This is a genomic window from Streptomyces sp. DSM 42067 (genome assembly GCF_055792885.1).
Genome location: NZ_CM147706.1, coordinates 4,040,900 through 4,097,711 on the forward strand (window position 1 = coordinate 4,040,900; position 56,812 = coordinate 4,097,711).

53 protein-coding genes, 1 tRNA gene and 1 pseudogene (2 of these 55 cut by a window edge) are annotated in these 56,812 nt (G+C 70.5%); 21 read left to right on the forward strand and 34 right to left on the reverse strand.

What is annotated here, in order from left to right; all coding sequences use genetic code 11:
- From rsmA to rsmI, 5 genes are all read right to left on the reverse strand, one after another.
- Nucleotides 1-148 carry the start of a 16S rRNA (adenine(1518)-N(6)/adenine(1519)-N(6))-dimethyltransferase RsmA gene (gene rsmA / locus ACSMXV_RS18535; RefSeq protein WP_473178675.1) on the reverse strand. The gene continues 737 nt to the left of window position 1, outside the view, so only the first 148 of its 885 coding nucleotides appear in the window; the start codon lies at nt 146-148; its stop codon lies beyond the left edge, outside the window.
- Nucleotides 149-336: 188 nt separating this feature from the next.
- On the reverse strand, nt 337-1,560 hold the full coding sequence (locus tag ACSMXV_RS18540) for a ubiquitin-like domain-containing protein (RefSeq protein ID WP_473178676.1): 1,224 nt from the start codon (nt 1,558-1,560) through the stop codon (nt 337-339).
- 134 nt (nt 1,561-1,694) lie between these two features.
- A complete protein-coding gene (locus ACSMXV_RS18545; protein ID WP_473178677.1) occupies nt 1,695-2,573 on the reverse strand; it encodes a TatD family hydrolase in 879 nt (292 codons plus the stop codon).
- Between the two features lie 129 nt (nt 2,574-2,702).
- Entirely contained in the window at nt 2,703-3,101 is a 399-nt protein-coding gene (locus ACSMXV_RS18550; protein WP_181660763.1) for a hypothetical protein, read from the reverse strand.
- Between the two features lie 223 nt (nt 3,102-3,324).
- Nucleotides 3,325-4,197 (reverse strand): 16S rRNA (cytidine(1402)-2'-O)-methyltransferase, encoded by an 873-nt coding sequence (gene rsmI / locus ACSMXV_RS18555; protein ID WP_473178678.1) that lies wholly within the window; start codon nt 4,195-4,197, stop codon nt 3,325-3,327.
- A 170-nt stretch (nt 4,198-4,367) separates the two neighbouring features.
- Between rsmI and ACSMXV_RS18560 the strand changes: the two genes are divergently transcribed.
- The 6 genes from ACSMXV_RS18560 to ACSMXV_RS18585 all read left to right on the forward strand — a co-directional run bounded on the left by ACSMXV_RS18560 (nt 4,368) and on the right by ACSMXV_RS18585 (nt 11,851).
- On the forward strand, nt 4,368-6,107 hold the full coding sequence (locus tag ACSMXV_RS18560; RefSeq protein WP_473178679.1) for a dolichyl-phosphate-mannose--protein mannosyltransferase: 1,740 nt from the start codon (nt 4,368-4,370) through the stop codon (nt 6,105-6,107).
- Between the two features lie 93 nt (nt 6,108-6,200).
- Entirely contained in the window at nt 6,201-6,590 is a 390-nt protein-coding gene (locus ACSMXV_RS18565; RefSeq protein WP_473178680.1) for an arginase family protein, read from the forward strand.
- A 193-nt stretch (nt 6,591-6,783) separates the two neighbouring features.
- The gene (locus ACSMXV_RS18570; RefSeq protein ID WP_473178681.1) at nt 6,784-8,418 is read left to right on the forward strand and encodes a penicillin-binding transpeptidase domain-containing protein; all 1,635 of its coding nucleotides are present in this window, start codon (nt 6,784-6,786) and stop codon (nt 8,416-8,418) included.
- Between the two features lie 137 nt (nt 8,419-8,555).
- Nucleotides 8,556-10,220, forward strand: coding sequence for a penicillin-binding transpeptidase domain-containing protein (locus ACSMXV_RS18575; RefSeq protein WP_473178682.1), 1,665 nt, complete (start codon nt 8,556-8,558; stop codon nt 10,218-10,220).
- Between the two features lie 276 nt (nt 10,221-10,496).
- Entirely contained in the window at nt 10,497-11,009 is a 513-nt protein-coding gene (locus ACSMXV_RS18580; protein WP_473178683.1) for a YbaK/EbsC family protein, read from the forward strand.
- Nucleotides 11,006-11,851, forward strand: a complete 846-nt coding sequence (locus ACSMXV_RS18585) for a DMT family transporter (RefSeq protein WP_473178684.1) — start codon at nt 11,006-11,008, stop codon at nt 11,849-11,851. The genes ACSMXV_RS18580 and ACSMXV_RS18585 overlap by 4 nt, the downstream gene beginning before the upstream one ends.
- A gap of 77 nt (nt 11,852-11,928) precedes the next feature.
- Here the strand turns inward: ACSMXV_RS18585 and ACSMXV_RS18590 are convergent, their stop codons facing one another.
- Complete coding sequence (locus ACSMXV_RS18590) at nt 11,929-13,107, reverse strand: serine hydrolase domain-containing protein (RefSeq protein ID WP_473178992.1); 1,179 nt, start codon at nt 13,105-13,107, stop codon at nt 11,929-11,931.
- A 215-nt stretch (nt 13,108-13,322) separates the two neighbouring features.
- On the opposite strand from ACSMXV_RS18590, the gene ACSMXV_RS18595 reads away from it, so the two are divergent.
- On the forward strand, nt 13,323-14,294 hold the full coding sequence (locus tag ACSMXV_RS18595) for a helix-turn-helix domain-containing protein (protein ID WP_473178685.1): 972 nt from the start codon (nt 13,323-13,325) through the stop codon (nt 14,292-14,294).
- Nucleotides 14,295-14,467: 173 nt separating this feature from the next.
- Entirely contained in the window at nt 14,468-17,137 is a 2,670-nt protein-coding gene (locus ACSMXV_RS18600) for a S8 family serine peptidase (RefSeq protein WP_473178686.1), read from the forward strand.
- A 66-nt stretch (nt 17,138-17,203) separates the two neighbouring features.
- Here ACSMXV_RS18600 and ACSMXV_RS18605 read toward each other — a convergent pair whose 3' ends face one another.
- The 3 genes from ACSMXV_RS18605 to ACSMXV_RS18615 are packed head-to-tail and all read right to left on the reverse strand — an operon-like array spanning nt 17,204 to nt 19,771.
- The gene (locus ACSMXV_RS18605; protein ID WP_473178687.1) at nt 17,204-17,965 is read right to left on the reverse strand and encodes an energy-coupling factor ABC transporter ATP-binding protein; all 762 of its coding nucleotides are present in this window, start codon (nt 17,963-17,965) and stop codon (nt 17,204-17,206) included.
- Nucleotides 17,953-18,714 carry a cobalt ECF transporter T component CbiQ gene (cbiQ, locus tag ACSMXV_RS18610; RefSeq protein WP_473178688.1) on the reverse strand — a complete coding sequence of 254 codons (762 nt, stop codon included), beginning with the start codon at nt 18,712-18,714 and terminating at the stop codon, nt 17,953-17,955. The genes ACSMXV_RS18605 and cbiQ overlap by 13 nt, the downstream gene beginning before the upstream one ends.
- Nucleotide 18,715: 1 nt before the next feature.
- Nucleotides 18,716-19,771 (reverse strand): energy-coupling factor ABC transporter permease, encoded by a 1,056-nt coding sequence (locus ACSMXV_RS18615; protein ID WP_473178689.1) that lies wholly within the window; start codon nt 19,769-19,771, stop codon nt 18,716-18,718.
- Between the two features lie 198 nt (nt 19,772-19,969).
- Here ACSMXV_RS18615 and ACSMXV_RS18620 point away from each other — a divergent pair, with 198 nt between their 5' ends.
- Nucleotides 19,970-20,335: an SsgA family sporulation/cell division regulator gene (locus ACSMXV_RS18620; protein WP_181662599.1), complete on the forward strand. Its 366-nt coding sequence runs from the start codon at nt 19,970-19,972 to the stop codon at nt 20,333-20,335.
- Between the two features lie 218 nt (nt 20,336-20,553).
- Here ACSMXV_RS18620 and ACSMXV_RS18625 read toward each other — a convergent pair whose 3' ends face one another.
- The 3 genes and pseudogenes from ACSMXV_RS18625 to ACSMXV_RS18635 all read right to left on the reverse strand — a co-directional run bounded on the left by ACSMXV_RS18625 (nt 20,554) and on the right by ACSMXV_RS18635 (nt 24,154).
- Nucleotides 20,554-21,213: an MSCRAMM family protein gene (locus ACSMXV_RS18625; RefSeq protein ID WP_473178993.1), complete on the reverse strand. Its 660-nt coding sequence runs from the start codon at nt 21,211-21,213 to the stop codon at nt 20,554-20,556.
- Between the two features lie 9 nt (nt 21,214-21,222).
- Nucleotides 21,223-23,451, reverse strand: a pseudogene (locus ACSMXV_RS18630) (MMPL family transporter); the annotation flags it as partial.
- A 112-nt stretch (nt 23,452-23,563) separates the two neighbouring features.
- Nucleotides 23,564-24,154 carry a TetR/AcrR family transcriptional regulator gene (locus tag ACSMXV_RS18635; protein ID WP_473178690.1) on the reverse strand — a complete coding sequence of 197 codons (591 nt, stop codon included), beginning with the start codon at nt 24,152-24,154 and terminating at the stop codon, nt 23,564-23,566.
- A gap of 199 nt (nt 24,155-24,353) precedes the next feature.
- Between ACSMXV_RS18635 and ACSMXV_RS18640 the strand changes: the two genes are divergently transcribed.
- Nucleotides 24,354-27,680, forward strand: coding sequence for a S41 family peptidase (locus ACSMXV_RS18640; protein ID WP_473178691.1), 3,327 nt, complete (start codon nt 24,354-24,356; stop codon nt 27,678-27,680).
- 72 nt (nt 27,681-27,752) lie between these two features.
- Here the strand turns inward: ACSMXV_RS18640 and ACSMXV_RS18645 are convergent, their stop codons facing one another.
- The 4 genes from ACSMXV_RS18645 to ACSMXV_RS18660 all read right to left on the reverse strand — a co-directional run bounded on the left by ACSMXV_RS18645 (nt 27,753) and on the right by ACSMXV_RS18660 (nt 31,612).
- The gene (locus ACSMXV_RS18645) at nt 27,753-27,974 is read right to left on the reverse strand and encodes a hypothetical protein (protein WP_181662603.1); all 222 of its coding nucleotides are present in this window, start codon (nt 27,972-27,974) and stop codon (nt 27,753-27,755) included.
- A gap of 169 nt (nt 27,975-28,143) precedes the next feature.
- Nucleotides 28,144-29,055, reverse strand: coding sequence for an SDR family oxidoreductase (locus tag ACSMXV_RS18650; protein WP_473178692.1), 912 nt, complete (start codon nt 29,053-29,055; stop codon nt 28,144-28,146).
- Complete coding sequence (locus ACSMXV_RS18655; RefSeq protein WP_473178693.1) at nt 29,052-30,050, reverse strand: alpha/beta fold hydrolase; 999 nt, start codon at nt 30,048-30,050, stop codon at nt 29,052-29,054. Before ACSMXV_RS18655 ends, ACSMXV_RS18650 begins: the two co-directional genes overlap by 4 nt.
- Nucleotides 30,047-31,612 (reverse strand): flavin-containing monooxygenase, encoded by a 1,566-nt coding sequence (locus ACSMXV_RS18660; RefSeq protein ID WP_473178694.1) that lies wholly within the window; start codon nt 31,610-31,612, stop codon nt 30,047-30,049. Before ACSMXV_RS18660 ends, ACSMXV_RS18655 begins: the two co-directional genes overlap by 4 nt.
- A gap of 179 nt (nt 31,613-31,791) precedes the next feature.
- Here ACSMXV_RS18660 and ACSMXV_RS18665 point away from each other — a divergent pair, with 179 nt between their 5' ends.
- Nucleotides 31,792-32,451, forward strand: a complete 660-nt coding sequence (locus ACSMXV_RS18665; RefSeq protein ID WP_473178994.1) for a MerR family transcriptional regulator — start codon at nt 31,792-31,794, stop codon at nt 32,449-32,451.
- Between the two features lie 7 nt (nt 32,452-32,458).
- Here the strand turns inward: ACSMXV_RS18665 and ACSMXV_RS18670 are convergent, their stop codons facing one another.
- Nucleotides 32,459-33,256: an exodeoxyribonuclease III gene (locus tag ACSMXV_RS18670; RefSeq protein ID WP_473178695.1), complete on the reverse strand. Its 798-nt coding sequence runs from the start codon at nt 33,254-33,256 to the stop codon at nt 32,459-32,461.
- 69 nt (nt 33,257-33,325) lie between these two features.
- Here ACSMXV_RS18670 and ACSMXV_RS18675 point away from each other — a divergent pair, with 69 nt between their 5' ends.
- On the forward strand, nt 33,326-33,808 hold the full coding sequence (locus tag ACSMXV_RS18675) for a GNAT family N-acetyltransferase (RefSeq protein WP_473178696.1): 483 nt from the start codon (nt 33,326-33,328) through the stop codon (nt 33,806-33,808).
- Between the two features lie 113 nt (nt 33,809-33,921).
- Here ACSMXV_RS18675 and ACSMXV_RS18680 read toward each other — a convergent pair whose 3' ends face one another.
- From ACSMXV_RS18680 to ACSMXV_RS18695, 4 genes are all read right to left on the reverse strand, one after another.
- Nucleotides 33,922-34,248 (reverse strand): hypothetical protein, encoded by a 327-nt coding sequence (locus ACSMXV_RS18680; RefSeq protein WP_473178697.1) that lies wholly within the window; start codon nt 34,246-34,248, stop codon nt 33,922-33,924.
- Nucleotides 34,245-34,592, reverse strand: coding sequence for a hypothetical protein (locus tag ACSMXV_RS18685; RefSeq protein ID WP_473178698.1), 348 nt, complete (start codon nt 34,590-34,592; stop codon nt 34,245-34,247). Before ACSMXV_RS18685 ends, ACSMXV_RS18680 begins: the two co-directional genes overlap by 4 nt.
- Nucleotides 34,593-34,667: 75 nt before the next feature.
- Complete coding sequence (locus ACSMXV_RS18690; RefSeq protein WP_473178699.1) at nt 34,668-35,132, reverse strand: hypothetical protein; 465 nt, start codon at nt 35,130-35,132, stop codon at nt 34,668-34,670.
- A complete protein-coding gene (locus tag ACSMXV_RS18695) occupies nt 35,132-35,491 on the reverse strand; it encodes a hypothetical protein (RefSeq protein ID WP_473178700.1) in 360 nt (119 codons plus the stop codon). The genes ACSMXV_RS18690 and ACSMXV_RS18695 overlap by 1 nt, the downstream gene beginning before the upstream one ends.
- 184 nt (nt 35,492-35,675) lie before the next feature.
- On the opposite strand from ACSMXV_RS18695, the gene ACSMXV_RS18700 reads away from it, so the two are divergent.
- Nucleotides 35,676-35,945 carry a winged helix-turn-helix domain-containing protein gene (locus ACSMXV_RS18700; protein WP_473178701.1) on the forward strand — a complete coding sequence of 90 codons (270 nt, stop codon included), beginning with the start codon at nt 35,676-35,678 and terminating at the stop codon, nt 35,943-35,945.
- A 58-nt stretch (nt 35,946-36,003) separates the two neighbouring features.
- Here the strand turns inward: ACSMXV_RS18700 and ACSMXV_RS18705 are convergent, their stop codons facing one another.
- Nucleotides 36,004-36,168 (reverse strand): hypothetical protein, encoded by a 165-nt coding sequence (locus ACSMXV_RS18705; protein WP_473178702.1) that lies wholly within the window; start codon nt 36,166-36,168, stop codon nt 36,004-36,006.
- 345 nt (nt 36,169-36,513) lie between these two features.
- Between ACSMXV_RS18705 and ACSMXV_RS18710 the strand changes: the two genes are divergently transcribed.
- On the forward strand, nt 36,514-37,374 hold the full coding sequence (locus tag ACSMXV_RS18710; protein ID WP_473178703.1) for a hypothetical protein: 861 nt from the start codon (nt 36,514-36,516) through the stop codon (nt 37,372-37,374).
- 283 nt (nt 37,375-37,657) lie between these two features.
- On the opposite strand, the gene ACSMXV_RS18715 is transcribed toward ACSMXV_RS18710, so the two are convergent.
- The 8 genes from ACSMXV_RS18715 to galU form a co-directional block, all read right to left on the reverse strand.
- A complete protein-coding gene (locus tag ACSMXV_RS18715) occupies nt 37,658-38,341 on the reverse strand; it encodes an HAD family hydrolase (RefSeq protein ID WP_473178704.1) in 684 nt (227 codons plus the stop codon).
- Between the two features lie 302 nt (nt 38,342-38,643).
- Nucleotides 38,644-38,717, reverse strand: a tRNA-Ala gene (locus ACSMXV_RS18720).
- 124 nt (nt 38,718-38,841) lie between these two features.
- Nucleotides 38,842-40,314, reverse strand: coding sequence for a divisome protein SepX/GlpR (gene sepX, locus ACSMXV_RS18725; RefSeq protein ID WP_473178705.1), 1,473 nt, complete (start codon nt 40,312-40,314; stop codon nt 38,842-38,844).
- A 221-nt stretch (nt 40,315-40,535) separates the two neighbouring features.
- Nucleotides 40,536-41,147, reverse strand: coding sequence for a GNAT family N-acetyltransferase (locus tag ACSMXV_RS18730; protein WP_473178706.1), 612 nt, complete (start codon nt 41,145-41,147; stop codon nt 40,536-40,538).
- A 20-nt stretch (nt 41,148-41,167) separates the two neighbouring features.
- On the reverse strand, nt 41,168-41,749 hold the full coding sequence (locus ACSMXV_RS18735; protein ID WP_473178707.1) for a MogA/MoaB family molybdenum cofactor biosynthesis protein: 582 nt from the start codon (nt 41,747-41,749) through the stop codon (nt 41,168-41,170).
- Nucleotides 41,746-42,270, reverse strand: a complete 525-nt coding sequence (gene moaC / locus ACSMXV_RS18740; RefSeq protein ID WP_473178708.1) for a cyclic pyranopterin monophosphate synthase MoaC — start codon at nt 42,268-42,270, stop codon at nt 41,746-41,748. Before moaC ends, ACSMXV_RS18735 begins: the two co-directional genes overlap by 4 nt.
- An 86-nt stretch (nt 42,271-42,356) precedes the next feature.
- Nucleotides 42,357-43,685 carry a molybdotransferase-like divisome protein Glp gene (gene glp, locus ACSMXV_RS18745; RefSeq protein WP_473178709.1) on the reverse strand — a complete coding sequence of 443 codons (1,329 nt, stop codon included), beginning with the start codon at nt 43,683-43,685 and terminating at the stop codon, nt 42,357-42,359.
- A 4-nt stretch (nt 43,686-43,689) separates the two neighbouring features.
- Nucleotides 43,690-44,613, reverse strand: a complete 924-nt coding sequence (gene galU, locus ACSMXV_RS18750) for a UTP--glucose-1-phosphate uridylyltransferase GalU (protein WP_473178710.1) — start codon at nt 44,611-44,613, stop codon at nt 43,690-43,692.
- A gap of 93 nt (nt 44,614-44,706) precedes the next feature.
- Here galU and ACSMXV_RS18755 point away from each other — a divergent pair, with 93 nt between their 5' ends.
- Nucleotides 44,707-45,321: a 5-formyltetrahydrofolate cyclo-ligase gene (locus ACSMXV_RS18755; protein ID WP_473178711.1), complete on the forward strand. Its 615-nt coding sequence runs from the start codon at nt 44,707-44,709 to the stop codon at nt 45,319-45,321.
- Between the two features lie 70 nt (nt 45,322-45,391).
- Here the strand turns inward: ACSMXV_RS18755 and ACSMXV_RS18760 are convergent, their stop codons facing one another.
- Nucleotides 45,392-48,166 (reverse strand): penicillin acylase family protein, encoded by a 2,775-nt coding sequence (locus ACSMXV_RS18760; protein ID WP_473178712.1) that lies wholly within the window; start codon nt 48,164-48,166, stop codon nt 45,392-45,394.
- 267 nt (nt 48,167-48,433) lie between these two features.
- On the opposite strand from ACSMXV_RS18760, the gene ACSMXV_RS18765 reads away from it, so the two are divergent.
- From ACSMXV_RS18765 to mscL, 6 genes are all read left to right on the forward strand, one after another.
- Entirely contained in the window at nt 48,434-49,930 is a 1,497-nt protein-coding gene (locus tag ACSMXV_RS18765) for a potassium/proton antiporter (protein ID WP_181662626.1), read from the forward strand.
- Between the two features lie 191 nt (nt 49,931-50,121).
- Complete coding sequence (locus tag ACSMXV_RS18770) at nt 50,122-51,513, forward strand: MFS transporter (protein ID WP_473178713.1); 1,392 nt, start codon at nt 50,122-50,124, stop codon at nt 51,511-51,513.
- Between the two features lie 67 nt (nt 51,514-51,580).
- Nucleotides 51,581-51,901, forward strand: coding sequence for an FmdB family zinc ribbon protein (locus tag ACSMXV_RS18775; RefSeq protein ID WP_473178714.1), 321 nt, complete (start codon nt 51,581-51,583; stop codon nt 51,899-51,901).
- Between the two features lie 192 nt (nt 51,902-52,093).
- Nucleotides 52,094-52,984 carry an S-methyl-5'-thioadenosine phosphorylase gene (locus tag ACSMXV_RS18780; RefSeq protein WP_181662620.1) on the forward strand — a complete coding sequence of 297 codons (891 nt, stop codon included), beginning with the start codon at nt 52,094-52,096 and terminating at the stop codon, nt 52,982-52,984.
- A 375-nt stretch (nt 52,985-53,359) separates the two neighbouring features.
- Nucleotides 53,360-53,923: a hypothetical protein gene (locus ACSMXV_RS18785; protein ID WP_473178995.1), complete on the forward strand. Its 564-nt coding sequence runs from the start codon at nt 53,360-53,362 to the stop codon at nt 53,921-53,923.
- A gap of 138 nt (nt 53,924-54,061) precedes the next feature.
- A complete protein-coding gene (gene mscL / locus ACSMXV_RS18790) occupies nt 54,062-54,541 on the forward strand; it encodes a large conductance mechanosensitive channel protein MscL (RefSeq protein ID WP_473178996.1) in 480 nt (159 codons plus the stop codon).
- Between the two features lie 16 nt (nt 54,542-54,557).
- Here mscL and ACSMXV_RS18795 read toward each other — a convergent pair whose 3' ends face one another.
- The 3 genes from ACSMXV_RS18795 to pflB form a co-directional block, all read right to left on the reverse strand.
- Nucleotides 54,558-54,740, reverse strand: coding sequence for a hypothetical protein (locus ACSMXV_RS18795; protein ID WP_181662621.1), 183 nt, complete (start codon nt 54,738-54,740; stop codon nt 54,558-54,560).
- A gap of 31 nt (nt 54,741-54,771) precedes the next feature.
- Complete coding sequence (gene pflA, locus ACSMXV_RS18800) at nt 54,772-55,584, reverse strand: pyruvate formate-lyase-activating protein (protein WP_473178715.1); 813 nt, start codon at nt 55,582-55,584, stop codon at nt 54,772-54,774.
- 99 nt (nt 55,585-55,683) lie between these two features.
- Nucleotides 55,684-56,812 carry the 3' end of a formate C-acetyltransferase gene (pflB, locus tag ACSMXV_RS18805; RefSeq protein WP_473178716.1) on the reverse strand. 1,166 nt of this gene lie beyond the right edge of the window, so 1,129 of the gene's 2,295 nt are visible here — the last part of the coding sequence; its start codon lies beyond the right edge, outside the window; the stop codon is at nt 55,684-55,686.

The window sequence follows — 56,812 nt, forward strand, 5'->3', positions numbered from 1 at the left end:
CGTCCGCGGTGCGGACGATCCTGCGGACCGTGTTGGCGTCGATGACGAAGTTCTGGCCGCGTTGTTTGGTCGGGCGTACGCCCAGGGCGGTGGCCAGCTCGCGGATGTCCGCGGGGCCCAGGAGGGCGTCGGGGTGGGGCGTGCTCACCGCCCCAGGGTACGTGGGCCCTCCGGGGGGTGCGGGCCGCCTGGGGTGCCGCAGCACCTACGGCGCCCACCGTCGTGTCGTGGTGTTGTGCCCACCCTCCCCCAGACTCCGTCCGGGAGGTGCCCCCAGCCCTGCGGAACGCCTGCCCACAACGGGTGGCGGAACGCCTGCCCACAACGGGACCGCGCCTACCTGTACAGCCGGCGGCCGCAATGCGGCCATGGTGCGGCGCCCCGGCGCACGTACAGCTTCTTGGCCCGGTACGTCTGTTCCGCCGGCGAGGCGTCCTGGGGACGCCCCATGCCGCCGACCGAGCGCCAGGTGCGGCGGTCGAACTGGTAGAGGCCCCCGTACGTCCCCGAGGGATCCATCGCGCGGGGACGGCCGCCCGACTCGCACTGCGCGAGCGCGCCCCAGTCGAGACCCTCGGCGCCCGCGACGGACCCGGGCAGCGGCTTCGTGCCGGTCTTCACCAGCTGCGTCTCGGGCTCCCGCAGCACCTCGGACCTGACGGGCCGGGGCCGCTGCTTGACGCCGTCGACGGTGCGCAGGGCGTACGTGACCCGCCGCGTGCCCTGCCGCCCGGCCCGCACCACGACCTCCGTACCGCGGAACAGCGAGGGGTCCGAGGTCTTCTGCACGTCGAACGGGATGGGTTCCTCGCGCACCTCCTTGCCGGCGATGACGCGCATGACCGTGATCGTCTGGCCCTCGTACGGAAAGCTGCGTGGCACCGCGGACGTGGTGTCCTGGGCGCCCATCCGGATCCCGGCCTCGTCGACGGCCTCGCGGACCGTGGCCGCGTTCGTACGGATGGTCCGCTCCCGTCCGTCCGCCATGATCGTGACCGTACGTTCGGTGCGGACGTCGAGCCGCAGCCCGTACCGGCCGATCCGCTGGGAGCGGGAGACGGACAGATAGGCGCCCTCCGCCCGCACCCGGAGCTGCCGCAGGGCTTCGTCGACGGTCCTTGCCGTCGTCCAGAGGCTGCGTCGCCGGCCGTCGAGGGTGAGGTGCATCTGCCGGCCGAAGCGGACGACGACCTCGTCGCGGCCGGCCAGCGCGGTGGTGGGTGCGGGCGCCACGATGTCGTGCTCGCCGACGTCCAGCCCTTCGTCGGAGAGCAGCTCGCCGACGCTGTCGGCGAAGGTGTGCAGGGTGCGCGGTCTGCCGTCGACGGTGAGGTGGACCACCTTGTCGTCGGCGACGAACGCGGTGGTGCCGCCCGCGAGTAAGACCACGACCAGCGCCTGCGGCACGATGCGGCGCAGTGTGTCGTGCCGCTCGGCGGCCTTCCTGTGGCGCGCGGCCTGCCGCGCCGCCACGCGCCCGCCGGGCCGTGGGCCGCACCGGGCTGCGGTATCGGCGTATCCCCCCGCCGTTTCGTACGTCTCGTCCTGCGAATTGCTCACGCGACGCTCCAGGGGTCCTGATCGGGGTCAGAACCTAACCGAGCATCGTCACTCTCCAAAGCAAGGCGGATACGCGGTGTCGCGGGCACGATCCATGGGAACGGGCCGGGGGGACGAGACCGTCGGACCGTCCGTCAGTAGCCGAACGCGCGGGCAGTATTGGCGGATACGGCCGTCGCCAGGGCGTCCTCGGAGACGCCCTTCACATCCGCCATGGCGCGCAAAGTGATCGGAATCAGATACGGCGCATTGGGCCGTCCGCGGTACGGGGCGGGGGTCAGATAGGGGGCGTCGGTCTCCACGAGCACCAGCTCCAGCGGGGCGACGGCGAGGGCGTCGCGGAGGGGCTGGGCGTTCTTGAAGGTGACGTTGCCGGCGAACGACATGAAATAGCCGTTCTCGGCGCAGATCCGGGCCATTTCCGCATCGCCGGAGTAGCAGTGGAAGACGGTGCGCTCGGGCGCACCCTCCTCCTTGAGGATCCGCAGCACGTCGTCGTGGGCGTCGCGGTCGTGGATGACGAGGACCTTGCCGTGCCGCTTTGCCATCTCGATGTGGGCGCGGAAGGACTTCTCCTGCGCTTCCTTGCCCTCGGGGCCGGTGCGGAAGTAGTCGAGGCCGGTCTCGCCGACGCCCTTGACCTGGGGGAGCGCGGCGAGCCGGTCGATCTCGGCGAGCGCGTCGTCGAGGGCCGCGTCGCCGCCCGCCTGCCGGGCGCCCTGCCTGGACCATCCGTCGGGGTCCCCGAGGACGATGCGGGGCGCCTCGTTCGGATGCAGGGCCACCGTCGCCCACACGTTCTCGTACGCGGCCGCCGTCTCGGCCGCCCACCGTGAGCCGCGGATGTCGCAGCCGACCTGGACGACCGTGGTCACGCCCACCGACGCGGCCTTGGCAAGGCCCTCCTCGACCGTGCCGGACTGCATGTCGAGATGGGTGTGCGAGTCCGCGACGGGCACCCGGAGCGGCTCCGGGAGCGGTGGTGCGGCGTCTGCGGCGGCTTTCGAAGGCATGTCCCCGATCCTACGAAGAGGACCGCGGGGACTGCGAAGAGGGCCGCGAGGGCCTCACGCCGCCTGGGCCGCGAGGCGTCTCACGCCGCCTGGGTCATGGTCGCGCCCCCGCCGCCCCGCACCGGTCCGTCACCCGGCCTTGCGGTGAAACGCGTGCAGCAGATCGGAGAGGTGCCAGTGGTGCTCCTTGTGGGCGGCCTTCTCCTGGGCCCCCTCCTCGCTGGGATCCGGCTGCTGCGGGACGTGGTGCTTGCGCATCATGTCCAGCACCGAGGACACCTGGCCCGCCCGCATGATCCGGACGACGTGTCCACCGCAGTTCAGGCAGGTGGGGCTGGTCAGCGGCGAGGGAACCCGCTGTCCGTCCACCGTGTACATCATGAACTCGGTGCCGTCGGCGTCGAAGTGGTGCTCGATGACGTAGGACTGCTCCCAGCCGTGTCCGCAGCGCATACAGGCGAACGAGTACGACTCGTGAATGACGGGCGTCGCCGTGGGGTGGTGGCCGGTCCCTGCGATCTCACTCATGCCAGCTCCTCTTGTCCGCTGGACAAGTCGTTCCGGCACTTCCGGTGCGGCGCGTTCCGCGCTGCCGGAGGTGGGGGACGGGTGCGTCCCTCAACCCAGTGCACGCCTTTCCCGGGGCGAGCGCACGAGACCTGTCAAGTGTTGGAGCTGTTTTGGCGGTTCCATGGGGAAAGGGCCTGGTGCGCGGTGTGCGCTTTGCCCTTCAGCCTGGTCCTTTGCCCGTTCATGAGGTCCGTCGATCCGCGTTCTTTGCCGCGACCACGGCATCGAATACCTCGCGTTTGGGCAGCCCCGCCTCGGCCGCGACGGCGGCGATCGCCTCCTTGCGCCGCTCCCCCGCCTCCTCGCGGACCCGCACCCTGCGCACCAGCTCATCGGCGTCGAGTTCCTCCGCACCCTTCTCGGGTGCGCCCTCGACGACGACGGTGATCTCACCGCGTACGCCCTCGGCGGCCCATGCGGCGAGCTCGCCCAGCGGGCCGCGCCTGACCTCCTCGTACGTCTTGGTGAGCTCGCGGCACACGGCGGCGCGGCGGTCCGCGCCGAACGCCTCCGCCATGGCGGCGAGGGTGTCGTCGAGCCGGTGCGGCGCCTCGAAGTAGACGAGGGTCCTGCGCTCCTCGGCGACCTCCCGGAGCCGTGACAGCCGCTCGCCCGCCTTGCGCGGCAGGAAGCCCTCGAAGCAGAACCGGTCGACGGGCAGCCCGGACAGCGCGAGCGCGGTGAGCACGGCGGAGGGGCCCGGCACCGCGGTGACCCTGATGTCCTTCTCGACGGCGGCCGCGACCAGCCGGTATCCGGGGTCGGACACGGACGGCATCCCCGCGTCGGTCACCAGCAGCACCCGCGCCCCGCCCACCAGGGCCTCGACGAGCTCGGGGGTGCGCGCCGACTCGTTGCCCTCGAAGTACGACACGATCCGCCCGGCCGGCTGCACGCCGAGCGCCTGGGTGAGCCGCCGCAGCCGCCGGGTGTCCTCGGCCGCGACGACGTCCGCGGAGGCCAGCTCCTCGGCGAGGCGGGGCGGCGCGTCGGCCACGTCCCCGATGGGGGTGCCGGCGAGTACGAGAGTGCCGTGGGGGCTGGTTTCTGTCACCGGTCCATCCTCGCAGGGGCGGGGCAGGGCCGAACCGTCAGGCAGGCCGTGCGGGGACGGCCCCGGCCCGGCCGGTCAGGATCCTGCGGGGAGGGCCCCGGCCGACCCGGTCAGGCCGGAAGAGGCCCGTCTCACGGGACTCGCACAGAAGCGTTCCCTACGATGGCGCGGTGACCAGTACCGCGTCCTCCACGGACACCCGGCAGGGCCAGGCCACCGAACAGCGACCGCCGTCGTGGCAACTGCGGCTGCGCCGATTCGGCTACGCACCGCGGACCGCGACCGACGTCCGCGACCGGCTCGTGCCTCCCTACACCCGGCCCAGCCCCCGGCTGTGGGCGGCGCTCGGAGTGCCCAAGAGCCTCGCCGACGTGCTGGTGCGCTGGTCGGGCTGGCTGGGCCCGCTGCTCGTCACGCTCGTCGCGGGCCTGATGCGGTTCTGGAACCTCGGCAGCCCGAAGGCCGTGATATTCGACGAGACGTACTACGCCAAGGACGCGTGGGCGCTCATCCACCGCGGGTTCGAGGTCAACTGGCCCAAGGCGGCCAACGACCAGATCCTGCAGAACGGCGACACGGTCACACTGCCCTCGGACGCGGCGTATGTGGTCCATCCGCCGGTCGGCAAGTACGTCATCGGGATCGGCGAGTGGCTGTTCGGGTTCACCCCGTTCGGCTGGCGGTTCATGACGGCTGTGCTCGGCACGCTGTCCGTGCTGCTGCTGTGCCGGATCGGACGGCGGCTGTTCCGCTCCACGTTCCTGGGGTGCCTCGCGGGTGCCCTGATGGCCGTGGACGGCCTGCACTTCGTGATGAGCCGCACCGCGCTGCTCGACCTGGTGCTGATGTTCTTCGTGCTGGCGGCCTTCGGCTGCCTCGTCGTCGACCGGGACAGGGCACGGGCGCGGCTCGCCGCCGCACTGCCCGTGGGCCCCGACGGGATCGCGCGCCCCGATGCCGGGATCGCCGAGTCCCTGCGGCACGGCTGGCGGCCCTGGCGCCTGGCGGCCGGGGTGTGCCTGGGGCTGGCGTTCGCCACGAAGTGGAACGGCCTCTACGTCCTGGCCGCTTTCGCGCTGATGGCCGTGTGGTGGGACGTGGCCGCACGCCGGGTCGCGGGCGCCGAGCGGCCGTACGTCGCGGTGCTCAGGCGGGATCTGGGCTGGGCGTTCCTGTCGACCGTGCCGGTGGCCGTGGCGACGTACGTGCTGTCCTGGCTGGGCTGGATCCTCTCGCCGGAGGACGGCTCCGGCGGGTACTTCCGCAACTGGGCCGTGACAGACGGCAAGGGCGGCAGCTTCACCTGGCTGCCGGACTGGCTGCGCAGCATGTGGCACTACGAGCACGAGGTGTACCAGTTCCACGTCGGCCTCTCCTCGCCGCACACGTACCAGTCGAACCCGTGGAGCTGGATCGTCCTCGGCCGCCCCGTCTCGTACTTCTACGAGGACCCGCCGGCCGGCAAGGACGGCTGCCCCACCGACGCGGGCGAGAAGTGCGCCCGCGAGGTCCTCGCGCTCGGCACACCGGTGCTGTGGTGGGCGGCCTGCTTCGCGATCCTGTACGTGCTGTGGCGCTGGTTCTTCCGGCGCGACTGGCGCGCGGGCGCCATCGCGTGCGGCGTCGTGGCCGGCTATCTGCCGTGGTTCATGTACCAGGAACGGACGATCTTCCTCTTCTACGCCGTCGTCTTCGTGCCGTTCCTGTGTCTGGCCGTGGCGATGATGATCGGGGCGATTCTCGGGCCGCCGGGATCATCGGAACGACGGCGGGTCGTGGGCGCCGCGGCCTCCGGCGTGCTCGTCCTGCTCATCGCCTGGAACTTCATCTACTTCTGGCCGATCTACACCGGCCAGGCGATCCCGATCGGCTCATGGCGGGCGCGAATGTGGCTGGATACCTGGGTCTAGCCGCGGCCAGAATGGCCGGATGCGCCGCATCGTCGTCATCGACGCCCCGTCCAACCTCGGCCTTCGGCCGCCGGCCGAAGGCACCGTGCCCGGGTGCTACAAGCTGGCGGGCGCGCTGCGCGAGCAGCGGCTGCTGCAGCGGCTCGGGGCATACGAGGGCGGAGTCGTCGTGGAGAGATCCGGAAGCAGGGCGCCGAGAACGTGGCGCGTGCGGTGGTACGCAGCCTTGAAGTGCCCGGGATCGAGGGTTTCTGGCTGCACTTGGACGCCGACGTGCTGAACCCCTCCGTCATGCCCGCGGTCGACAGTCCCGACCCCGGTGGACTCCTGCCCGGTGAACTCGCCCCGCTGCTGCGGACCTTGGCGCGATCGGAACGCTGCGTCGGCTTCAATCTCACCATCTACGACCCGGATCTCGACCCCGACGGCTCCTGCGCGGCCCTCCTCGCCGACCTCCTCCAGACCGCCCTCGCCCAACCCTGATCAGCCCCGCGAGCGGACCGGCTCAGAAGAAGGCGCTGAACAGGCCGACGACCCGCAGGACATTGATCTCCTTTCGGACGCCATCGGTCCATCCGGTCTCACATGTCACTCCCTCCGCCTACAGTGCTGACTCGGGATCGCCCTTGTGAACGTCTGTCCGACGGTCACCAGGGCAAGGGGAGGGGAGCGCAGCATGCGCAACGGGGCAAAGGCTGCCCTGGTCGGCGGGGTTTTCGCCGTCATGGTCGGGGGCGCGGGTTACGGCGCGTACAACCTGGTGAGTGCGATCACCGGGGGGAACACGTCCGCGGAGGAGCCAGGTGCGGTGAAGACCGGGCCGCTCACCCGTGACGAGATCCGGGACACCACGCAGAAGTTCTTCGCGGCGTGGGAGAAGGGGGACGCGGAGGGGGCCGCGGCCCTCACGAACAACGAGGACGGCGCCGCGCAGAAAGCGCTCACGGGGTACCGCGAGGACGCGCACCTCACCAAGGTGAAGATCACGCCGGGCACGGCGAGCGGCGCCAAGGTGCCGTTCTCGGTCGAGGCCACCGTCTCGTACGAGGGGAAGACCAAACCCTTGTCGTACGAGACGGAACTGACCGTCGTCCGCGGCAGCACCACGGGTCGGCCCCTCGTCGACTGGCAGCCGTCCGTCGTCCACCCGGACCTGGAGGAGGGCGACACGCTCGTCACGGGCGAGGCGTCGGCGCCGCCGATCGAGGCGGTGGACCGGGGCGGCGCCGTGCTGAGTGAGAAGAAGTACCCCTCGCTGGGCCCGATCATCGAGCAGCTGCGCAAGCGGTACGGCGACGAGGCGGGCGGCACACCCGGCATCGAGCTGGCCGTGCGGCACCAGAGCGCCGACGTGCCGGACGAGACGCTGCTGACGCTCGACAAGGGCACGCCCGGCAAGCTGCAGACGACGCTCAGCGCGAGCGTCCAGGCCGCGGCCGAGAAGGCCGTGAAGAAGTTCGCCAAGTCGTCGGTGGTCGCCGTGAAGCCGAGCACGGGCGAGGTGCTCGCGGTGGCCAACCACGGATTCGGCGAGTTCAACGCGGCGTTCGAGGGGAAGCTGGCGCCCGCATCCACGATGAAGATCATCACCGCGGCGATGCTGATCGACAACGGCGTCACCTCGATGAACGATGCGGCGCCTTGCGACGCCAGCGCGGTGTGGCAGAGCCAGACCTTCCGCAACATCAAGGGCCTGGAACCGAACGAGAACGCCACGCTCGCCGACAGCTTCGCGCGGTCCTGCAACACCGCCTTCGTGAAGCTCATCGACGAGAAGCCGCTCACGGACGAGTCGCTGACCCGCGAGGCCCAGGACCGGTTCGGGCTCGGGCGGGACAACTGGAAGACGGGGATCGTGTCGTTCGACGGCTCGGTGCCCGCCTCCCCCGGCCCCGACCGCGCGGCGAACGCAATCGGCCAGGGCCAGGTCCAGATGAGCCCGCTGAACATGGCCTCGGTCACAGCGACGGCCATTACCGGCGCCTTCCGGCAGCCGGTGATCGTCCCCCAGGAGCTCGACGACCGGGAGCTCGCCACCGCCCGCGGGCTGGAGCGGAACACCGTCGATCAGCTGCGGGAGATGATGCGCCGCACCGCCACGAGCGGCACCGCCGCCGAGGCCATGTCCGGGCTCGGTCCCGACTACGGCGCGAAGACCGGCTCCGCCGAGGTCGACAGCCAGGCCACGTCCAACAGCTGGTTCACCGGTTACCGGGGCGACATCGCCGCGGCCGCCGTCACCCAGGAGGGCGGGCACGGCGGCGATGCGGCAGGCCCGATCGTGGCGGACGTCCTGCGGGCGGGCGGCTGAGGCCGAGGGCTGACAGCCGACCCTTGCTTCCCCCTCCTCTTGCCCACCCTTCGGGCAGGAGTAGGGGGGTATGCCGACAGGGCCTAGTGTGGGTGCCTCGGTGAGGAGTTTGGGGGACCAGGAGCAGCGGAGGACTCGTGGGTAACAGAAGGCGCGCCGCGCGCAAGAGAACGCACCCCGCCGTGATCGGCGGGGTGGTTGCGTTGATCGTGGGCGGCGCGGGGTTCACCGCGTACAGCTTCCTGTCCGACTCGCCCGCGGGCGAGAACACCGCGGCAGGCAGCGTCGTGAAGAAGGTCAAGACGGGCCCGGTGACCGCCGCAGAGGTCCAAGCCGCGACGGACGGGTTCCTCACCGCGTGGCAGTCGGGCGACGCCGCGAAGGCCGCCGCGTACACGGACGACACGGCGGCGGCCCAGGCCGCGCTGACCGGGTACCGCAAGGACGCCTACATCGACGACGTGACGCTGACCCGTGGGAAGGCGTCCGACGCCACGGTGACGTTCAAGGTCGCCGCCACGGTCGCGTACAAGGGGAAGAGCAAGCCCCTCGCCTACGAATCCGAGCTCACCGTCGTCCGCCGGGCGAAGGACGGCAAGGCGCTGATCGGCTGGCAGCCGTCCGTCGTGCACCCGGACCTGAAGGACGGCGACACGCTGGTCACGGGAGCGGCCGGGGACCCGCCGATCAAGGCGACGGACCGCGACGGCGCCGAGCTCACCGCGGCGAAGTACCCCTCGCTCGGCACCGTCCTGGACGGGCTGCGCGAGAAGTACGGCAAGAAGGCCGGGGGGACGGCGGGGATCGAGCTGCGAGTGGTCCGCAAGGAGAGCAAGAAGAAGAGCGAGCAGACGCCCGACAAGACGCTGCTGACGCTGTCCGAGGGCACGCCCGGCACGGTGAAGACCACACTCAGCGCGACCGCGCAGGCCGCCGCCGAGCGCGAGGTGGGCGAGCGGGAGCGGGCGTCGGTGGTCGTCATGAGGCCCTCCACCGGCGAGATTCTCGCCGTCGCCAACTCGAACTCCGGCTTCAACACGGCGTTCCAGGGTTCCCTGGCGCCCGGCTCCACGATGAAGATCGTGACGGCGTCGCTGCTGCTCGAGAAGGGCCTCGCCTCGATCGACAAGCCGCATCCGTGCCCCAAGTACGCGTCGTACGGCGGGTGGAAGTTCCAGAACGTGGAGAAGTTCGAGATCAAGAACGGCACGTTCCGCTCGAGCTTCGCGGCCTCCTGCAACACGGCCTTCATCACCCAGGCCGAGAAGCTGGAGAACGACGATCTCACCAAGCAGACCCAGCAGGTCTTCGGGCTGGGGCTGGGGAACTGGTCGATCGGGGTGTCGAGTTTCGACGGCGCCGTACCGGTGCAGAGCGACGCACCGAAGGCGGCGTCGCTCATCGGGCAGGGCGGCGTGCGGATGAACCCGCTCAACGTCGCGTCCGTCATCTCCACGGCCAAGACGGGCGTGTTCCAGCAGCCGTATCTGGTCTCGCCGGACGTCGACGACCGGGCGCTCGCGACCGCCCCGCGCAAGCTGGACGCGTCAGCTCAGGCGCAGCTGCACGAACTCCTGAACTACACCGCGACGTCGGGCTCCGCCGCGGAGGCCATGGCCGGGCTCGGCCCGGACATCGGCGGCAAGACCGGCTCCGCGGAGGTCGACGGCCAGAAGCAGCCGAACGGATGGTTCACGGCATGGCGCGGCGACCTCGCCGCGGCGGCGGTGATCCAGGAGGGCGGCCGGGGCGGCAAGTCGGCGGGTCCGCTGGTGGCGGCGCTGCTGCGGGCGGGGGGCTGACGCGGGAGCCGACGCAGAGGCCTGGGGCTGGCGCCGGGGGCTGGGGGCTGGCGCCGGGGCTGGGGGCTGGCGCCGGGGGCTGATGTCGGCGGCGGGTTAACGTCCTGTGGCTGACGTCCGATGGCTGATTGTCCGGCCTGCCGTCTGGCGGCTGGCGTCCGATGACCGACGCCCGGCGGCAGACGTCCGATGGCTGACGCCTGCCGTCTGCCGGCTGACGTCCGGTGGCCGGAACTCGTTCGCGTGTCACATACATCCACCGCTAGCGTGCCGTTCATGACCGCTTCCGACACGGCCGCCGAGGTCTCCCCCGCCCACCCCCGCTTCGCCGAGGCTCTCCGAGAGCTCGGTCTGGACGAGCTGTCCGGCCGGATCCGCCGCTTCCCCGACGCGACGCGTACCGCCGCCGAGGCCGCCGCCGCGATCGGCTGCGAGCTCAGCCAGATCTGCAAGTCGCTGATCTTCGCGGCCGACGGCGTCCCGGTCCTGGTGCTGATGGACGGCGCGTCCCGCGTCGACGTGGACCTGGTACGGCGCGAGTTGGGCGCGGAGAAGGTCGGCCGCGCCAAGGCGGACGTGGTGCGTGAGACGACGGGGTACGCGATCGGCGGTGTCCCGCCCTTCGGGCACCGCACGAAGACCCGCGTACTCGCGGACCGTTCGCTGCTCGAGCACGACCTGGTGTGGGCGGCCGCGGGCACCCCGCACACCGTCTTCCCGATGGACCCCGAGTCGCTGATCGCCCACGCGGGCGGCACCCTGGTGGACATCCGCGAGCGGAACGCGTGACGTCGGCCGTCGCGGCCGCCGTACTGCTGGCGGCCGTCACGCACGCGAGCTGGAACGCCATCGCCCACCGCATCACGGACAAACTGGTCGGCTTCACGCTGATCTCGGGCGGCGGGTCGCTCATCGGCTTCGCCGCCGTGCCCTTCGTCCCCGTGCCCGCGGCCGGCGCCTGGCCGTATCTGATCGCCTCGGTCGTGCTGCACGTCGTGTACTACGCCCTGCTCATGAGGTCGTTCAGGCTCGGCGACTTCGGCCAGGCGTACCCGATCGCGCGCGGCTCGGCGCCGCTCGTGGTGACCGTACTGGCCGCCGTCTTCGCCCAGGAGATACCCGGAGCCTGGCAGGCGGCGGGCATCGCCCTGTGCTGCGCCGGGCTGACCGGCGTCGCGCTCTGGGGGCTGCGCGGCCGCCGTCCGGAGTGGCCGGCGATCGGGGCGGCGCTCGCGACGGGCCTGTCCATCGCCGCGTACACCGTCGTGGACGGCCTGGGCGTACGGGCGTCCGGCTCGTCGCTCGGCTACATCGCGTGGCTGATGGCCCTGGAGGGCCTGCCCGTCCCGCTCTACGCCGCCTGGCGCTGGCGCGGCGAACTCCTCGCTGTGCTACGTCCGTTCGCGTCGCTGGGGTTGTTCGGCGCGGTGCTCTCCGTCCTGGCGTACGGGCTTGTGCTGTGGGCCCAGACGCGCGCGGAACTCGCGCCGATCGCGGCGCTGCGGGAGTCCAGCATCATCGTGGGCGCGGCGATCGGCGCCCTGTTCTTCAAGGAGAGGTTCGGGGCGCCGAGGATCGCGGCGGCCGGGTTGATGGTGGCCGGGATCGGGCTGATGCTGCGCGCGGGGTGAGCGGCGGACGGTCACCGCGACGTCCGGCCCGCCCTCATCCGGAGGACCGCGCACCCGTGGTCACCTGCGGGCCGTCCTCAGCCGGCGGAGGACCCCACCACCGCCCGCACCGCCCCCACCAGCGCCTGTGCCCGCGGGTCCGCCGTGACGCCCTTCCGCATGCCGTTGGTGACGTATCCGAAGGCGGTGCCCGTCTCGGGGTCGGCGAAGCCGAGGGAGCCGCCGCGGCCGGGGTGGCCGAAGGAGCCGGGGCCGAGCAGCGGCGAGGCGGTGCCGTGGAGCATGTAGCCGAGGCCGAAGCGGGTGTTGACGACGAGGGTGCGGTCGGGTCCTGCGGACTCCTCCGCACACGCGAGGGCGACGGTTTCCGGGGCGAACAGCCGTACGCCGCCCTCGACATCACCGATCAGCGCGGCGTAGAAGCGCGCAAGCGCCTCGGCGGTCGCGATGCCGTTGGAGCCGGGGAGCACGGCCGCACGGTACGCCGGGTCGTTCTCGTCCGGGGCAGGACTGATCGCGCCGAAGGCCCGGCGGGTCAGCGAGTCCGGGTTCGCGTATGCGTCGGCGACGCTCCGCTTCGGCCGCGACCTGAAGCCACCGGGCTCCGCCGGCGCCTCGACGGGGCCGACCCGGCCCACCCGATGGGCCTGCGCGTCCGGCAGCCCGAGCCACAGGTCGAGTCCGAGCGGCCGGGCGATCTCGTCCGCGATCCACTCGCCGATTCCGCGGCTGCCGGTGACGCGCCGCACCAGTTCGGCGGTGAGCCAGCTGTAGGTCTGCGCGTGGTAGCCGTGGTCCGTGCCGGGCTCCCACACCGGGGCCTGCGCGGCGACGGCCGCGGCGCCCAGGTCGGGGTCGGCGACCTCGGCCGGCGTCAACGGGCGGTCGAGGACGGGCACTCCGGCCCGGTGCGCCAAGATGTGCCGGACGAGCGCCCGTTCCTTGCCGTTCGCCTTGAACTCCGGCCAGTACGAGCCGACCGGCGCGTCCAGGTCGAGCTGCCCGCGCTGGTGCAGGAGCAGCAGCACGGCAGCCGCTATCCCCTTGGTCGCGGAGCGGACGATCTGCGCGGTGCCGGGCTCCCACGGTCCGCCGGAGCCGTCCACGTCGCGCGTGCCGCCCCACAGATCGACGACCCGGTGTCCGTCCCGGTACACGACGACACCGGCGCCGCGCTCACCGCGGTCGGCGAAGTTGCGCAGGAACGCGTCCCTGACCGGTTCGAAGCCTTCCGCCACCGTGCCGTTGACGTCCACGTCCACGTCGGCGCCCACTTCCGCGTCCACGCCCGCCCTCCTGTCTCGCGCACTCTCCCGTATCGGTGCAACAGGCACACATTGCCCCCGATTCCGGGAACGGATGTGACACAGCACTCGTGCGCGGCACGGGCTTCAGGGGTACGCTCCCGACTGCCAACCGTCCTGACCTGGGGGTTCTTTGTCCGCACCGTCCCTCTGCGCCGGGATTTGAGATGCTCGAGGGCCTCGGGATCGCACCCGCCGAAGAGCAGGTGTATGTGGCGCTCGTCACGCGGGCTGCGACCGATGCACAGGAGCTCGCCGACCGCACCGGTCTGCCCGAACCGGACGTCGAGCACGCCCTGTCCGAGCTCGAACTCAAGGGGCTGGTGACGGCCCACCCGGGGCAGCGGCGCGGGTTGCGTGCCGCACCGCCGGACATCAGCCTGAATCTGATGGCGCTGCAGCGCATGGACGACGTGCGCAAGGCACAACTCGCCATCGCCCAGCTGGCCCAGAGCTACCACGGCGACGGACTGCCGGGCGGCACCACCGAGTCGATCGAGGTCGTCGAGGGCGCGGCCGCCATCGGCGAGCGCTACTCCCAGATCCAGCGGGCCACTCGCAAGGAGATCCGCACCCTCGCCGGGGGACCCGTGGTGGCCGTTCCGGCTGCCGCCAACACGGCCCAGCGGGAGGCCTTGCGCGCCGGGGTGCGGTACCGGGTGGTCTACGACCGGGCCACGCTGGACCTGGAAAGCCAGGACACCCCGTTGCTGCTCGAGGAATGGGCCGCGCTGGGCGAGGAGATGCGGGTGGCGGTCGACGTACCGCTCAAGATGGTCATCTCCGACGGCCGGCTGGCCCTGGTCATCCCCCGGGAACTGCCGCCCGGCGACCCCACGGCCCTGGTGCTGCGCACGCGCCCCCTGCTGGACGCCCTCGGCTGGATATTCGACAGGATCTGGGAGTCCGCCCTTCCGGTGCCCGCCGCGCTGGCGCTGGCGTCCGGAGGCCCGCTGACCGCCGACGACCGGCATCTGCTCTCCCTGCTGCTGGCCGGATACACCGACCAGGCGATCGCCTCCCAGCAGGGCGTGAGCATGCGCACCGTCCAGCGGCGGGTCCGGCGCCTGCTCGCCCTCGCCGGGGCGCAGAGCCGGCTGCAGCTCGGCTGGCAGGCCGCGCGCCGCAACTGGATCTGACACACCGTCGATACGGCTGGGATACCTCCCCGACATCCGGCGGGGAGTTCGCCCTGCCATGCCCTGGCGCGTTTACGACAAGGCGACAAACCGCCAGCTCATGGGGCTGAACAGCGAGTTCCGCAGGTGGCACGGTGTCGCTGATTCGACATCCCCGAGCCAAGAGGACGCTGATGTTCCGTCCCAGATCCCGCACTCCGTACGGACGCCGGCGGACCGCCACCGCGATAGCCGCCGTCCTGGCCGCCGGAGGCGTATCCCTGGCCGCCGTGCCCGCCACCGCGGACACCGCGGGCGCACAGTCCGCCGCCGTCGACAAGCTCGGCGACCACGACCGTGCCCTGATCGCCAAGTACGCCAAGCAGCACCGGACCCGCAGCATTCCCGCCGACGCCGATCAGGCGGTCCCCGACTTCGTCACCCTGATGCTGGCCGTCAAGAACGGCCGCACCGAGGAGGCGAAGAAGGCCCTGACCGACCTCGGTGCCGAAGTCACCCGGACCGACGCCGAGATCGGGTACATCAAGGTCAACGTGCCGTTCGCGGACGTGGACAAGGTCGTCGCCCTCGACGACGTGCTGCGCGTCGACGCCGACGAGCTCCTCCAGCTGGAGGAGACCCGGGCCGACTCCGCCGGCACCGAGGCAGCGGCCCAGGCGGCCGACACGGCCACCCTCCCGGCAGCCCCGTCCGTGAAGACCCCGGACGACAACGCCTACATGCCGACCAACGAGACCGGCTCGGTGGACTTCAAGAACGACAACCCCACCTTCGACGGCCGGGGCGTGACCATCGGCGTCATGGACACCGGCATCGACCCCACCCACCCGGCGCTCGCAAAGACCACGACCGGCGAGCGCAAGCTGGTGGACACGGTCAACGGCACCAACCCCACGGACTTCATCGACCTGCTCTTCGACCGCACCTGGTCTCTGCTCACCGCGAGCAACAAGGTCACCGGGGCGACCGTCGTCAAGAACAACATCACCTGGACCCTCCCGTCCGGCGACGACCTCTCCCTGACCACCCGGCTGATATCCGCGAGCAACGGCTACGCCGACCCCACCCTCAAGGGCAAGTACCTGGGCGTGGTCCACCGCGCCGACGACGGCGCCGTCTTCGTGGACACCGACTTCGACCACGTCTTCACCGACGACGAGCTGCTCCGCCCGTACAAGGCCGACCACCAGGTCGGCTACCTCGGCACCGACAACCCCGATACCGAGATCAACGAGCGCCAGCCGTTCACCGTCGACTTCAAGAAGTTCTCCTCGACGATGTCCGGCGTCAGCGTCACCACCATCGACGAGTCCCACGGCACCCATGTGGCCGGCATCACCGCCGCCAACGGGATGTTCGGCGGGGCCATGGACGGACAGGCCCCCGGCGCCAAGCTGGTCTCCATGCGGGCCTGCCACGCGTCCGGCTGCTCCAGCGCCGCCCTCACCGACGGCATGATCGACCTCGCCACCGACCACGGCGTGGACGTCATCAACATGTCCATCGGCTCCAGCCCGGCCCTCAACAACGGTCAGAGCGCCATGGCGCTGCTCTACAACCGCCTGATCGACGAGACCGGCGTCCAGATGTTCATCTCCGCCGGCAACTCGGGTGCGGGCACCAACACCGTCGGTGACCCGACCTCCGGCGACCAGGTGGTCAGCGTCGGCGCCTCGGTCTCCAAGGAGACCTGGTGGGCCAACTACGGCTCCGAGGTGGCGTTCGAGGAGGGGGTCTTCCCGTTCTCCTCGCGCGGCCCGCGTGAGGACGGCGGCATGAAGCCCGACATCACCGCGCCCGGCTCGGCGGTCGCCCCCACCCCGGACTGGCTCGCCAGCTCCTACGTCGCCGACACCGGCTACACCCTGCCGGCCGGCTACTCGATGCTGAACGGCACCTCGATGGCCTCCCCGCAGGCCGCCGGTGCCGCGGCGCTGCTGCTGTCCGCCGCCAGGCAGAAGGACGTCAGCGCCACCCCGGCCGAGCTGCGCAAGGCCATCTACACCTCGGCCGACTACAACAGCGCGGTGGACGCCATCGCCCAGGGCCGCGGCGAGTTCGACGTCGAGAAGGCGTGGGAGGTCCTGTCCAAGGGCGTCGCCACCGATGAGGACATCAAGGTCTCCGCGCCGGTCTGCACCGTGCTCTCCGGCCAGCTGACCACCCCGCACACCGGCAGCGGCCTGTTCAACAGCTGCGCCCCGGGCAGCGGCGGCCAGGGCGTCGGCGAGTCCCGTACGTACGACGTCACGCTGACCCGCACCGGTGGCAAGGACGGCGCCCAGGCCTACGAGCTCGGCCTGAAGGGCAATGACGGCACCTTCTCCGCGCCGGAGCAGGTCACCCTGGAGAAGGGCGTCCCGACGGTGGTCAAGGTCACCGCCGAGCCGAAGACGCAGGGCACGCACAGCGCCGTCCTGACCATCGACGCCGACGACGCGCGTGGTCTCGAGCAGTCCGCACTCCTGGCCGTCGAGGCCGCCACCCCGCTCACCGTCGGCACCACCTGGTCGGCGAGCGACAGCGTGAACCGCAACGAGACGATCCACTACACCGTGGCCGTCCCGGCCGGCACCAAGAGCCTGACGGTGGACCTCTCCGGCCTCGCCGACGGCAGCCAGACCCGCTGGTGGGCGTTCAACCCGCAGGGTGTCAGCGGTGAGAAGTCGTCCGCCGGCAGCATTTACTGCTACGCGAACTACCTCGACGGCAACGGCTGCAACCCGGCCACCCGCACCTACACCAACCCCCAGGCGGGCGTCTGGGAGTTCGTGGTCGAGTCCCGCCGCACCAGCCCGCTGCTGAGCAAGACCTTCGAGCTGAAGGCGTCCATCACCCAGTGATGACGGCGTGACGTAGACAGGACCGGCTGGGACCCATGGTCCCGGCCGGTCCTTCGTTTCCGTGCATCACACCGTCGGTGCGCTCACCGACCGCGGATCGAACCCGAACGGCAGCTCCAGCCGGTGCGCCCGCATCAGCTCGTCGTCGGCGAGCAGCTCACCGGTCGGGCCGTCCGCGGTGATCGTGCCCTCGCTGAGGATCACCGAGCGCGGGCAGAGCTCCAGGGCGTACGGCAGGTCGTGCGTGACCATGAGGACGGTGACGTCCAAGGACCGCAGGATATCGGCGAGTTCGCGCCGTGAGGCGGGGTCCAGGTTCGACGACGGCTCGTCCAGGACGAGGATCTCGGGCTCCATCGCCAGGACCGTCGCGACGGCGACACGGCGGCGCTGCCCGAACGACAGATGGTGCGGCGGCCGTTCTGCGAACTCCGCCATGCCGACCTGCTCCAGCGCCTTCCGCACGCGGGCCTCGAGCTCGGGCCCCTTCATCCCGGCCGCGGCGGGCCCGAAGGCCACGTCCTCACGCACCGTCGGCATGAACAGCTGGTCGTCCGGGTCCTGGAAGACGATGCCGACCCGCCGCCGGATCTCCGCCATGTGCTTCTTGCCGACGGGGAGCCCTGCGACCTTCACGGTCCCGGCGCCTGCGGTGAGGATGCCGTTCAGGTGCAGCACGAGCGTCGTCTTGCCGGCGCCGTTCGGCCCGAGCAGCGCGACGCGCTCGCCGCGCTCGATGCGCAGGTCGACGCCGAAGAGGGCCTGGTGCCCGTCGGGGTACGCGAAGGCCAGTCCGGCCACTTCCAGAGAGGGGGTCACAGGGTCCATCCCAACAGACATACGACAAGGGCCGCGAACGGGAGGGCCAGTGCGCCCGACCACTGGGCCCGGGACGCGGTCACCTCGTCGATGACCGGCATCGTTCCGGCGTATCCGCGGCTGAGCATCGCGAGGTGCACCCGCTCCCCCCTCTCGTACGAGCGGATGAAGAGCGCGCCCGCGGACTTGGCGAGCACGCCCCAGTGGCGGATGCCGCTCGCCTCGAAGCCGCGTGACTCGCGCGCGATCTTCATGCGGCGCATCTCGTCCGTGATCACGTCGCCGTAGCGGATCATGAAGGACGCGATCTGCACGAGTAGCGGCGGCAGTTTGAGGCGCTGCAGGCCGAGCAGCAGTTCGCGCAGTTCGGTGGTGGCGGCGAGCAGGACGGAGGCGGCGACGCCGAGGGTGCCCTTGGCGAGCACGTTCCAGGCGCCCCACAGGCCGTTCACGCTGAGGGAGAGGCCGAGGACGTCGACGCGCTCGCCCTGCGCGACGAACGGCATCAGCACCGCGAAGGCCACGAACGGGACCTCGATCAGCAGCCGCTTGAGCAGGAATCCCGCCGGGACACGGGCCGCGTACGCGACGAGGCCCAGCAGCACCGCGTACAGCCCGAAGGCCCACATCGCCTCGCGCGGCGTCGAGACGACGACCACGACGAACGCGAAGACGGCCGCGAGCTTGGTGTGCGGGGGCAGCCGGTGCACGGGCGAGTGCCCGTGCCGGTACAGCTTGTGCGCGTGGCCCGCCCCCATGTCAGACGGTTTCCCGCTGCGGTACGGCGGCGGCGCCGGTGTCCTCGGTACGGCGCCTGCGGACCGCCCAGAAGACTCCGGTGCCCGCGACGACCGTGACACCGACGCCGATCACGCCCGCGAGGCCGCCGGAGAGCCGGGCGTCGCCGACGTCCTTGACGCCGTAGTCGGCGAGCGGCGAGTCCGAGGTGGCGTGTTCCTCGGTCTTCTTGTCGATGCCGTGGTCCTGGGCGACCTTCTCCAGGCCGTCGGGGTTCGCGGAGGCGTAGAAGCTGACGAAGCCCGCGAGGACGAGGGAGGTGACCAGGCCCGCGATCCAGACCTTGCGGGGGGACCGGGCCGCGGCCGGCTCCGGCTGCGCGGCGGGCACGTCGACCAGCTCGCCGCCCACGCGGAGCTTGAGCGGCGTGGTCAGCCCGCGGGCGCCGTACACGAGGTCGGGGCGGACGGCGATGACGGCGCCGACGGTGAGGGCGGTGATCGCGGCCTCGCCGATGCCGATCAGGATGTGCACGCCGACCATGGCGGTGGCGACCTTCCCGATCGACACGTCGGTCGTGCCGCCCACGGCGTAGATCAGCGTGAACGCGAGCGCGGCGGCCGGTACGGAGAGCAGCGCGGCGGCGAACGAGGCGACGCTGATGGACCGGCGCGTGCGCGGCAGGATCTTCACCAGCCCGCGGAAGACGGCATAGGCGACGACGGTGGTGACGACCGCCATGTCCGTGATGTTCACGCCCAGCGCGGTGAGGCCGCCGTCCGCGAAGAGGATGCCCTGCATCAGCAGGACGACGGAGACGCAGAGGACTCCGGTGTAGGGGCCGACGAGTATCGCCGCGAGCGCCCCGCCGAGCAGATGGCCGCTGGTCCCGGCCGCGACCGGGAAGTTCAGCATCTGCACCGCGAAGATGAAGGCGGCCACGAGACCGGCGAGCGGCGCGGTCCGCTCGTCCAGCTCCCGCCGGGCGCCCTTGAGGCTGACCGCCACGGCACCCGCGGCGACCACGCCGGCGGCAGCCGAGACGGGGGCGTCGATGAATCCGTCGGGGACATGCATGGGTGGGCTCGCTCTCCTGATCCGGCGTCTCCGGCTCCGTTCGGTTCGGCATGCACCGCGGCGCTTGGCGAACCGTTCGATGATAGAGCCTTCTTGCAAAGAGGTTGCAAGAGGGTGGGCGCCTCAATAACCGGGAGGCGTATTCAGGAAAATATGCGACATTAGATGGCAAAGGGGATCAATCGTAAGGAGTCTCCGATGTCAGCCACCGTCGTCGAGCAGCACGCACGAGCCCACCTGGTGACCGACGCCGCAGACGACCAGCCGCTCCCCGTGGAACTGAGCTACGACCCGCAGTCCGATCCGGATTCCGTACGGGTCAGCCTCCCCGGAGTCCCCGGCACCCCGCGTCGGCACGACTGGGTCTTCAGCCGGGAACTGCTCGAGGAGGGGCTGCGCGCCCCGGCCGACAGCGGTGACGTGCGCATCTGGCCGTGCGGCCGCGTCCAGGCCGTGATGGAGTTCCACTCCCGCGAGGGCGTGACGGTCGTGCAGTTCGACTCGTCCGCCCTGATGCGCTTCCTGCGCCGGACGTACATGGCCACGGGCCCGATCACGCACTGAGGCGGCGCCCGGAGGCTCCGGGCTCGGTCCCCGGACGTCCACGCGCGCGTGAAGGCCCGGCGACAGCGCCACTCGCGCTGCCGCCGGGCCTCTGTGCGCCTGCCCCGTCCCCACGGGCGGCGCGCCCGCCCGGGTCCGCCCCGCTCATGGGGACCCGGAGGCTTTCCTGCCGATGTACCTGAGGACCCGCCCTGCCGGGAGCCCCAGGCCGTTGCGGACTACTCGTCCGAGTGGCGCAGCTCGATGTCGAAGCCCTCCACTCCGGCCCCGTCGACCTGCAGCGGGCTCGCCACCGGCGGGTAGCCGCTGGCGACGACCGAGTAGTCACCGGCCTCCAGGTCGGTGAAGGCGTACGCACCGTCCTCGCCGGTGGTGGCGGTGGCGACCACATTGCCCGCCGAGTTCACCAGCGTGACCCGCGCGTTCGACAGCGGCACGCCGCCCACGCCCTCACGCACGGTGCCCTGCACGGACGCGCGCGCCGGACCGGAGAGCAGGATGTCGTGCACCAGCACCCGCTCGCCCACGACGACCGTGGAGGCGTGCGGCTGGTACCCCTCGGCTCCCACGATCAGCACGTAGCTGCCAGGCCCGGGGGCGTCCAGCACGTACGAGCCGTCGGCGTGCGGCACGGAGCGCCCCAGCTGCTGTCCGCTCGGCGAGATCAGCGTCACCGCGGCATGCGCCACGCCCACCCCATCGGCGTTGCGGACGGTGCCGCGGACGCCGCTGCCGTCCAGCTCGTACGACCCGTACGGCAGGACCAGCGGCTCCTGCACCGTGGCGAGCCGTGCATCGGCCCCGGAGGCGGCAACCCCCACGGACACGGGCTCGCGCACCGGCGCGGGCACGGGCTCGCCGGACGGCAGGGGGCTCACACCGGCGGGCTCCGGGGCGGCGGTGTCCTTCGCGGTGTCGCGTAGGCCCTCGCCCTCGACATCGACGTTCGGCAGCGCGCGGTCGAGCCACTTCGGCAGCCACCAGGCCGCCTTGCCGAGCAGCGCCAGGACCGCCGGGACGATGGCCATCCGCACGATGAACGCGTCGAAGAAGACGGCGATCGCGAGACCGAAGCCGATCATCTTGATCATCGACTCGCTGGAGCCGATGAAGCCCGCGAACACCGCGATCATGATGACGGCCGCGGCCGAGACCACCCGGGCCCCGTGCCGGAACCCGGTCACGATGGCCTGTCCGGGCCGCTCCCCGTGCACGTACGCCTCGCGCATACGCGTGACCAGGAAGACCTCGTAGTCCATCGCCAGGCCGAAGACGACGCCCACCATGAAGATCGGCATCATCGACATGACAGGGCCGGTCTCCTCGACGCCCATGAGGTCGGCGAGCCAGCCCCACTGGAAGACCGCGACGACGGCGCCGAGCGCGGCCATCACGGAGAGCAGGAAGCCGAGCGCGGCCTTGAGCGGCACGAGGATCGAGCGGAAGACGACGATCAGCAGCAGGAAGGCCAGGCCGACGACCAGCGCCAGATACGGGAGCAGCGCGTCGTTGAGCTTCTGCGAGACGTCGATGTTCATCGCGGTGGAGCCGGTGACCAGCACCTTCGCGTCGGTGTCGGCCTTGATGTCACCGCCCGCGTCCCGGATGGCGTGCACCAGGTCCTCGGTCTCGACCGAGGACGGCTTGGAGTCCGGGACCACGGTGATCATCGCGGTGTCGCCGGCCTCGTTGTACGTCGCCGGGGTCACCGCGGCCACGTCGCCGAGGCCCTTTATGGTCGTGGTCACCTCCTTGACGGCCGTCTTGGGGGCGTCGCTGGACTTCGCGTCGACGACGACCATCAGCGGGCCGTTGAAGCCGGGCCCGAAGCCCTCGGAGAGCAGGTCGTACGCCTTGCGCTGCGTGGTGCTGGTCGGCTGCGAACCGTCGTCGGGCAGTCCGAGCTCGAGCGAGCCGGCCGGGACCGCGGCGGCGCCCAGGCCCACGACGCCGAGGAGCAGCACGGCGACCGGACGGCGGACGACGAAGCGCGCCCAGCGGGTGCCCATGTTCGGCTTCTCCGCGCTGTGCCCGGACGGGTTGTCAGCGGTGTGCCCGGAGGCGCCATCGGCCTTCTTGCGGCCGCCCCGCAGCTTGCCCTTCGCGCCCGCCGGGCGCACCTTCCGGCCCACGTATCCGAGCAGCGCCGGGACCAGGGTGAGCGCGATGAGGACCGCGATGACGACGGTGCCGGCGGCCGCGATGCCCATCTTGGTGAGCATCGGGATGTTGACCACGGCCAGGCCCACCAGCGCGATCACGACCGTGAGACCGGCGAAGACCACCGCGGAGCCCGCGGTGCCGACGGCCCGTCCTGCCGCCTCCTCGCGCTCACGGCCCTCGGCGAGCTCGGCACGGTAGCGGGAGACGATGAAGAGGGCGTAGTCGATGCCGACGGCGAGGCCGATCATCATCGCGAGGGTGGAGGTGGTGGAACCCAGGTCGAGCGTGTTCGCGAGCGCGGTGATCGTGGAGATACCGATGCCGACGCCGATCAGTGCGGTGAGCAGCGGCAGTCCGGCCGCGATCAGCGAGCCGAAGGTGATCACGAGTACGACCGCGGCGACGCCGATGCCGATGACCTCGGTGGCGCCCGTATGGGGGACCGTCTGGAGCGCGTCACCGCCGATCTCGACGGTCAGCCCCGCGTCCCGGGCCTCCTGCGCGGTGTCCTCGAGCGCCTCGCGCGAGGAGTCCTCCAGCTCCATGCCGGAGACCTTGTACGACACCTGCGCATAGGCGATCGTGCGGTCCTGGCTGACGGCCTTGACCTGGAACGGGTCGGCCACGGAGGCGACCTCGGAGCCGGTGCCGAGCTCCTTGACGGTCTCCTTGACGACGGCCTTGTTGGCGGAGGAGGTGATCTTCTCGCCGTCGGGCGCCTTGAAGACGACACGTGCGGTGGCGCCGTCGGCGCTCGCACCGGGGAAACGGTCGTCCAGCAGGTCGAAGGCCTTCTGCGCCTCGGTGCCGGGGATCGAGAAGGAGGTGGAGCCCGCTGCGGGCGCCTGGGCGGCGCCCACGCCCGCGAGGGTCAGCAGCGCAACCCAGATCAGGGCGACGAAGTGTCGTCGCCGGAAGGCGAATCGGCCTAGTTTGTAGAGGAATGTGGCCACGAGGACGTACTCCCGGGTCAGGTCGTGGGGTCTTGCAGGGCAGGGGTCATCGGCCCGACGACGTGAGAGGTCGCGTCAGGTGAGGCAGGAGGGTTGCGGGAACCCCGGGGTGTCAGGCGCCGAGGGCGGGGAGGACCACGGCGTCGATGTACGAGGTGAGGAAGGCCTGCGTGGGCGGCTGGTTGTCGACCAGGCCCCGGACGACGAGGGCGCCGATCAGCATGTGCGGGACGTACTCCAGCGCGGGGTTGTCCGCGCGGATCTCGTCCCGCTCCACGGCCCGCCGCAGCATCCGCTCGAGGCCGGTCATCTCCGGCTCGAACAGCAGCTCACGAAGGGCGCGCAGCAGATCGGCGTTCTCGTGGACCGCCATGGCCAGGCCCCGCATCAGCGAGGTGTCCTGCTCCATCCGGCAGTCGTCCTCACGCGTCACCAGCTCGTGGAGGTCGCCCCGCAGGGTCCCGGTGTCGATCTCGCCGATGTTCACCGGCTTATGGTGCCGGAGCGCCTTGACGACCAGCTCCGGCTTGCTCCCCCACTGGCGGTAGAGGGTGGCCTTGCTGGACCGGGTGCGGGATGCCACGGCGTCCATGGTCAGGGCGTCGTAGCCGACCTCGCGGAGCAGGTCGAGCACGGCCGCGTAGAGCTCGGCCTCGCGCTCGGGCGTGATCCGGCTGCGGCGCACCGTCGCGGCTTCAGCCATGCTCATCCACTCCCACTCCGAACGAAACGGTTTCGTACAGCCGCGAGCTTACCCCCCGACCTATCGAAACGAAACCGTTTCGTACGTGTCGCGCGTCACCCCCCTCTCGGGGCCGCGAAATGGCCCCGGGCAAGTGCGAACGAAAATCCTCATAACGGCACAACTTGCCATGACCCGTTCTGAGTAAAAGCATGGTTGGGTGGACGAGAGCGACTACACACCTGGGTATCTGCGGTTCCCGCACCTGCACCGCGACCGCCTCTGCTTCGCGGCCGAGGACGATCTGTGGGTGGCGGCTCTGACGCCCGAGGGCAAGACCCCGGAGCGTGCCTGGCGGCTCACCGTCGACCGGACCAAGGTCAGCCACCCCCGCTTCTCGCCCGACGGCCGCCACATCGCGTTCACGACGTGGCGCAGCCTCGATCCCGAGATCCATCTCGCCCCGGTGGACGGCGGGCCGGCGCGACGGCTCACCTACTGGGGCACCATCGACACACGCGTATGCGGCTGGGCGCCCCCCGAGAAGGACGACAGGGCCGACATCCTGGCCGTCGCCTCGCACGGCCAGCCCTTCTCCTACTTCTCGTGGGCCTACCGCGTCCCGACCGACGGCTCCCCCGGCAACAAACTGCCCTGGGGCCCGGTCTCCGACATCGCCATCGCCGACGTGGGCGGCGAACACCTCACCCTGCTCCTCACCGGCAAGCCGCCGCACGAGCCGGCCAGCTGGAAGCGGTACCGCGGCGGCGCCATGGGCCGGCTGTGGCTGCAGGGCAGGCAGATCGCCGGGGACCTCGACGGGCATCTGGAGTCCCCGATGTTCGTCGACGGCCGGATCGCCTTCCTCTCCGACCACGAAGGCGTCGGCAACCTGTACTCCTGCCTGCCCGACGGCTCCGACCTGCGCCGCCACACCGACCACGACGCCTTCTACGCCCGGAACGCCTCGTCGGACGGCATGCGCGTCGTGTACCAGTGCGCGGGCGAGCTCTGGCTCGTCGACGACCTCTCCCCCGGCGGCGAGCCGCGCCGCCTGGACGTACGCCTCGGCGGCCCGCGCGCCGGACGCCGCCGCTACCAGGTGCCGGCCGCCAACAACATCGACGCGCTCTCCGTGGACACGACGGGCCGGGCCAGCGCTGTGGTCGTCCGGGGCAGCCTGTACTGGCTCACGCACCGGGACGGCCCGTCGCGCGTGATCAGGGACATCCCGGGCGAACGGGTACGCATGCCGGAGATGCTCGGCACCGGCGGCCAGGTCGCCTACGTCACGGACGCGGACGGCGAGGACGCGGTCGAGATCGCCGATCTGCCGCGGGCCAGCGGCGCCCGCGAGCCCCGACGGCTCGCCTCCGGCCGTCTCGGCCGCGTACAGGAACTGGTGGCCGACCCGGCGGGCGAGCGGCTCGCCATCGCCTCGCACGACGGGCGGCTGCTGCTGATCAGGGTGACGGGCGAGACGGGCACCGAGGAGTCCGAGGGCGCCTCCGAAACGGAGCCCACGACCGGAGAACCCGCGGCCGGAGAGGTGACCGAGCTGATCCGGTCCATCAACGGGCCGGTACGCGATCTCGCCTTCTCTCCCGACGGCGCCTGGATCACCTGGTCCCACCCGGGCATCGGGCGCTCCCTGCGCCAGATCAAGATCGCGCGGATCAGCGACCGGACGATCGTGGACGTCACCAACGGCCGCTTCGAGGACGAGAACCCCGTGTTCACCCGGGACGGCCGCTATCTGGCGTTCCTCTCCTGGCGCGGCTTCGACCCGGTCTACGACGTGCACACCGGCGACCTGTCCTTCCCGCTCGGCTGCCGCCCCTACCTCGTACCGCTGTCGTCGGCCACGCCCTCGCCCTTCGCGCTGTCGCCCGACGGCCGCCCGGCCGCCGGCGGGCTCGACCCGGGAGCGGGCGAGGCGGGCGGCACCGTCATCGTGGAGATCGAGGGTCTTGAGAACCGGGTGACGCCGTTCCCGGTGTCCGCGTCCAAGTACTCGGGGCTGCGCCCGGTCGCGGGCGGCGGCCTGGTGTGGCTGCGCTGGCCCATCTCCGGAGCCCTCGGCGAGACGTTCGTCAATCCGAGCGACACCACCGGCCGGCCGACCCTGGAGCACTTCGACCTCACCAAGGCGAGGAAGTCCGAACTGGTCGTCCACCTCGACTCGTTCGCGGTCAGCGGCGACGGGACCCGGCTCGTCGTGGTCGACGAAGGCGATCTGCGTGCCGTACCCGCCACCGAGGTCGGCGACAGCGACTCAACCGTCTGGATAGACCTGCGCCGCATCCTGCACGAGGCCGATCCGGCCGCCGAGTGGCGCCAGGCGTACAACGAGGCCGGGCGCATCATCCGCGACTACTTCTGGGAGCCGCACATGTGCGGCATCGACTGGTCGGCCGTCCTGGACCAGTACCGGCCGCTGGTCGAACGGGTCGCGTCGCCCGACGAGTTCGCGGACCTGCTGCGCGAGGTCCTCGGCGAACTGGGCACCTCCCATGCGTACGTCACCGCTGCCCGCCGCAACGAGGGCCCGCCGCACTACCAGCGCGCGATCGGCCTGCTCGGCGCGAACCTCGTCCGCAGAGGCGACAACTGGGTGGTCAAGCGCGTCCTGCCCGGCGAGTCCTCCGACTCCAAAGCGCGCTCCCCGCTCGCCGGCCATGGCATCCGCGAGGGCGAGATCCTCACCCATGTCGACGGCCGCCCGGTCGACCCCGTCACCGGCCCCTACCCGCTGCTCGCGGGCGCGGGCGGCACCACGGTCGAGCTGACCTTCGCCACGGCCGAGGGCGAGGGCCACGCCCGCCGGGTCGCCGTGATCCCGCTCATCGACGAGCGGCCCCTGCGCTACCAGGACTGGGTCGCCAAGCGCCGCGCCGTCGTACGCGAGTTGAGCGGCGGCAAGTGCGGCTATCTGCACATCCCCGACATGGGCGGCTCCGGCTGGGCGCAGTTCAACCGCGATCTGCGCATGGAGGTGTCCCGCCCCGTCCTGATCGTGGACGTACGCGGCAACGCGGGCGGACACATCAGCGAGCTCGTCATCGAGAAGCTGACCCGCACAATCCTCGGCTGGGACCTGACGCGCAACGCCCAGCCCGTCTCGTACACCTCGAACGCGCCGCGCGGCCCGATCGTCGCCCTCGCCGACGAAGCGACCTCATCGGACGGCGACATGATCACGGCGGCGTTCAAGCTGCTGGAGCTGGGCCCCGTGGTGGGGCAGCGCACCTGGGGCGGCGTGGTCGGCATGACGGGCCGTCACCGGCTCGGCGACGGCACGATCATCACGGTGCCGATGAACGCGGCCTGGTTCGACGCGTACGGCTGGTCCGTCGAGAACCACGGCGTCACCCCGGACATCGAGGTGGCGCGCACCCCCGTCGACTGGGCCGAGGGCCGCAACACCCAACTCCACGAAGCGGTCAAGGTGGCCCTGGACCTCCTGACCCACCACCCGGCCTCAACCCCACCGGACTACACAAGGGTCCCGAAGCGGGTCCGCCCGCAACTCCCGCCTCGGCACTGAGTCGTTCCAAGCAGTCGTTCCAAGCAGAAGGGGCGCCCCAACCTTGGGGCGCCCCTTCAAACAGAGCGCAGCTCAGACCTCGTACTCGTCCCGGTCGTGCCGGTCCTCATCCATGTCCCGAGGAGTCCGCCGCGAAGACTCCTCCTCGGGCATGTGCGAGCCCGGCTCACGCCGCCCCCGCTCACCCGGCTTCTGCGGAGACCGCCCACGCTCACGCTTCTCCCGGGCGATCTTCTCCTTCGCCTGCTCGGAGAGCTGCTCTCCCTTGTCCTTGAACTGGTCCATCATGCCCATGCGGGTTCACTCCCAAATGGCTGAGGGGATGGGGCCTCTGTCAGAGTGACACGCCCGGACATACGCCGCATTTCGATCAGCGACCGCACAACTACGGACCGTACAAACCCCAGCTGAGACGGGCAAAACCAGCCTTCCAAGCCACCGCTGAGGACCCCGCGGCGGAAACCTACCCGCCCCGCACCCCCCGCGCCCGCTCGTCCGCCGCTCCCCCGGCCCCCACCAGCCCCTTGGACACACCCCCGAGCCGCGCCCCGAACCGCCGCATCTCACGCTGCCCCACCGTGCCGATGATTCCGGGGAGATACCCGCGCACCGACTGCATCCCCCGCAGCCACCACTGCCCATACACATGACTCGACCGCCGTTCGATCCCGGCGACGATCCGGTCGACCGCAGGCCCCAGCGGATACGTCTTGTTCGACGGCCACGGCAGCCGCTGCCGCAACTCCCGCATCACGTCGTCCTGGTCGGCACCCCGCACCATGTCCGTGTCGGTCCACGACAGATACGCGACACCGACCCGCACGCCCTTGTACCCGACCTCGGCGCGCAGGCTGTGGGCATACGCCTCCACGCCGGACTTGGACGCGCAGTACGCGGTCATCATGGGCGCCGGAGTCACGGCGGCCAGCGAGGCGATCTGCAGCAGATATCCCCGGCTCTCCGTCAGCGCCGGAAGGAACGCCCGCGCGGTGACGGCCGATCCGATCAGATTGACCTCGATCACCCGCCGCCAGGCCACCGGGTCGGAGTCCACGAACGGCCCGCCCGTCGCCACACCCGCGTTGGCGACGACGACATCGACCTTCCCGAACCGCTCCTTCACCTCCTGCGCGACCCGGGCCATCGCCTCGTGGTCGGTGACGTCGGCGTACCAGTGGTCGCTGTCGGAGTGCAGCCGCTCGGACACCTCCTTCAGCGCGTCCGGCTCCAGTCCGACGAGCGCGATACTGGCGCCGCGCGCCGACAGCTTGCGCGCCAGCAGCTCACCGACGCCCCGCGCGCCACCGGTGACGACGACGACCTGCCCTTCAAGGCTCACCCTGCCCCGGCTGCCCGTACTGTCCTTGCTGCTCATGGCGATGCTGTCCCCTTCACCTGTGCGTGGGTCGCGTTCAGGTCGGTCGCGTTCAGGCGGGTCCCGTTCAGGTCGGTCGCGTTCACCCCTGCGTACGTCGCGACGAGTTCACGGATCCGGCCGGTGACCGCCTCGGGCGCCTCCACCGGCGTCATATGGCCGAGCCCGGGAAGTTCGGTCAGTCCGACGCAGTCGGGCAGAGCCGCCGCGAGATTGCGCGCATGCACGACCGGGGTGAGCCGGTCGGCCGTCCCCGCGATGACCGCGGTCGGCATCGTCAACTCCCGGACACCCGCGTCGAGATCGAGCTCATTGAGCACATGCGACCAGCCGTACCGCACTGCCCGCGGGCAGGAATGCACGATGCGCGCACACGCCTCGACCATCTCGGGCGACGATCCCACGCCCATCGTCGCGTACCGCAGGATCCGCTTGGCCGGCGCGGAGACGGGCCCGAGCGGCGCCCGCGAGCCGAGGACCGACCTGGTGATACGGGTGCGAAGGGCCCCCGCCCGCAACGGCACCACCAACGACTCGGCGACCAGCCGGGAGCTGCCGGTGCTGCACAGCAGCACCGCGGCCGCGTGTTCCTGGAACGCGGCCCGTCCGGCCGCCGCCATCATCGTCATGCCGCCCATGGAGTGCCCCGCGAGCACGGCTTTCTCGCCCGGTTCGAGGGTGGCGGCCAGCACGGCTTCGAGGTCGTCGGCGAGCGCCCGCGTGCTGTATCCGTCCGGCGCGGCGGCAGCTGGACTGCGCCCGTGCCCGCGCTGGTCGTACGTGATCACGCGGTGATCGGCGGCGAGCGAGCGTATCTGCGCGGCCCAGAACGCCGTCGAGCAGGTCCAGCCGTGCGCCAGCACCACGGCGGGCGCGCCGTCCGCACCGTGCGTCTCGACGTGCAGACGGGCGCCGTCGGCGGACACGGCGGCGAGCTCACGGGCGGGGGCAGGCGGCGCGTAGGGCCCGGAGGCCACGTGCATGAGTCTGCTCACGCTCCGGCCTCCGCCTTCTCCGCCTTCTCCGCCTTCTCGGTACGAGCCGCGCGAGCCGTGACCTGGGAGGCAGCCTGCTTCGGGACCTTCGGCGGCCTGATCACCTCGTACTCGGAGAGGTCCACGCGGCGCGTGGCGTTCCGGAACTCGGTCGTCGTCCCGGGCCAGATCGTCGTGTTGCGGCCGTTCGCATCCAGGTACCAGCTGGTGCAACCACCGGTGTTCCACACGGTGCGCTTCATGCGCTCCTGGACGCGGTGGTTCCAGGCGGTCACGGCGCTTCGCCGCGCGCCGAGCGCGACCCGGCCGCCGAGGACGTCGAGCTGCCGCACAAAGTCGGCCATGTAGTTCAGCTGGGACTCGATCATCAGGATCATCGAGGAGTTCCCGAGACCGGTGTTGGGCCCGATGATCGTCATCCAGTTCGGGAAGCCGGCCGCCGTCGCCCCACGAAGCGCGGCCATACCGGAAGCGCTCCAGCTCTCGGCCAGCGTCTTGCCCTCGGCACCGACGACGCGGTCCGCGATCGGCATGTCGGTGACGTGGAAGCCCGTACCGAAGATGATCGCGTCGACCTCGGCCTCACTCCCGTCGGCGGCGACGACGGTCGACCCTCGCACCTCGGCCAACCCGCTCGCGACGACATCCACATTGGGCTGCGCGAGCGCCGGATAGTACGAACTGGAGAGCAGGATGCGCTTGCAGCCGATGCGGTACGAAGGCGTGAGCTTGGCCCGCAGCTCCGGGTCCTTGATGGCGCGGGCCATGTTGCTCTTGGCCAGCTGCTCCACGATGCCCAGCTCGCTCGGCCGCTTGGTGAACGCCTGGACCTGCAACTCCCGGATCCCCCATAGGAGTCCACGGCGGAGCTGCGTGGTGAAGGGCAACTGCCGGTGCAGCCACCGCTCGAGGCCGCCGATGGCCCGGTCCATGCGGGGCATGACCCAGGGCGGGGTCCGCTGGAACAGCGTCAGCCGCGTCACGTCGGGCTGGATGGACGGCACGATCTGGATCGCGGAGGCCCCCGTACCGACCATCGCCACGCGCTTGCCGCGCAGATCGTAGTCGTGGTCCCAGCGGGCGGAGTGGAACACCTTGCCGGGGAAGGTGTCGAGCCCCGGGATGTCCGGCACCTTGGGGTCCGAGAGCGGACCGGTGGCGGAGACGACGACGTCGGCGGTGAGGGTTCCGCTGCTGGTCTCCACCTCCCAGTACAGCTTCTCGGTGTCCCAGCGCATCATCTTCACCTCGGAGTCGAGGCGGATGTGCGGCCGCAGCCGGAACACGTCCGCGACATGCTCCAGGTACTCGCGGATGTGCTCCTGCCCCGAGAAGGCGCGCGGCCAGTCCGGGTTGGGTGCGAACGAGAACGAATAGAGATGCGACGGCACATCACATGCGCACCCGGGATAGCTGTTGTCCCGCCAGGTGCCGCCGACCGAGCCCGCCCGCTCCAGTACGACGAAGTCGGTGATGCCCTCCCGGCGCAACCGGACGGCGGCACCGAGCCCGCCGAACCCGGACCCGATCACCGCCACGCGGACATGTTCGTGCTCGGCCATGCCTGTGCCTCCCCGATCGATCCCGCGACCTTGCCAGTGAACACTGGCGCAGTGGGGAGGTTAGAGCAGTGCCGTACTGAGGGGTAGGGGGCGGGCCGGGAAAGTTACCGGCGGTATCAGTCAGCGGTACGACATAGTCTGCTGCCGTGGCAGAGGGGCGAGAGGGACGCGAGTACCGCATGACGGAGCTGGCCAAGGAGGCCGGCATCACGGTGCGAACCCTGCGCTTCTACCGCGAACGCAGGCTTCTCCCGCCACCGCGCCGCGAGGGCCGCATCGCCTGGTACGGCGAACACCACCTGGCCCGCCTCCGGACCATCTCCGCCCTGCTGGAACGCGGCCACACGCTCAACGGCATCGCCGAACTCGCCGAGGCCTTCGACCAAGGCCGCGACGTGGGCGAACTCCTCGGATTCGACGCCCCGTCGGAGGAGACCCCGGTCCGCCTCTCCCCCGAGAAACTGGCCGACCACTTCGCGGGCGAGGTCACCCCGGAGAACCTCGCCGCCGCCCTGGAGCTCGGCTACCTGGGCATCGACGGCGGCGAGATCGTGCACGTCAGCCGCCGCCTGCTGGACGTGTCGTCGGCGATGGTCCGCGAGGGCATCCCCCTGGCCGCCGTCCTGGAAGCGGGCCGCCGCGTCCGCGAACACACGGACGCACTGGCAGAGATCTTCACCGAACTCGTCCTCACCCACGCCTCACCGGAGGACGTCCACCGACTGCGCCCGCTCGCGAAGAGCGTGGTGGAGGCGGAGCTGTCGATGGCGCTGGACCGGAGGCTGGCGGCCGGTCAGAACACGCAGCCCGACGAGGAGAAGAAAGCCGGCTCGGGCTAGGCCATAGTCACATCTCGTACACCGCGGTCACCGGCGCATGGTCCGACCATCGCTGGTCATAGCTGGCCGCACGCTCGACGAAAGCCTTGACCGCCCGCCCGGCGAGCCCCGGGGTGGCGACGTGGTAGTCGATGCGCCATCCGCTGTCGGTGTCGAAAGCCTTGCCGCGGTACGACCACCACGAGTAGGGCCCCTCGACGTCCGGATGCAGCGCCCGTACGACGTCGACGTACCCGTCCTCGCCGAGGATCTGCCCCAGCCACTCCCGCTCCTCAGGCAGGAAGCCGGAGTTCTTGCGGTTGGCCTTCCAGTTCTTGAGGTCGGCCTCGCGGTGCGCGATGTTCCAGTCGCCGCACACGAGCACCTCGCGCCCGTCCGCGGCGGAACGCTCCTTCAGCGCCTTCAGATACGCACGGAACTCCCCCATGAACCGGATCTTCTCGTCCTGCCGCTCCGTGCCCACCTCGCCCGACGGCAGATACAGACTGGCGACCGTGACGCCCGGCAGATCCACCTCGACGTACCGACCACTGGCGTCGAACTCGCTCGACCCGAAGCCGGTCTGGACGCGCTCCGGTTCGCGGCGTGTGTAGAGGGAGACGCCCGCGCGCCCCTTCGCGGCGGCCGGTGCATGGACGACATGCCATCCGTCCGGTTCGCGCACCTCGTCGGGGAGCTGCTGGGGCTCGGCCCGCACCTCCTGCAGGCAGAGCACATCGGCGGAGGTGTCGGCGAGCCACTCCACGAAGCCCTTCTTGGCGGCCGCGCGCAGCCCGTTCACATTCACGGTCGTCACTGTGAGCACCCCGGCACGATACCGGCACACTGGTTGAAGCAGGGACGGGCGTCGACGCATAGATGTACCATGTTCCGCATGAATATCCGCTGCGTCTCCTTCGACCACCCCGACGCCGTCAAGCTCAACGACCGGGTCCAGCTCGAATACGCAGAGCGCTACCAGGACGAGGGCGACGTCACACCGCTCGACGCCGCGATGTTCAAGCCGCCGCTCGGGCTGTACCTCATCGCGTACGACGAGTTCGGCACCCCTCTCGCGACCGGCGGCTGGCGCACGCAGGATCTGAACGACGCGGGCTACTCGGACGGCGACGCCGAGCTCAAGCGCATGTACGTCGTCCCGGAGGCCCGCGGCCTGGGCCTCGCCCGCCGCATCCTCGCCGCCCTCGAGGAGGATGCGCGCCAGGCCGGCCGCGTCCGCATGGTCCTGGAGACCGGCACCAAGCAGCCGGAGGCGATCAGCCTGTACACATCGAGCGGCTACGAGCCCTGCTCCAAGTTCGGCCACTACCGCTTCGAGGAACTGAGCCGCTGCTTCGCCAAGCCCCTGACACGCTGACGGCACCGCTCCCCGCCGCGCTGGGCGGCCGCGGGGCGGGCGGAAGAGGCGTGGTGTGCGGAGCCGGGGACGGCTACGGGGTGCCGAACGTCGTCGGCGTGAACGACTTCAGGTCACTGCCAGAAGATCTCTTCCACGATGATCTGCGGATCTTCGGTGCGCCGTACGAATGTGTACCTCATCCAGCCGTGTCCGTTGTCGAAGAAGAAAATGCGGGCACCCTTCGGTTCGCTGGACCGTACCGGCCGGACCTTCATGCCATCGGGAAGGTCCGCATCGGTGTCGATACCCCGGAAATAGGGGTCCTTCGCCGTAACCAGCTCGGCGCGCACGGCATCGACCATTTTCCGCACGTACTCGGGTAGCGCGTCGCGGGCGGCCTGGGCTTTGAGAATCCAGTCCATCTGCCAGGGCGGGCCCATGAACCCGTCGTCGGTCACTGACCGGGCTCCAGCCGTCGAACGTGGTATCGGATGTGGGATGCCTCTTCGAGGAGCGCCTTGGCCTCAGCGATGTCGGTGGACTCGGCCGCGCGGTGTTCGAGGCCGGTCACATGAGCGTCGAGCTTCGGATCGCGGGCGATCGCGTACTCACCCCACCAGCGGGCCATGAACGCGGGCACGGTACTGATGTCGTACGCGTCGGCAACGGCCCACTTCCAGTGCTCGTCGAAGTCAGGAAGGAGGTGGGGAGCGTGCTGGGCGATCGCCCCGCGCAGCGCCTTCGGGTTCCGCTCGGGCATGGGGGGGATGACCGGTGTGGGTTCCGCAGCCTGGACGGTCATGACCGGTGTACTCCTTTGTGCTCTTTCGGCGCGCCGTGTCTACGACCATAGCCCGCCCCACCAGCCCGGCGTGAGCTATTGGGTGGGACGGGTTCCCGCTTCTGGACAACCCGGAGGGGCTTGGCAACAGGCCCCTGGGACGCCGAGTCCGCGGGATCCCGGCCGGTCGGCGCGGCCACGGCCGGAACGGGAGCCCCAAGGGGTAGGTGCCGGATATGCGTCGCGGGTCTCGGCATCCCCGGCGTCCTTGATGGGCGGTACGAGAAGGCGCATGCCGCGCGACTCGGCGACGCGTAGGGCATCGCCGAGGCACTCGGTGAGCCGGATGGCGGCGTACCGCACCTCGACATACGGGGACATGGGGTCGTCCAGCACCTGCCGGGCGTGGCCGAGCACGTCCGCGGCCACAGCCAGCTGCGCGGCTTCCATGTCGTCCGCCAGACGAGTCAGGTACCCGTTCTCGCCGCCCGGTACGAGGTAGCACGGCTTGCCCTCCGGGGATGACCACGGCAGCAGCCGCAGCGTGGTGGCTGGCTCCATCAGGCAGCCACCTCCCCCGCGCCGACCAGGTGCTGGTCGAGATCGATCCCGAGGTCGGCGGCCAGTACGAGGGCGAGGCGGCGGCGCCGCTGACGTGCTCGTTCCTGACCGTGCGCGGTGACGGCGGTGAGGTACGGGCGCACCAGTCGGGCTGCCGCGCCCTCAAGTGGGAGGTCGAGACCGTACGGGGAGCGGTGGAGCGGGAGGCGTACGGGGTGGGGTACGGCGGCGGCGTGGGGCGTGGGCGGCTGTTGGGCGGGGGGTGTGGGGGCGGCGTGGGTACCTGCGCGGTGCCTGCCCGTGCCGGGGGCGAGTAGGAGGGTCAGCCAATGGGCGATACGGCGGATAAGGTTGCGCACGTCGGTCTGCTCCGTTCAGATCGGCCGCGCCCCGGGAGGTCTGATCCACCTCGCCGGGGTCTTTATTGTTTCGACCATACCCGGAACTGCGTCCCTCTGCACCCCTCTTCGTCCCACCGCGTTCCGACGCGTCGGGACGCGTTCTGCCTCTGCGGTGTGCGTGGGGGTGCATCACCGTGGAAGGATGACTGATCTCCCGCGCTACGAGTACGTGAAGCTTGCGGACGCCATCGCCGCCGACATCGCGTCCGGCAAGCTGCCGCAAGGAGCCGCGCTGCCGGGTGAGCGGGCCATGACGGAACTGCACGGCGTGAGCATCGGCACCGTGCGTCGCGCCATCGTGGAGCTTCGAAAGCGGGGGCTTGTCGCAACCCTGCCCGCCAAGGGGACGTACGTCATCGGAGCACCCGAGCCGCCCACTGACACGGCCCAGGAGGACGGGACCGCCGACTGACGGCCCCGTCGCAAACCTTCGTCGGCCTCCGAGAGGTGGCGTTCGGCGGAGCCTCAGTTCAGCGCGGTCTGGAACTCGCGGGCGGGTTGTCGCCCCACTCCTCGTCGTACCACTGGTGGACCCAGGGCGTGATCTCCCGCAGTCCGGCCAGCAGCCGGACGAAGCGCGACTCCTCCCCCTCCCAACCGTCCTGCGACGCAAGGCCATTGACGCCGCGCTGCACGCAGACGTGCGTACTTCATCGCGCCTGAAACGACGAGACGGTGACTGTCGAACCCGGATCTCGTGAACCGTTACCGGGCTAACCCGCGAATAACGGCCCATTGTTGTGGACCTGAGGGGATTTGAACCCCTGGCCCCTCGATGCGAACTACGGGTGGGATGGTCGCTGAGGTCTGCCGGGCTGGTCGGGCGGTCGCTTGGGGCTGGCGGGGGTCGGGGGCGGTCGCTGGAGTTGCTGTACTTCGCTGCTGCACAGCAGGAGAAGTCGCCCGGACGCCCGTGCCACGTGCGGTTCACGTCCGATTCGTTCTAGACCACGGCGGGAACCTTCGCTATCCATGGCGCCATGACCGACGCTACCTTCATCTCGGGCCGCGAATTCATCCGTCGCGAAGGGCGACTTCTCGAACGACGGCTGTTCACCACCCTCTTCGAGGGCGCCCACCCTTCCGGCGTCATAGACGCGTTGCGCGGCTATCAGAACCCCGACGGCGGGTTCGCACACGCCCTGGAGCCCGACAAACTCTGCCCCGCGAGCCTGCCCATCGACGTCGAGATCGCCTTCCAAACTCTGGCCGACGCCGGCACCACCGACGAGCAGATGGTCCAGCGGGCGTGCGACTGGCTCCAGTCGGTCGCCGCCCCGGACGGGGCCGTCGCCCTGGCCTCACCGGTGATCGAGCAGTACCCCAGGGCCGAGCACTGGAGCGACTGGACCTACACTCCGGGGCTCAATCCGACCGCCGGGCTGGCTGGCAGACTGCATCAACTGGGCGTCGACCATCCCTGGCTGACCACCGCCACCGCGTGGTGCTGGTCGGCACTGGAGGCCGGTTTGCCCGAGGACGCCCACGCCATGTCCGAGGCCCTGGTTTTCCTCGAACACGTCCCCGATCGCCCCCGGGCCGAAGCCCTGGCTGCCCGGATCGGTGAGTGCCTGCCCAAGCTGTCGCACTACCGGGCTGATCCCGCCGATCCCACCTACGGCATTACCCCCCTGCACCTTGCCCCCACTCCGGACAGCTTCTGGCGTCGGCTGTTCACCGACAACCTGATCGAAGGCCACCTCGAGCGGCTCCGCCGCGACCAACAGCCTGACGGTGGCTGGCCCATCACCTGGCAACCGCCGAGTAGCGCCTCAACCCTGGCCTTCCGAGGCATGGAAACCCTCCGCGCGCTACGGGTCCTGTCTGCATACCGCGGCTGAACCTCGAACGCGCCGCGTAGAGGCGGATCGGCAAGCTCCGAGCTGGATGAGGTTGCTGCCTCAGGTGACGAGCAGGCTTGAAAACCGTCGTGGCGCAAGCCACCGTGGGTTCAAATCCCACACCCACCGCCAGGTGAAACCACCCCTGACCAGGAAAAACGGTCAGGGGTCGTTCTGCTGCTCAATGCCCGCGCGTCACCGTTGTTCCCCGGTGGTTCCCGCTCGATCGGGCACGGTTGGGGCACGGCCGCACGTTGCGGGACGCGATGAGTGCCGAGAGTGCTCAGGTCAACAGCTGAACCACGTCAGCAAGGCTTCTGACATCCCAGGTGGGTCGTTGGGGCGGGAGCGGGCGTGCCTTGCGGTTGACCCAGGCCACCGGGATCCCGAGGCGGGAAGCGCCGATAACATCGCTGGTTGCCGAGTCGCCGACGTGCAGCACCTCGTGCGCTGCCAACCCCAGCAATTCCAGGGCGGCGGTGAACATCTCTGGCCGCGGCTTATAGGAGCATGCATCTTCACTGGTCACCACATGGCGGACCCGGGCGGTCAGGCCGTTGTGGGCCAAGGCTGCGTCCAGGTCGGCCCGGTCGATGTTCGACACGACGCAGACAGGCAGGGGCGTGGCCAACAGCTCCACCGCGTCCGGGAAGAGCTGCGGGGCCTGCCAATAGGCGAACTGTGCGGTGAGCAGGGCGTCCGCGTCGCAGGCCGCTCGGAAATCGTCGATTGTGGCCGTCAGCGACGCCCTGGCGATGTCGCGCTGGGTGAGGAAGGCCGGGCCCACAGCGTTGTCCGACACCGAGCAGAACCGCGCCCACCAGGCATGGGAGATCTCCGCAGGACTGACAGCGCCGGGATCCGGCGTGTGCTGGTGGACGCTCTCGCAGATCGCTCTGACGATCGCGTCGTCCTCATGGACCAGCGTTCCGTAGAAGTCGAGCAGCAGGGCCCTGGGCTTCACCATGCCGGGGACAGTACGACAGCCGGTTCGCCCGCGCACAACCTGGGCTGGTTTTCGAAAAGGTCGGAGGAGCGACTTTGGGCTGGAGCTGCGCCGCTGCCAGGATGCGGCGGGCCAGAAGCTCACCGCCATCGAAGAGGTACAGCACCGGGTCGCCCTCGACACCGTCAGAGTCCACCCGTCGGGCACTTCGCAAGCTCGGCAAGCACCTAGGGAAGCAAGATTCAAAGTAGTTGCTGTACTTCGCTGCTGTAGGGCACGTCAAAGCCCCCGTCAGTGATCACCGACGGGGGCTTTGAGCTGCGTGGACCTGAGGGGATTTGAACCCCTGGCCCCCTCGATGCGAACGAGGTGCGCTACCGGACTGCGCCACAGGCCCTTGCAACGAGTGAAACTCTAGCATCCCGGTCCGGGTGCTTGGAAATCCGTTCCTGGCTGGTCAGCGGAGGCGGCCGAGCGGGCAGACAGACGAGCGCGGCGGCTCGCCCGTCGGCGGCGGCGCCTCACTCGTTGGCGGCCCGGGGCCGGTCCCCCTCCGCGTACTGGTCGAACAGCGGGGTACGGCCGCGCTCGCGGGAACGCCGTGCCGACGCCGCGCGGCGTGCGTCGCTGCGGTCGCCCGCGGCGGCGTCCTGCGGGTCTGCCCCCTCGTCCTGGCCCTCCGCCGCCGAGCCCGCCGGGGTGCGCTCCTGCGCGGCCGAGCCTCCGCTGCCGGCCGCGCCCGGCGCGGCGCGATCGCGATCCTCTCCGGACGCGGGACCCGCAGCCGGCTCAGCGGCGCTCGACCGCGCCGAACTCCATACGTCGGGCGCGCCCAGGTCGACACCGCCGGTGGCCCGCGGAGCGACCGGCGCCGTCACATACGTGGGCAGCGGCACGGGCACGGGCTCCCAGCTGTCGCCGTGACCCGGGCCGTGCTGCCGCTCGCGCTGCTGGTCGAGCCACTCCGCGTGGTCGGTCTGCTCGACGATGGCGCGGCGGTCGGCGGCGAGCGACGAGAGGTCGGTGCCGGTGGAGGGCGCCGTTTCCTCCTCCGTTTCGTCGCCGGCCGGGCCCTCCGCGGGCGGACGCCGACGCGGCTGCCGCTCCCGCTCACGCAGGCTCTGCGCCGCGGCTTCGGCCCGGCGCCGGTCCATGACGTAGGTGAAGCGATGCCGCTCCTGGGAACGCAGGTACGCGATGTAGCCGCTGAGCAGGAGGGCCGGTACGGCGGGCGCCCACAGGAACGCGAGCCCTCCGACCGCGGCGACGATCGCACCGAGCGAGAAGGCGAGGAAGAGGACCACCGTCGTACGGCGACGACGCGCAAGCACCTGTGAGCGCCGGGCGCGAGCGGCGGCGTCCCTCGTGGCGGCGCGACGCGCGGGCGAGGGCTGTTGCCGCGATGGCTGCCGCGCGGGCGAGGGGTCCGCGGGCTGGACCTTGGCGTGCACCTTCGGCGGCTGGGACCGTGCGTGGGCGTGCGCCTGGGGACGGCCCTGCGGCGGGACTCCCGGGCGCGCGGCCGCGTTTCCGTGCGCATCCCGCCGTGCGTCCTCGCGCTCGTCTCTTCGTACGCCCCGGCCGTCGCCTCGTACGTCCGGGCCGTCGCCGCGCCGTGCGTCCCTGCCCTGGTCGCGCCGAGCAGCGCGGGCCGCCTCGCGCGTCTCTCTGCGCGCCGGAGGCATGTCCTTGCGCGACGGAGAAGACGCGGAAGAGGGAGAAGACGGGGGCACGGCGAATGCCCGGACGTCCACCGAGTCGGTGACGCCGTCCGGGTCGGCGCGCGGATCAGGCCCTCCGGCCGAGCGCGCTTCCAGGTCCTTGGCGTATCGGCGCTCCATCCCCGCTCGTCCGGACAGCAGCCGGATGGCGGTGCTGAAGCGTTCCGTCGGACGGGCTTCGTTCAGCTCGTCCTGCCTACGGAGCCACATCGGCACCAAGTAGGCGGCCCAGGCCCCGACGATGACTGCGTAGATGAGGCCGCTGCTGCTCACGCCTCACACGGTAGAGGGGTTTGCGTGAGGCCATCTGCCAATTCGGCCGGTGTGTCGCACGATCTGGCTGATATTCCGACCTTTTTTTGCGACTCATGCGATCAGCGGTGCCACGGCGACGGGAAATTTAATGCCTTAGGCGATCGACCCGCGATCATTTTCGAACATTTATTTTATTCCGTATCGACGAGCGGCCCTCAGCAGGTGTTCTGCCCGGTCCATCAGACGGTGTTCTGCCCGCTGTTCCTGGCACGCGCCTGGTGCCAGCGCCGGAGCAGCCCCTCGGGAACCTCCTCGGCGGTGAGCGCGAAGACAAGATGATCGCGCCAGGCACCGTCGATGTGAAGATACCGTGGACGAAGTCCCTCGTCGCGGAATCCGAGTTTCTCCACGACCCGTCGGCTGGGCGCGTTCTCGGGGCGAATGCAGACTTCGATGCGGTGCAGGCCGACCGTGCGGAAGCAGTGGTCGACGGCGAGCGCCACGGCCGTCGGCATCACACCGCGGCCCGCGACCGCCTCGTCGACCCAGTAGCCGATATGGCCCGAGCACATCGAGCCCCAGGTGATTCCGGCGACCGTCAGCTGTCCGACGAGGCGGCCCTGGTACTCGATGACGAAGGGCAGCATGCGGCCCGCACCGGCCTCGGCACGGAGGTGACGGACCATCTGCCGGTAGGTAGGGCGATGCGCGATGGGGCCGCTCGGGGTGGGCGGCGGAATGGTCGCCTCCCAGGGGCGCAGCCAGTCCCGGTTGCGCCGGTTGACCTCGCGCCATGTCCGTTGGTCGCGCAGCTTTATGGGGCGGAGAGCGACGTCGCCGTCCGTGAGCACGACGGGCCAGGATGGGCTGTTCAGCTCGCACCCCCTGGGGGTACCTCCCAGGCCTGTGAGGCACTGGGGGAGGGTCTGGGGTGGTCGCCGCCGCGGATCTGGTCGACGGCGTGCACCAGGAGGGGCTCCAGGACGGCGAGGCCGTCCCGGACGCCGCCGGTGGAGCCGGGCAGGTTGACGATCAGCGTCCCCCCGCCGACCCCGGCCAGCCCCCGGGAGAGCACCGCCGTGGGCACCTTCACCTGTCCGAACGAGCGAATGGCCTCAGGAATGCCCGGCACCTCGTAGTCGATGACGCGCCGAGTGGCCTCCGGCGTGCGGTCGGTGGGCGAGATGCCGGTGCCACCCGTGGTGAGGATGACGTCGTACCCGGCCTCGACACCGGCCCGAAGCGCCTGCTCGACGGGGTCGCCGTCGGGCACCACCTGAGGGCCGTCGACGGCGAAGCCGAGCGCCTTCAGCGCCTCGGCGATCAAGGGCCCGCCCTTGTCGGCGTAGACCCCGGCCGCCGCGCGGTTCGACGCGGTGACCACGAGGGCACGGCGCGGTGCAGCCGCATCGCTGTGCGCGGGCACGTGCGCGTGCGAGTCGGCGGCGCTCATGCCTCGCCCCCCGCCCGGTGCCAGTTCCCGGACTTCCCGCCCGTCTTCTCCTCCACCCGTACGTCCGTGATGACGGCGCCCTTGTCGACGGCCTTGACCATGTCGATCACCGTGAGCGCCGCCACGGTGACGGCGGTGAGGGCCTCCATCTCGACGCCCGTGCGGTCCGTCGTCTTCACCGTGGCGGTGATCTCCACGGCGTCGTCGGCGACCGACAGGTCCACCTTGACGCCGGAGACGGCCAGCGGGTGGCACAGCGGGATCAGGTCCGGGGTGCGCTTGGCGCCCATGATGCCCGCGATACGGGCGGTCGCGAGGGCATCGCCCTTGGGGACGCCCTCCCCGCGCAGCAACTCGACCACGCGGGGCGCGACGAGAACGCGGCCGGTGGCGCGGGCGGTGCGCGCGGTCACGTCCTTGCCGGATACGTCGACCATGCGGGCGGCGCCCGCGTCGTCGATGTGCGTCAGCCGTTCCGGCTCCGGAGGTCCGGGGGTCTCCCCCCGGGAAAACACGGTCATTCGCTGTCGCGCTCCTGGTCAGGGCCGACGCCGGGCGCGCGGGCCTTGTGTGCGCGACAGGTTACTCCCGCCCGACCGGCCGATGCTCAGCCGAGCAGGACCACTTCGACCTCCGTGCCCGGCTCGACCGAGGTGGTGTCCTCGGGGACGACGATCAGCGCGTCCGCGTGCGCGAGGGCGGCGATGAGATGCGACCCCGCCCCGCCGACGGGCGTGACGGTGCCCGCCTCCGCGTCGTACCGCCCTCGCAGGAACTGTCGCTTGGCCGCGGGCGAGGAGAGCGCCTTGTCGGTCCCCAGGACCGCCCGTGCGGTCGGCCGGTGGACGTCCGCGAGCCCCATCAGCGTGCGGATCGCGGGGCGCACGAACAGCTCGAACGAGACGTACGACGAGACGGGGTTGCCGGGCAGGGCGAGCAGCGGGGTGTGCTCGGGGCCGATGGAGCCGAAGCCCTGGGGCTTGCCCGGCTGCATGGCGAGCTTGCGGAACTCGATGCCGCTGCCGGCCTCGTCCTCGTCGCCGACGTAGGACAGGGCCTCCTTGACGACGTCGTACGCACCGACGCTGACGCCGCCCGTGGTGACGATCAGGTCGGCGCGGATCAGCTGGTCCTCGATGGTGGCGCGCAGGGTGTCGGCGTCGTCGGCCACGGCGCCCACGCGGTAGGCGATCGCTCCGGCGTCGCGGGCGGCCGCGGTCAGCGCGAAGCTGTTGGAGTCGTAGATCTGGCCGTCGTCCAACTTCTCGCCGGGCTGGACTAGTTCGCTGCCGGTGGACAGGACGACGACGCGCGGGCGCGGGCGTACCCGGACGGTGCCCCGGCCGATGGCGGCGAGCAGGGCGATCTGCGGCGGGCCGAGAACCGTGCCCGCCTCCAGTGCGCGCTCTCCGGCCTTGACGTCGCTGCCTTTCGCGCGCACGTGCGCGCGTGCCTCCGCCGGGCGGTACACATGGACCCGACCGTGGGCCCCCTCCGGGGCGGCGCTGTGGGCGCGCATGCCGGAGACGGGGCCCGCGCCCAGTCCGCCGTCGGTCCACTCGACGGGGACGACGGTCTCGGCGCCGGGCGGCAGCGGGGCGCCGGTCATGATGCGGGCGGCCTGGCCGGGCCCGACCGCGGGCTGCGCGGCCTGGCCCGCGGCGACGTCGCCGACGACCGTCAGCACCGCGGGGAACTCCTCGCTCGCACCCGACACGTCGGCGACCCGGACCGCGTACCCGTCCATCGAGCTGTTGTCGAAGGGCGGCAGGGACACCGGCACCGTGACGTCCTCGACGAGGACGCAGCCCTGGGCGTCGAGCAGATGCAGCTCGATGGGCTCCAGGGGCCGGACGGTCGCGAGGATGTCCTCCAGGTGCTCGGTCACCGACCAGATGTGGTCCTGGCCGGTGACGCGGGTCGCGGCGTTGCTCAAATTGCTACATCTCCTCGGTGACGTAACTGCGAAGCCAGGTCCGGAAGTCCGGGCCCAGGTCTTCACGTTCGCACGCGAGTCTGACAATGGCACGCAGATAGTCGCCACGATCGCCGGTGTCATAGCGGCGGCCCTTGAAGACCACGCCGTGCACGGGGCCGCCGGCCCCGCTCCCGTCGGTGCCGCGGTGTTCCTCGGCCAGCTTCTGCAGGGCGTCGGTGATCTGGATCTCGCCGCCGCGGCCCGGCTCCGTCTTGCGGAGTATCTCGAAGACGTGCGGGTCGAGGACGTAGCGCCCGATGATCGCGTAGTTGCTGGGGGCGTCCGCCGCGTCGGGCTTCTCGACCAGGCCGGTGACCTCGACGACGTCGCTGTCCTCGGTGGGCTCCACGGCCGCGCAGCCGTAGAGGTGGATCTGGGCCGGGTCGACCTCCATGAGCGCGATGACGCTGCCGCCGCGCTGCTCCTGGACCTCGATCATGCGCGCGAGCAGGGGGTCGCGCGGATCGATCAGGTCGTCGCCGAGGAGGACCGCGAAGGGCTCGTGGCCGACGTGCGGCGCGGCGCACAGGATGGCGTGGCCGAGACCCTTGGGGTCGCCCTGGCGTACGTAGTGCATCGTCGCGAGGTCGCTGGATTCCTGGACCTTGGCGAGCCGGTCGCCGTCGCCCTTCTTCTGCAGGGCGGATTCCAGCTCGTAATTGCGGTCGAAATGGTCCTCCAGGGGGCGCTTGTTGCGGCCCGTGATCATGAGGACGTCGTCGAGGCCGGCGGACACGGCTTCCTCGACCACGTACTGGATCGCGGGCTTGTCGACGACCGGCAGCATCTCCTTGGGAGTGGCCTTGGTGGCCGGCAGGAACCGGGTGCCGAGGCCTGCTGCGGGAATGACAGCCTTGCTGATCCTTGGATGCGACGACTCAGTCATGTCCGCAACCATAACCGGTGCCAATGTGCGGAATCTGTGGGTCCGGTCAATTCGCTCTCATATGAGCCGAATATGAGGAGTTATGAGAACACCATGAATCACGCCACGAGCGGCACCGAGCCTGGCAAGCGAATGTTGCGGCGGGGATTCGTCTCGGTGAGAAGCCGGTTGACAGAGGATGACGTGCGGGAGGCGGCGGCGGTTCTCGCCGACCGGGCCCTGGAGTTGCCGGAGCTCTCAGGTGCCCGCACGGTCGCGGCCTATGTCTCGATGGGCAGGGAGCCGGGCACGCGCGCGTTGCTCGACGCACTGCACGCACGCGGGGTGCGCGTCCTGCTGCCGGTGCTGCTGGCCGACAACGACCTCGACTGGGGGGCGTACGGGGGCGAGGACTCGCTCGTCGGCGTCCGGCACCCGGGGAAGATCGAACTCCTTGAGCCGGCGGGCGCACGGCTCGGACCGGACGCCGTCCTGGAGGCGGACGCCGTCCTGCTGCCGGGGCTCGCCGTGGATGCGCGCGGGATGCGGCTGGGGCGCGGCGGAGGCTCGTACGACCGGGTGCTCGCGCGCCTGGAGCGGGCGGGCGTGAATCCGGCGCTGGTGGTGCTGCTGTACGACAGCGAGGTCGTCGAGCGCGTGCCCGAGGAGTCGCACGACCGGCCGGTGCATGCCGTGGTGACGCCTTCGGGAGTACGCCGCTTCCGCTGATCCCGGCCCCCCTCGTATGCGAAGGGCCCCGCACGCGTGCGTGCGGGGCCACTTCAGCGGAGCCGGACCGTCAGGGCCGCAGCACCAGGGTGTCCTCCGTGGCGGCGCCGACCGACTTCTCCGAGAAGACCCACGGCAGGAGTTCGCCCTCGGCCCACTTGTCCGTCTGGTCGGTGTAGTGCGCGCTGTAGGTGTGTCCCGAAGCACCGGTGAGGTTGATCCACCTGGACTTGTCGAGGTCCCCGAGGTTCACCACCATCCGCATCGACGGCACCCAGATCACTCCGTAGCCGCCCGCCGCGTTCCAGCCGGTGGCGTCGACCGCTGCCTCGCCGCCGCTGAGCTTCCACGGGCCGCGGTTCAGCACGTACTGCAGGAAGCCCGGGCCTTCGGTGCCCAGCGTCTGGTTCTTCAGGAACAGCCGGTGCAGGCGGCCCCAGCTCCAGGTGTCGATGTCCTTGCCGAGCTTGGCCGTCAGCTCCCAGCGGGCGTCCTGCAGGGCCCGCGCGAACAGCTCGTCACGGTTCGTCGCCGCGGGCTCGGTCCGCGTCTTCGGAGCCGTCCACCAGTCGTTGTCCTCGTCCTCGAGGATTCCCCGGACCACCTCGTACCAGCGGTCGCCGCCGTCCGGCTGCGCCGAGTCCGCGTCGCGCTGACCGCACTCGCGCACCTTGCGGTCCTCGTCGACCGGGCCGGTGTTGTCCGCCGGTTCGACGCTCAGGCACTGGCCCTCGACGCGCAGCTCCATGGGGAGCTTGTTGCCGAAGGCGAGCTTGAGGATGTTGCGCCAGACCGCGTTGAAGTACGCGGCCGCCGCCGAGTCGGCGTCCTGGGTGTAGTCCCAGCCCTCCAGCAGCTTCTGCGCCTCACGGACGTACGGGTCGGAGACGTCGATCTTGAGCAGCTTGGGCACGAGCAGCCGGGCGATCTCGCTGCTGTTGTCCGTCTGCATCTGGCGCATGTCCTCGGTGGAGATCTTGCCGCCGTTCTTGATCTTCGACTGGATGAGGTCGTTGATCCGCTGGCTGCGCGCGCCGTAGCCCCAGTCCGCCGTGAGCGCGTACGGGTACTTGGCCTGGTCTATGACGGCCTGGTTGGCGGTCACGATGTAGCCGCGCTTGGGGTTGTACTCGTACGGCAGGGCGGACTGCGGGATGTAGCCCGTCCAGCGGTACTTCGAGTCCCAGCCCGGGGCGGGCAGGGAACCGTCGTAACCGGAGCCGCGCGTCGGGATCTTGCCGGGCGCCTGGTAGCCGATGTTGCCCGCGGTGTCCGCGTAGATGAGGTTCTGCGAGGGCACGTCGAAGTCGGCGGCGGCCTTGCGGAACTCGGTCCAGTTGGCCGCCTTGTTCAGCTCGAACACGGCGTCCATGGAGTTGCCGGGCGTCAGCGCGGTCCAGCGCAGCGACACGCCGTAGCCGTCGCCGCGGTCGGGTGCCGCCGCGTCGACGGTGGCCTTCTGGCCGACCTTGACCAGTTCGTCGTCGCGGTCGGACAGCAGCGGCCCGTTGTCGGTCTCCCGCACCGTGATCGTCTTGCTCGTGCCGCCCGCGACCTTGATGGTCTCCTTGCGGGTCTTGAAGGGCTTCACCTTGCCGTCGTACTGGTAGCCGTCGCCGGTGAACTTCTCCAGGTACAGGTCCGTGACGTCCGCGCCCAGGTTGGTCATGCCCCACGCGATGTCCTGGTTGTGGCCGATGACCACGCCGGGCATGCCGGAGAACGTGTAGCCGGAGACGTCGTACCGGCAGGTGTCGGAGATGCCCCGGCAGTGCAGGCCCATCTGGTACCAGATCGACGGCAGCTGGGGCGCCAGGTGCGGGTCGTTGGCGAGCAGCGGCTTGCCGGTGATGGTGTGGGCGCCGGAGACCACCCAGGAGTTGGAACCGATGCCGTTGCCGTTCGGCCCGAAGACCGACGGCACCTCGTCCAGGACGTCGGAGATCGCCGACAGCTGGGTCCCCACCCCCGACGGGGCGGTGGTGCCGCCCGCGAGCCCCGTGCCGGCGGTGGTGCCGGACTGCGTCTGCGTCTGTGTCTGCGTGCTCGCCGAGCTCCCCGGCCCGTACGTCTTGGTGGCGGCGTTGTACGCGCCCTCCTGCACGATCGGCTCGTTCCGGTCGTACGGGTATGCGGGGTACAGGTCCTTGATCTGGGACGGGCCGAGGCGGCTCGTCATCAGCGAGCGGTCGATCTCGTCCTGCATGTTGCCGCGCAGATCCCAGGCCATGGCCTTGAGCCAGGCCACCGAGTCGACCGGCGACCACTTCTCCGGCTTGTAGTCGTTGGTGAAGCCGAGCGCCGCGTACTCGACGGAGAGATCCTCGCCGTCCTTGCCCTCGAGGTAGGCGTTGACGCCCTTGGCGTATGCCTGGAGGTACTTCTTGGTCTCCGCCGAGAGCTTGGTCTTGTACTCCTCCTCCGCCACCCGGCGCCAGCCGAGGGTGCGCAGGAACTCGTCCGTCTTGACCTGGCTCTTGCCGAACATCTCCGAGAGGCGGCCGGAGGTCATGTGACGGCGTACGTCCATCTCCCAGAACCGGTCCTGCGCCTGCACATAGCCCTGGGCCATGAACAGGTCGTCGTCGGACGAGGCGTAGATCTGCGGGATCCCGTAGCTGTCGCGCTTCACGTCCACCGGTCCGGAGAGACCGTCGAGCTTGATCGACCCCTTCGTCTGCGGGAGGGAGGCGCGGACCGTGCTGACGCCCCAATACGCGCCGCAGCCCGCGCCCGCGATGACGGCAAGAACCAGGACGATCACGATCAATCGGGCGCGGCGGCCCTTCTTCCTGCCGGACTTGCCGGGCTCCTGACCGGAAGAGGCGGTGTGATTCGAGGGCATCGCTGTCCTTGCTGTCCTTCGCGAGCGGCAGAACGGGCTGTGCGGATGTGTGAGCGCTGGAGCAACCATAGGCGCAGGACACTTCCGCCCCGGACGCAAGGTCAGGAAGCGGGGGCGACCTGTGGGTGACGTACGTTCGAAGGCACCGCCGAGGCGTCAAGGACGCGTTAACGATTAGGTAAAGTAACGAAGTAACCCGGCTCTCGCGCAACGACGCCTGCTGCCCGCACAAGAGCACAATGGCTCCACCAGGGGAAGGAACGGCCGCTGACAGTCCACCACCTCAACCAGCTCCTGCTCGTCTGCTCGCTCGTTCTGCTCGTCGCCGTGGCAGCGGTTCGTCTCTCCTCGCGCAGCGGACTCCCCAGCCTGCTCATCTACCTGGGGATCGGCATCGCCATGGGGCAGGACGGCCCCGGCCATATCTCCTTCAACAACGCCCAGCTCACCCAGGTGATCGGCTATGCCGCGCTTGTCGTGATCCTCGCCGAGGGCGGCCTGGGCACGAAGTGGAAGGAGATCAGGCCGGCACTTCCCGCCGCTGCGACGCTGGCGACGGCCGGCGTCGCGGTGAGCGTCGGCGTCACGGCGGCGGGTGCGCACTACCTCGTCGGGCTGGAATGGCGGCAGGCGCTCATCATCGGCGCGGTGGTGTCGTCGACGGACGCGGCGGCGGTGTTCTCGGTACTGCGGAAAGTGCCCCTCCCCGCGCGCGTGTCCGGCATGCTCGAGGCCGAGTCGGGCTTCAACGACGCCCCCGTGGTGATCCTCGTCGTGGCATTCTCCACGGCCGGCCCGGTGGAGCACTGGTACGTGCTCGTCGGCGAGATCGCCCTGGAGCTGGCGATCGGCGCGGCGATCGGGCTCGCGGTGGGCTGGCTCGGCGCGTTCGGACTGCGGCACGTGGCGCTGCCCGCGTCCGGCCTCTATCCGATCGCGGTCATGGCGATCGCGGTCAGCGCCTACGCGGTCGGGGCACTCGCGCACGGCAGCGGCTTCCTCGCCGTGTACCTCGCCGCGATGGTGCTCGGCAACGCAAGGCTGCCGCACTGGCCGGCCACGCGCGGCTTCGCCGAGGGCGTCGGCTGGATCGCCCAGATCGGCATGTTCGTCCTGCTCGGCCTGCTCGTCACGCCACACGACCTGGCGGACGACGTGCTGCCCGCCGTCGTCATCGGCCTGGTCCTGACCATGGTGGCGCGACCGCTGTCGGTGGTGGTCAGCCTGCTGCCGTTCCGGATGCCCTGGCGGGAGCAGGCGCTCATGTCGTGGGCGGGTCTGCGCGGCGCCGTGCCCATTATTCTCGCCACCATCCCGATGGTGTTCGACGTCGAGCACAGCCGCCGGATCTTCAACATCGTCTTCGTACTGGTCGTCGTCTACACCCTCGTCCAGGGGCCGACACTGCCCTGGCTGGCCCGGAAGATGCGCCTCGCCGAGACCGCCGAGGCCGCCGACCTGGGCATCGAGTCCGCGCCCCTGGAGCGCCTTGGCGGGCATCTGCTGTCCGTGGCGATCCCGAAGGGATCCAAGATGCACGGCGTGGAGATCAACGAACTGCGGCTGCCCGCGGGCGCCGCGGTCACGCTCGTGGTCCGCGACGGGAAGTCGTTCGTGCCGCTTCCGACGACCGTACTGCGGCGCGGCGACGAACTGCTCGTGGTGGCGACCGATCCCGTGCGGGACGCCGCCGAGGCGCGACTGCGTGCGGTGGGGCAGGGGGGCAAGCTGGCCGGGTGGCTGGGAACGGGCGGGAGTCCGTGAGGCCGGAGATGGACTTGTACGATGAGGCGACCTGATCGGACCAACTCTGCCTGACGCAGAGCTGGCGCGACCGTATGGCGGCCGTGGCGCCCTCAGGGGCCCGCCCGGTATCTACCGCAGTCCAGCGCAAGAGGACAGCTCTCGGCGCCCCCCGCACGGGCGCGCTACCAGGCGGCAGAAAGGCACGGGCCGTGGCATCCACGGTCACCTCGAAGTCGTCCCGCCCTGGGACCTCCCGCCGGGGGTCCTCCCACCCTGGGGCATCCCACTCTGAAGTATCCCGTCCCGGCTACGGACAGCTGCTGCGCACGCGTGGCGCCTGGGCGTTCCTGCTCCCCGCATTCGCGGCGCGGCAGCCGTTCGCGATGCTGACCGTCTCCATCGTGCTGCTGGTGCAGCACACCACCGGCTCCTACGGTGCCGCGGGCGCCGTCGCCGCCGTCACCGGTGTCTCGATGGCGCTGTTCGCGCCCCTCACCGGCACGTGGGCCGACCGTTTCGGACAGCGCGCCGTGCTGCTGCCCGGCGTCCTGGTGCACGCGGCGGCCGCACTGACGCTGACGGTGCTCGCGCTGTCGCATGCGCCTCTGTGGGCGCTGTTCGCGGCCGCCGTGCCGACCGGCGCCTCCGTACCGCAGATCGGTCCGATGGTGCGGGCCCGTTGGGGAGCCACGCTGCAGGACTCGCCACTGCTGACGACGGCCGCCGCGTTCGAGTCCGTTACGGACGAGCTGACGTTCGTCCTCGGCCCCCTGCTCGCGACTGCGCTCTGCACGGCCGTGGACCCTGCGGCCGGGCTGGTGGCTGAGGCGGTGCTGACGCTGGGCGGCGGGCTGCTCTTCGCGGCACAGGCGGGCACGCGGCCGCAGCAGTCCGGTTCCGCGCGGCCGCAGCGGTCCCACTCCGTGAGGGGCAGCGCGAAGGTGACGGCCGGAGGTGGCGGGCACGCGCGCGTGGAGCGCGTGCCCGCCCTCCGGGTGCCCGGCGTGCGAGTGCTGGCCGTGGCCTTCCTGGGCATCGGCTCCGTCTTCGGCGGCATGCAGGTCTCGCTGGCCGCGTTCACCCGGTCGATCGGCGAACCGGGTCTGAACGGAGTCCTCTACGGTGTCTTCGCCGCGGGCAACATGCTCTCCGGCATCGTCTGCGGCGCCATCGCCTGGAAGGCCGCCCCTCAGCGGCGGCTCGTCGTCGGGTACGCGGCGCTGGCGCTGGCGGCCTCCGGGCTGTGGACCGCGCACTCGGTGCTGCTGCTGGCCGCGATCGGGCTGCTCGTCGGCGCCTGCATCGCCCCCGCGCTGATCACCGGCTACACGCTCGTCGACCGTCTGGTGGCGCCCACCGCGCGTACCGAGGCCTTCACCTGGCTGACCGCCGCGGTCGCGCTGGGCCAGGCCGCGGCGGTCACGCTCGCCGGGCAACTGGAGGACCGCCTCTGGAACGGCGCCGGATTCCTGGTGCCGCTGGCCGGTACGGGGCTGGCCCTGGTGACCATTGTGACGCTGCGTACGCGACTCGTGCCGCGGCCCGAGGGGCGGACGGTGGCACGTGGCGTCGGTCACCGCGTGCCGCTCGCAGTGGACTGATCCCGGGGAATACGTCACTATGGACCGTCGTTAGCACTCATCGAGTGAGAGTGCCAGGAGGAAGCAAGTGCCGACCTATCAGTACCAGTGCACCGAGTGCGGCGAGGGCCTCGAGGCGGTGCAGAAGTTCACCGACGACGCCCTGACCGTGTGCCCCAGCTGCGACGGCCGCCTGAAGAAGGTTTTCTCCGCGGTCGGCATCGTCTTCAAGGGCTCGGGCTTCTACCGCAACGACAGCCGCGGCTCGTCCTCGAGCAGCTCGCCCGCCTCGTCGTCGAAGCCGTCGGAGTCGAAGGCGGCGTCTTCGGACTCCAAGTCCTCCACCAGCTCGTCCGGCACTTCGAGCTCGTCCGGCACTTCAAGCTCCTCCAGCTCCTCCGCTGCGTAGCCACAGCTCCCCTGCTGTGGAACCACACAGCACCTCTGCTGCGTAAGGCCGCCGCGCAGGGCCCTTCACGAGGCTTTCTGCGGGCCTTTCAGGAGGCTGTCCGCAGGCCTTTCACGAGGCTGTCCACGAGACCCTGCCGTTTTCCGACGGCGGGGTCTTCGGCGTTTCCCCGGCACGGCTACTGTGCTGACCATGGCGACCCTGGCGAACAAGGCAGACGCAGAGATCACCGGCGGGGCGGGCACGGAGCCCTCCGCGGAGATCGGCGTCATCGGCGGCTCCGGCTTCTACTCCTTCCTGGACGACGTGACCGAGGTACAGGTCGACACCCCTTACGGGGCGCCGAGCGACTCGCTCTTCCTCGGTGACCTGGCCGGCCGGCGGGTCGCCTTCCTCCCCCGCCACGGCCGCAGCCACCACCTTCCTCCGCACCGGATCAACTACCGCGCGAACATGTGGGCGCTGCGCTCCCTGGGCGTGCGCCAGGTGCTGGGTCCGTGCGCGGTGGGCGGGCTGCGGGCGGAGTACGGGCCCGGGACTCTGCTGGTGCCGGACCAGTTCGTGGACCGTACGAAGGAGCGGGTGCAGACGTACTTCGACGGGCTTCCGCTGCCCGGAGGAGGCCCCGTTCCGAACGTCGTGCATGTCTCGTTGGCCGACCCGTACTGCCCCGTGGGCCGCCGGGTCGCGGTGAAGGCGGCGCGCGGGCAGGGCTGGGAGCCGGTGGACGGCGGCACGCTCGTGGTGGTCGAAGGGCCCCGCTTCTCGACCCGGGCCGAGTCGCTGTGGCACGCGGCGCAGGGCTGGTCGGTGGTGGGCATGACGGGCCATCCCGAGGCCGCACTCGCCCGCGAACTCGAGCTCTGCTACACGTCGCTGACCCTGGTCACCGACCTCGATGCGGGCGCCGAGACGGGCGAGGGCGTCTCGCACGAGGAGGTGCTGAAGGTGTTCGCCGCGAACGTGGACCGGATGCGGACGGTCCTCTTCGACGCGGTGGCCGGCCTGCCGGCGAACGAGGAGCGGGACTGCCTGTGCACGCGTGCGCTGGGCGGCATGGATCCGGGCATCGAGCTGCCGTGAGGGGCGCGGGGGCCGCCTAGGCGGGTCTGGGCTGAGCTGGGCTGGGCTGGGTTGGGCTGGGCTGGGCTGAGCTGGGCTGAGCTGGGCTGAGCTGGGCTGGGACGCGGCCGCGAAGGCGCGGCCGGGGCGGAACTTCACGTTCGGGTGTGGGAGTTGTCCACAACCGGCCGGTAGTCCACGGGCCCCAGCAGGCCGCGGCGAGGAGCTGCATCGTGGATGCACAAGCAGAGCTCCTCACCGCAGGTGGTGGTCACCGTGTCGCAGTTCTCCTCACAGCACGCGTCCTCACAGCACGCGTCCTCACAGCACGCTTCCTCACAGCACTCGTCTCCGCATTACGCGTCTCTCTCGCGCCCTCGGCCCGCGTCACTCGTGCTGCCGGAGTCACTCGCGCAGCCGCAGTCGGGCGCGCAGACGCACGAGCAGCGACATGGTCCGCCGGGCGGGGGCGCTCCCCCGACGTGCGAGGTCCCGCACTTCTCGCCAGTGCGCGTGCGGGGTGGACGGCAGCGTCTGCGCCGGCTCGTACGGCACAGACGGCGTGCCGTGGCGGCGGGTCTCGCCGTGACGGCGGCCGCGCTCGTGGCCACGGGCCCGCGTGACGTGCAGCGGGCCCAGGCGCACCCGGCACCCGCGGCCCGGAACGAACCGCGGGCCGTGGAGCTGGTGGCCGCGCCCGTGCGAATCGCGGACGCCGCGACGGTGCGGCTGCTGCGCCCTGGCGACCGCGTCGACGTCGTCGCGGCCGACGGCACGGCGACGGGCGGCGCGGTCCCGCGTGTGGTGGCGAAGGGCGCCCGGGTGACGAAGATCCCCGAGGCAGCCGGGGACAGCGCGGCGGAGAGCGGGGCCCTGGTCGTGCTCTCCGTGCCACGGACAACAGCGGCACGTCTGGCCGGGGCCGGGGCTACATCACGGCTGGCGGTGACACTGTGCTGATCTCAGCCGCACGCGACACCTGCGCCGAGCTGTCAAGTCGCTCGTCGGGGAGGGCTCATTGGGCAGGCCTGAGGCGTTCTGCCGTAGGTTGCGGAGCTGATTGCTCCACAACCTGCAGATGTGAAGAAAGGCCTCGCGGTGAGCGTGAAGAAGACGTCGAGCGTCTGGGAGGGCTTCAAGACCTTCCTGATGCGCGGCAATGTGATCGACCTGGCGGTCGCGGTGGTCATCGGTGCCGCGTTCACCAACATCGTGAACGCCCTGGTGAAGGGCATCATCAACCCGTTGGTCGGCGCGTTCGGGACGAAGGATCTCGACAAGTACAGCTCGTGCCTGAAGGCGCCGTGTGTGTTCGACGACAAGACCGGCACGGTCGTGAGCGGCATCCCTCTGATGTGGGGCTCGGTGCTCAGCGCCACGCTCAGCTTCCTGATCACCGCCGCGGTGGTCTACTTCCTGATGGTGCTGCCCATGTCGAAGTACCTGGCAAGGATGGCGGAGCGGAAGGCCGCCAGGGAGGGAGCCCAGGAGAAGATCGAGGCGACCGAGCTGGAACTCCTGAAGGAGATCCGCGATGCCCTGGTGGCACAGCGAGGTTCCGCGGACGGTACGCGCTAGCGGCAGCCCTGCGGGTTCAGAGGTGGTGGGGCGGCTTCTCATCCAAGAAGCGTGCGAGGTCGGCGACGCTGTCACCGCTGGATGCCGGCGCCTCGCCCCACCCACGGTCGGTGTCGTCCGAGGACTGCTGTGTCAGCGGGTCGTCGAAGACGAGCGCGTCCTTCGGATCGCGCGGTTCGGGGGCGGGGGCAGTGCTCATGCGTCAAGGGTACGTCCGGGCGCGAAGGGCCTCAGACGGCCCTGAGCCCCTGCGCCTCGAAGATCTGCCTGGCCGTCGCCACCTGCTCCGGGGCCGGAGACGGTGTGTCGTGCAGGGGGAAGGACTTGCCGAGTTCCTGCCACTTGGTCTCGCCAAGTTTGTGGAAGGGCAGCACGTCGACCCGGGAGACATTGCCGAGCGAGGCGGCGAAGGCGGCGACGCCGTCGATGTTCGCCGGGTCGTCGGTCAGGCCGGGGACCAGTACGAACCGGACCCAGACGTCCTTGCCGAGACGGGCGAGGCGACGGGCGAAGTCGAGGGTCGGCTCGAGCGGACGGCCGGTGACCTTCCGGTACGTCTCGCGGTCCCAGGACTTGATGTCGAGCAGCACGAGGTCGACGTCGCGCAGCAGGGAGTCCGTGGCGCGGGTGCCGAGGAACCCGGAGGTGTCGAGGGCGGTGTGCAGGCCCAGTTCATGCTTGAAGCGGTGCAGCAGCTCGCCCGCGAAGACGGGCTGCAACAGGGGCTCGCCCCCGCTGAGGGTGGCTCCGCCTCCCGCCGCCGCGATGAACGCCGTGTACTTGGCGGCTTCGGCGACCAAGTCGTCGGCTGCCGTGCGCCTGCCGTCGCGTATCCGCCAGGTGTCGGGGTTCTGGCAGTACAGGCACGTCAGCGGACATCCGGAGAGGAAGGTCACGAAGCGTGTGCCGGGGCCGTCGACGCCCGTCGAAAGGTCCCAGGAGTGGACGGAACCCTCGACGGGGCGGCGGGTTGCGGCGGCGGCCGGGGTGGCGGCCCTCGAGGTGGCGGACACCGCCGGATTCTGACCGAGCAGCAGGGGCATGGTGGGACTCCCGAATTGCCGAAGCCGGAGTTGAAGCCGGCCGGTTCACAGCGAGCCGTGGCTTTACAGCAAGCTGTGGCCTTACCACGGTCTGTGGCTCTACAGCGAGCCGTGGAAGGTGCGGTTGATGACGTCCAGTTGCTGCTCGCGCGTCAGGCGGACGAAGTTCACGGCATAGCCGGAGACCCGGATGGTCAACTGCGGGTGCTTGTCGGGGTGTTCCATGGCGTCCTCGAGTGTCGCCTTGTCGAGCACGTTGACGTTCATGTGGAATCCGCCGCTTGCCGTGAAGCCGTCCAGCACGCCGGACAGATTCGCGATGCGCTCATCGGCGGTACGTCCGAGGGCGTCCGGTGTGACGCTGTTGGTCAGCGAGATGCCGTCCTCGGCGTCGTCGTACGAAAGCTTGGCAACCGACAGAGCAGAGGCGATGTAGCCGTGCTTGTCGCGGCCGTTCATGGGGTTGGCACCCGGGGCGAAGGGCGTGCCGGCGCGGCGGCCGTCGGGGGTGTTACCGGTCTTCTTGCCGTAGACGACGTTGGAGGTGATGGTCAGCACCGACTGGGTGTGCACCGCGTCGCGGTACGTGGGGTGCTTGCGCACCTTCGCCATGAAGTCGTGGACGATCTGCTGGGCCAGCGAGTCGGCACGGTCGTCGTTGTTGCCGTACGCGGGGTAGCCGCCCTCGGTCTCGTAGTCGACGATCAGACCCGTCTCGTCACGGATGACCCTCACCCGTGCGTGCTTGATGGCCGAGAGCGAGTCGGCGGCCACGGACAGACCCGCGATGCCGCAGGCCATGGTGCGCAGGATCTCCCGGTCGTGCAGCGCCATCTCGATGCGCTCGTAGGCGTACTTGTCATGCATGTAGTGGATGACGTTGAGCGCGTGGACATAGGTCTTGGCCAGCCAGTCGAGCATCGCGTCGTACCGCCGGGCAACGTCCTCGTACTCGAGGTAGTCGCCGGTGACGGGCTCGAAGCCCTCGACGACGGTCTTGCCGGTCAGCTCGTCGCGGCCGCCGTTGATTGCGTAGAGCAGCGCCTTGGCGACGTTGACGCGCGCGCCGAAGAACTGCATCTGCTTGCCCATGGCCATGGCGGAGACGCAGCAGGCGATGGCCGTGTCGTCGCCGTACTTGGGGCGCATCAGGTCGTCGGACTCGAATTGGAGGGCGCTGGTGTCGATGGCGACCTTGGAGGCGAACTCCTTGAAGCCCTTGGGAAGT

Coding starts and splice junctions, on each gene's coding strand:
- ACSMXV_RS18780 (WP_181662620.1), top strand. CDS start 52,094: ATGGCGACCCTGGCGAACAAGGCAGACGCAGAGATCACCGGCGGGGCG.
- ACSMXV_RS18600 (WP_473178686.1), top strand. CDS start 14,468: ATGTTCCGTCCCAGATCCCGCACTCCGTACGGACGCCGGCGGACCGCC.
- ACSMXV_RS18690 (WP_473178699.1), bottom strand. CDS start 35,132: ATGGAGCCAGCCACCACGCTGCGGCTGCTGCCGTGGTCATCCCCGGAG.
- moaC (WP_473178708.1), bottom strand. CDS start 42,270: ATGACCGTGTTTTCCCGGGGGGAGACCCCCGGACCTCCGGAGCCGGAA.
- ACSMXV_RS18605 (WP_473178687.1), bottom strand. CDS start 17,965: ATGGACCCTGTGACCCCCTCTCTGGAAGTGGCCGGACTGGCCTTCGCG.
- ACSMXV_RS18620 (WP_181662599.1), top strand. CDS start 19,970: ATGTCAGCCACCGTCGTCGAGCAGCACGCACGAGCCCACCTGGTGACC.
- ACSMXV_RS18615 (WP_473178689.1), bottom strand. CDS start 19,771: ATGCATGTCCCCGACGGATTCATCGACGCCCCCGTCTCGGCTGCCGCC.
- ACSMXV_RS18665 (WP_473178994.1), top strand. CDS start 31,792: ATGACGGAGCTGGCCAAGGAGGCCGGCATCACGGTGCGAACCCTGCGC.
- ACSMXV_RS18675 (WP_473178696.1), top strand. CDS start 33,326: ATGAATATCCGCTGCGTCTCCTTCGACCACCCCGACGCCGTCAAGCTC.
- ACSMXV_RS18580 (WP_473178683.1), top strand. CDS start 10,497: ATGACCGCTTCCGACACGGCCGCCGAGGTCTCCCCCGCCCACCCCCGC.
- ACSMXV_RS18760 (WP_473178712.1), bottom strand. CDS start 48,166: ATGCCCTCGAATCACACCGCCTCTTCCGGTCAGGAGCCCGGCAAGTCC.
- ACSMXV_RS18650 (WP_473178692.1), bottom strand. CDS start 29,055: ATGAGCAGCAAGGACAGTACGGGCAGCCGGGGCAGGGTGAGCCTTGAA.
- ACSMXV_RS18595 (WP_473178685.1), top strand. CDS start 13,323: ATGCTCGAGGGCCTCGGGATCGCACCCGCCGAAGAGCAGGTGTATGTG.
- ACSMXV_RS18685 (WP_473178698.1), bottom strand. CDS start 34,592: ATGACCGTCCAGGCTGCGGAACCCACACCGGTCATCCCCCCCATGCCC.
- ACSMXV_RS18710 (WP_473178703.1), top strand. CDS start 36,514: ATGACCGACGCTACCTTCATCTCGGGCCGCGAATTCATCCGTCGCGAA.
- ACSMXV_RS18645 (WP_181662603.1), bottom strand. CDS start 27,974: ATGGGCATGATGGACCAGTTCAAGGACAAGGGAGAGCAGCTCTCCGAG.
- ACSMXV_RS18795 (WP_181662621.1), bottom strand. CDS start 54,740: ATGAGCACTGCCCCCGCCCCCGAACCGCGCGATCCGAAGGACGCGCTC.
- galU (WP_473178710.1), bottom strand. CDS start 44,613: ATGACTGAGTCGTCGCATCCAAGGATCAGCAAGGCTGTCATTCCCGCA.
- cbiQ (WP_473178688.1), bottom strand. CDS start 18,714: ATGGGGGCGGGCCACGCGCACAAGCTGTACCGGCACGGGCACTCGCCC.
- ACSMXV_RS18570 (WP_473178681.1), top strand. CDS start 6,784: ATGCGCAACGGGGCAAAGGCTGCCCTGGTCGGCGGGGTTTTCGCCGTC.
- ACSMXV_RS18635 (WP_473178690.1), bottom strand. CDS start 24,154: ATGGCTGAAGCCGCGACGGTGCGCCGCAGCCGGATCACGCCCGAGCGC.
- ACSMXV_RS18545 (WP_473178677.1), bottom strand. CDS start 2,573: ATGCCTTCGAAAGCCGCCGCAGACGCCGCACCACCGCTCCCGGAGCCG.
- ACSMXV_RS18735 (WP_473178707.1), bottom strand. CDS start 41,749: ATGAGCGCCGCCGACTCGCACGCGCACGTGCCCGCGCACAGCGATGCG.
- pflA (WP_473178715.1), bottom strand. CDS start 55,584: ATGCCCCTGCTGCTCGGTCAGAATCCGGCGGTGTCCGCCACCTCGAGG.
- ACSMXV_RS18755 (WP_473178711.1), top strand. CDS start 44,707: ATGAATCACGCCACGAGCGGCACCGAGCCTGGCAAGCGAATGTTGCGG.
- ACSMXV_RS18700 (WP_473178701.1), top strand. CDS start 35,676: ATGACTGATCTCCCGCGCTACGAGTACGTGAAGCTTGCGGACGCCATC.
- ACSMXV_RS18550 (WP_181660763.1), bottom strand. CDS start 3,101: ATGAGTGAGATCGCAGGGACCGGCCACCACCCCACGGCGACGCCCGTC.
- ACSMXV_RS18660 (WP_473178694.1), bottom strand. CDS start 31,612: ATGGCCGAGCACGAACATGTCCGCGTGGCGGTGATCGGGTCCGGGTTC.
- ACSMXV_RS18715 (WP_473178704.1), bottom strand. CDS start 38,341: ATGGTGAAGCCCAGGGCCCTGCTGCTCGACTTCTACGGAACGCTGGTC.